This is a genomic window from Kitasatospora aureofaciens (genome assembly GCF_001188955.3).
GTDB classification, from domain to species: Bacteria; Actinomycetota; Actinomycetes; order Streptomycetales; family Streptomycetaceae; genus Kitasatospora; species Kitasatospora aureofaciens.
In genome coordinates, this window is the sequence record NZ_JPRF03000015.1 from 111,838 (window position 1) to 167,590 (window position 55,753).

Genomic DNA, 55,753 nt, shown 5'->3' on the forward strand with positions numbered 1-55,753 from the left:
GGCGTCCTTGACCTCGGTGCGCAGGCGGGTGATGCAGCCCTCGACCTCTTCGATGTTGTCGATGCCGCCCAGACCGGCGACGATCTTCTCAGCCTTGCTGGCCATCTGATTCTCTCCCTCTGTCTCGGCCCGTCGGCGGCTCTGCCGGGTGCCGTCCTGCGCTGTGCTGGGGTCCTCGACCGTCGGGTGGTGAGGTCCGTGCCGGTGGCTGACGCGGGTTCAGCTGCGGTCGCGCTGCCGGGCAGCGCGACCAGCATGACCCGAGCCGGTCCGGTCTGCCACGTTAGTCCACTTTTGGCCCATTCCGCCGCGCAGGCTCCGGACCGCCGCCCGAGGATGACGATCAGCGGGGCTCGCGTTCCGGTGTCCGGCCTGCGTCCCAAAGTGGTCTACACCAATATATGTGTACTCCGACGAACGCAGGAACGACCCCGGGTGTTCCCGAGCCCCGCCCGAGGGTCCCGCACCGGGTCTCCCGACGGCAACCTCGCTCGGAGGGCGGATGATGAGCTCGGCAGGCGCCACGGCTCCGCAGACCACGTGGTGGCACACCTTCTACGGCGGGCTCCAGAAGATGGGCCGCTCGCTGCAGCTGCCGGTCGCGGTGCTGCCCGCGGCGGGCATCCTCAACCGGCTCGGCCAGCCGGACGTCTTCGGCAAGGACGGTCTGGGCTGGACGGACGTCGCCAAGGTGTTCGCGGCGGCCGGCGGCGCCCTGCTCGACTCCGCGCTCGGCCTGCCGATGCTGTTCTGCATCGGGGTGGCGATCGGCATGGCCAGGAAGGCGGACGGCTCGACCGCGCTGGCGGCCGTGGTCGGCTTCCTCGTCTACTACAAGGTCCTGCACGCCTTCCCGGAGAACTGCAAGCCACCGACCGTTCTGGTCAGCGACCAGTGCGTGGACTACAGCTCGGCGAAGGCGGCCGGCGCGACGTACCAGAACCCGGGGGTGCTGGGCGGCATCCTGATCGGCCTGATGTCGGCCTGGCTGTGGGTGCGCTTCCACCGCACCAAACTCGTCGACTGGCTCGGCTTCTTCAACGGCCGCCGTCTCGTGCCGATGATCACCGCCCTGGTCGGCATGCTGACCGCGGTCGTCGCGCTGTGGGTGTGGCCGCCGATCGGCCGCGGCCTGAACGACTTCTCGCAGGACCTCGCCGATCTCGGCGCGGGCGGCGCGGGCATCTTCGGCGTCTTCAACCGCGCGTTGCTGCTGATCGGTATGCACCAACTGCTGAACACCTTCGTCTGGTTCCAGTTCGGCGAGTTCACGAAGGCCGACGGCACCATCGTGCACGGCGACATCCCGCGTTTCCTGGCGGGGGACCCGACGGCCGGCCAGTTCCAGTCCGGATTCTTCCCGATCATGATGTTCGCGCTGCCCGCCGCGGCACTCGCGATCGCCCACTCGGCCAAGCCGCACCGCCGCAAGGAGATCTACGGCCTGATGCTCTCGGTCGGCCTGACCTCTTTCGTCACCGGCGTCACCGAGCCGATCGAGTACTCCTTCGCCTACGTCGCCCCGGCCCTGTACGGCGTGCACGCGCTGCTGACCGGCGCCTCGATGGCGGTCACCTGGGGGCTCGGGGTGCACGACGGCTTCAGCTTCTCGGCCGGCCTGATCGACTACGTCATCAACTGGGGGCTGGCCACCAAACCGTGGCTGATCATCGTCATCGGGCTGGGCTTCGCCGCGGTGTACTACGGGCTCTTCCGCTTCATCATCGTCAAATTCGACCTGAAAACCCCGGGGCGCGAGGACGAGACGGAGGTGGAGGACGTCACCAAGGCCTGAATTCCGGCCGCAGGCACCAATCCGCAATGGCCCCAGGACCCGCCGGTCCGGGAGCCATCGGCATTTCCGGAAAGGACCGAATTCCCTGTCCGCGGCCCGTGGAAAAGTTAATTCGGTCGCGATCCACCCGGCTGGAGGCGGTCCGGACGGGTGCCGACCACGGGTGGTGGGACGTCCCATCGGCACGTCCGCGACCCTCCGGTCACTCTCAGCAGCCGCCGCACGCACCGGCAAGGGCCGGACCGTCCGACCCCGACCCCGCGCACCCCGCCGCGCCCCGGGCGGCGCACGGGCTCCGCGCTTTTTGTTGCGCAAATAGCCAAAATCACAATCGCGACTGAAATCATGATCGTCGCTCCGCGACTAGGTTTCGATTTCATAGCGCTTCCCGGTGGCGGCGCTATCCGGGGTTCCCCGACTTCTCCACCCGTGCTACAAAACTGGTCTACACCACGTGTGGTGTAGACCAGTTCGCGGTCCGGCCCCGTGTGCCTTCCCCCGACCGACCGCCATGCCGTTAGGAACCCACCCCCATGAGTCAGTCTGCGCAGGCACCGGCGCCCGCCAAGGCTCCGACGCCGATCCAGAAGTTCGGCAACAGCGTCCTTCCCGGCCTCCAGAAGGTCGGCCGCAGCCTCCAGCTGCCGATCGCCGTCCTCCCGGCCGCCGGTCTGCTGGCGCGCCTGGGCCAGCCCGACGTCCATGAGAAGTGGCACTTCCCCGCGAAGCTCGTCGAGGTCTTCGGCGCCGCGGGCACCGCCGTCACCGGCGCGCTGCCGCTGCTGTTCTGCGTCGGCATCGCGATCGGCTACGCCAAGAAGGCCGACGGTTCCACGGCGCTGGCCGCGCTGGTCGGTTACCTGGTGTTCAAGAACGTCCTGACCGCGTTCCCGGCGCACGGCACCGTCACCGAGGCCCTCCCGGCGGGCAAGCCACAGGACCCGGGCGTGCTCGGCGGCATCGTGGTCGGTCTGCTCGCGGCCATCCTGTGGCAGCGGTTCCACCGCACCAAGCTGGTCGACTGGCTCGGCTTCTTCAACGGCCGACGCCTGGTGCCGATCATCATGGCCTTCGTCGGCACCGGCCTGGGCGTCATCTTCGGCCTCGGCTGGCAGCCCATCGGCGACGCGATCTCGCACGTCAACAACGGCCTGGTGGGCGCGGGCGCGGTCGGCGCCGGTCTGTTCGGCCTGATCAACCGCGCGCTGATCCCGATCGGCATGCACCAGTTCGTCAACACGTACGCCTGGTTCCAGACCGGTGACTACACCGACGCCCACGGCACCGTCGTCCACGGCGACATCAACCGCTTCCTGGCGGGCGACCCGACCGCCGGCCAGTTCCAGGCCGGCTTCTACCCGATCATGATGTTCGCACTGCCGGCCGCCGCCCTCGCGATCGCCCACTGCGCCCGCCCCGAGCGCCGCAAGGCCGTCACGGGCATGATGATCTCCATCGCGCTGACCAGCTTCGTCACCGGCGTCACCGAGCCGATCGAGTTCACCTTCCTGTTCATCGCCCCGGCCCTGTACGCCATCCACGCCGTACTGACCGCCGTCTCGATGGCCCTCACCTGGGCGCTCGGCATCCACCACGGCTTCAGCTTCTCGGCCGGCCTGATCGACTACACGATCAACTTCAGCCTGGCCAAGAACCCACTGCTGATCATCCCGATCGGCCTGGCCTTCGCGGCGATCTACTACTTCGTGTTCCGCTTCGCGATCACCAAGTTCAACCTCAAGACCCCCGGTCGCGAGGACGACGCCGAGATCGAGGACATCACCAAGGCCTGACGCCCGTCCCGGCCGCTCCGAAGGCCCCGCCCACCGCCGCTCCCCCGGCGGCCTGGCGGGGCCTTCGGCATGTCCGGCGGGCGGAAACGGCGGTTGACGAACCGACGGACGCCCTGGTCAACTGAAGCGGTGTACCCCTCGTGCCCGCTGGTGACCCGCAGCCACATCGACTTCGGTCGTGTGTGGTCCGCGGCGTGTCGCGGCTGAGCCGACCCCTGCCACGCCGCCGCCCGGCTGAGTCCCCGCCCGGCGCCGGCCGTCCTCCTCCCCTCTCCGCGCGGCCGCGCTCGTCCGTACCCGCACCCGAACGCGGGTGCCGGTACGGCTCCTGCCGCTGTCCGCGCGCATCCGCACGAGGAAAGCCAGGCCCGTCATGCCCCGCCAGTTGCACCTCTCCGCCGCCATCGACGCCGCCGCGGACGCTGCCACCGACAGCCCCCGCCACCTCGACCCCGGCCACTACGCCGCGCTCGCCCGCCTCGCCGAGCGGGCTGGCCTGGACTTCGTCACCCTGGACGACTCCTTCACCGCCGAACCCAGCCGCCCCGACGCGCTCGCCACCCTCGCCCGGATCGCCCCGCTGACCTCGCGGATCGGCCTGGTGCCCACTGTCACCACCACCCACACCGAGCCCTTCCACACCTCGATCTCGCTCAACACCCTGGACTGGGTCAGCGGCGGCCGGGCCGGCTGGCTGGTCGGCGTCTCCACCACCGAGGCCGAGGCGAAGGCCTTCGGCCGCCGCCCGGTCGCCCCCGAGGACGAGCTGTGGGCCGAGGCGGCCGACGCCGCCGAGGTCGCCGCCCGGCTCTGGGACAGCTGGGAGGACGACGCGGAGATCCGCGACACCGCCACCGGCCGGTTCATCGACCGCGACAAGCTGCACTACATCGACTTCGAGGGCCGGCACTTCTCGGTCCGCGGGCCCTCCATCACCCCGCGGCCGCCCCAGGGCCGCCCGGTGGTCGCGGTGCCGGTGGCCGCCGGCGACCTCGCCCGGGACGCCTCCCCCGGCGGCCGGGCCCGGGTCGCCACCGCCATCCGGTACGCCGACGTCGTGCTGCTCGACGCCCCTGACCGGGCCGCTCGGCTGACCGCCGCCACCGAGCTTCGGCTGCGCTCCGGCGAACACCTGCGCATCCTCGCCCGGCTGGACTCCGCCCTGCCGGACCGGGCCGCCGAACAGCGGCTGCTCGCCGAACTCACCGCCACCGGCACCGGCGTGGACGGCTTCCACCTCGTCCCCGCCGAACCCGAACGCGACCTGGCCGCACTCGCCGAGCGGATCGCCCCCGCCCTGCGCGACGCCGGACTGCTTCGCACCGGGTACCCCGGCCGCACCCTGCGCGACCACCTCGGCCTGCCCCGCCCGGCCAGCCGCTACGCCGGCGCCGGCAACGCCACGGCCACCGCCACCGCCACCGCCACCGCCACCGCCACCGCCCGACCGACCACCGCCACCGCGCTTGCCGAGGTGACCCGATGACGGACCGTCCGCTCAAGCAGGTCCACCTCGCCGCGCACTTCCCCGGCGTCAACAACACCACGGTGTGGAGCGACCCGGCCTCCGGCAGCCACATCGAGTTCGACTCCTTCCGCCACCTCGCACAGACCGCCGAGCGCGGGAAGTTCGACTTCTTCTTCCTCGCCGAGGGCCTGCGGCTGCGCGAGACCAAGGGCCGCATCCACGACCTGGACGTGGTCGGCCGCCCCGAGTCGATCACCGTGCTGAACGCCCTCGCCGCCGTCACCGAACGGATCGGCCTGGCCGCCACGGTGAACGCCACCTTCAACGAGCCGTACGAACTCGCCCGCCGCTTCGCCTCCCTGGACCACCTCTCCGGCGGCCGCGCGGCCTGGAACGTGGTCACCTCCTCGGACGCCTTCACCGGGGAGAACTTCCGCCGCGGCGGCTACCTGGACCGCGCCGACCGCTACACCCGGGCCGCCGAATCCGTGCAGCTGGCAAGGGAGTTCTGGGATGCCGGGGAGGAACCGGTACGGCACCGCGGCCCCCAGTTCGAGGTCGAGGGCCGGCTCTCGCTGCCCCGCCCGCCGCAGGGACACCCGGTGGTCATCCAGGCCGGCGACTCCGCCGAGGGCCGGGAGTTCGCCGCCGCCACCGCCGACGTCGTCTTCAGCCGGCACTCCGACTTCGCCGCCGGCCGGGCCTTCCACGCCGACGTCAAGGGCCGGTTGGCCGGCTACGGGCGGAAGCCGGACGAGCTGAAGATCATGCCGGCCGCCACCTTCGTCCTCGGCGACACCGACGCCGACGCGGCCGAGCGCGCCGCCGAGGTCCGCCGGGCCCAGGTCAGCCCGCAGACCGCGATCGCCTTCCTGGAACAGGTCTGGGGCGTCGACCTCGCCGACCACGACCCGGACGGGCCGCTGCCGGTCGTCGACCCGGATCCGGACAGCGCGCTGGTCCAGGGCCGGGTCCGCATCCCCGACCCGGTGGGCACCGCCGAACGCTGGCGCGCCCTGGCCGCCGAGAAGGGGCTGAGCAGCCGTGAGCTGGTCATCGAGGTGACCGGCCGGCAGTCCTTCATCGGCTCGCCCGCCACCGTCGCCGAGCGGATCGACCACTTCGTGCAGCAGGACGCGGCCGACGGCTTCATCCTGGTCCCGCACCTCACCCCGGGCGGTTTGGACGAGTTCGTCGACCGGGTCGTACCGCTGCTCCAGGAGCGCGGGGTGTTCCGCGCCGACTACACCGGCCCGACCCTGCGCGACCACCTCGGCCTGCCGCTCCCCGAGCGGCGCTGAGACGGTCAGACCTCGTACACCGCACCGGCCCGGGCCAGCTCGACCGGGCCGGCGTAGGTGGCGGCCGCGTCCCGGCGGTTGCGCTCGGCGTCGGTCCACGGCGGGATGTGGGTGAGCACGAGCCGACGGGCCCCGGCGGCGGTGGCGTGCTCGCCGGCCTCCCGGCCGTTGAGGTGGACGGCCTGGTAGGTGTCCCGGCCGTCGAGGTACGCGGCCTCGCAGAGGAACAGGTCGGTGTCGCGGGCGAGTTCCACCAGTGCGGGGCTCTCACCGGTGTCGCCGGAGTAGACCAGCGAGCGGCCGCCGTGCTCCAGCCGGAAGGCGAAGGCGTCGACGGGGTGGTTGACCTGGGTGACGGAGACCCGGAACGGGCCGAGTTCGAAGCTGCCCGGGGTGAGCGTGCGAAACTCGAACACCTCCTTCATTCCGGGGTTTTCGGGCATGTCGTAGGCGCGGGCGAGGCGCTCGGCGGTGCCCGCCGGGCCGTACACCGGCAGCAGGTCGGGGCAGCCCTCGGCACGGTAGTTGCGGGCGACCCAGTAGGCGCACAGGTCGACGCAGTGGTCCGCGTGCAGGTGGCTGAGCAGGACGGCGTCGACCTCGTAGAGGCTGGTGTACTTCTGCAGTGCGCCGAGGGCGCCGTTGCCGAGGTCCAGCACCACCCGGTAACCGTCGGCCTCGACCAGGTAGCTGGAGCACGGCGAGTCGGCGGACGGGAAGCTCCCCGAGCACCCCACCACGGTCAGTTTCATTCGAGCCCCTCCGCCCCGACACGTCCTGGCTGCTGCTGGGCTGCTCTCCATGCTGTTGGAACGGCATGGAGAACAGCATGGAAAACGGCAGGCCGGGCCGGTGTACCGGCCGGGAGCACTGCGTTGGTGTGTCGAGGGTAAGGGCGGAGCGGCACTTTGCCCCCGTCCCCGTGCCGGGCTGTGGCTGGAATCACCCAGACCGCCGGGGCGGGGGCGGCGCGGTGGGTTCAGCGGTGCCGGGGGCGGTTGCGGGCCCAGGAGCGGATGGTCCCGGGGTACCAGCGGGGGTGGCCGCTGCCGTCGGTCACGTCCGGGTCGGGCAGCAGTCCGTGCCGACGGTAGTTGCGCACGGTCTCGGGCCGGACGTTGATGTGCCGGGCGATCTCGGCGTACGACCAGAGTTCGGGATCTTCCACGAAGGCACCTCCGGGGGGACGGGGGCGGACGTTCGTGAGGCAGCCTTGCCGGACCGCACCGGGGCGTAGCCGACCGAACGGCCGTCGTGGCGGTTCCGTGACGAACCGGGAGCAATACGCGGACAATTGCCCGGCCGTCACGGCCGCCACGGTGGTGGCGTTCACCCCCGGCCCGGTACGGTTCGCCGCATGACTGGTATCTGGGTGGTCCTGGCCGTGGCGGGCGTCGCCGTCCTGGCGGCCGTCGCGGCGGCTCTGGCGAGGCGCACCCGGCCGGCCGCGCGCCCGACCGGCCCGACCGGCCCGCGGCCGCGCCCGGGCACCAAGGCCGGCCCGGAGCCGCAGGAGATCTGGTGGGCGGAGGTGCCGTTCGAGGACGGCCCGGGCTCCAAGGACCGCCCCTGCCTGGTGCTGCGGGTGCACGGCCGGGCCGCCACCGTCGCGAAGATCACCAGCAAGCACCACGCCGAGCGACCTGGCGTACTGCCGCTGCCGCCCGGTTCGGTGGGCGACCGGCAGGGCCGGACCAGCTGGCTGGAGACCGACGAGCTGCGCGAGGTGCCGCTGTCGGCCTTCCGCCGCCGGGCCGGCACGGTGGACCGGCAGGTCTGGGCCCGGGCCCAGCGGGCCCTCCAGCGGAGTTAGGGCAGGAGCTCTCGGCCCTGCAGCGGGATCGTCACGCCCGGAGCCGGCCCTGCAAGCGGAATCGTCAGGCCCAGAGCTGGCCCTGCAGCGCCTCGACCGCCGCCTCGGTGGACTCGGCGGTGTAGATGCCGGTGGACAGGTACTTCCAGCCGCCGTCGGCGACCACGAAGACCACGTCCGCGCGCTCCCCGGCGACCGCCGCCCTGCGGCCGACGCCGAGCGCGGCGTGCAGGATGGCGCCGGTCGAGATGCCCGCGAAGATGCCTTCCTGCTGGAGGAGTTCGCGGGTGCGGCGGACGGCGTCGGCGGAGCCGACCGAGAAGCGGGTGGTGAGCACCTCGGCGTCGTACAGCTCGGGCACGAAGCCCTCGTCGAGGTTGCGCAGCCCGTACACCAGGTCGTCGTAGCGCGGTTCGGCGGCGACGATCTTCACGCCGGGGACCTTCTCGCGCAGGTAGCGGCCGACGCCCATCAGGGTGCCGGTGGTGCCGAGGCCGGCCACGAAGTGGGTGACGGTCGGCAGGTCGGCGAGGATCTCGGGGCCGGTGGTGGTGTAGTGGGCGCCCGCGTTGTCGGGGTTGCCGTACTGGTAGAGCATCACCCAGTCTGGGTGCTCGGCGGAGATCTCCTTGGCGATCCGGACGGCGGTGTTGGAGCCGCCGGCGGCCGGGGAGGAGATGATCTCGGCGCCCCACATCCGGAGCAGTTCGCGCCGTTCCTCGCTGGTGTTCTCGGGCATCACGCAGACCATCCGGTAGCCCTTGAGCTTGGCGGCCATGGCGAGCGAGATTCCGGTGTTGCCGCTGGTGGGCTCCAGGATGGTGCAGCCGGGGGTGAGCCGGCCGTCGGCCTCGGCGCGCTCGATCATGTGCAGCGCGGGGCGGTCCTTGATCGAGCCGGTGGGGTTGCGGTCCTCCAGCTTGGCCCAGAGGTTCACCAGGCCCCCGTCGTTGCCGGGGACGGCGGCGGACAGCCGCGGCAGGCGGACCAGCGGGGTGTTGCCGACGGCTTCGAGCGGACTGTCGTATCGCAAGGGGGCCTCCGGCCACGGCGGTGAGGGTGAAGAGGGGCGGCTCCCCCGCCACCGGGAGGGGGAGCCGGGAGTCCTAGCGGGCGCCGCCGGCCACGGCGGGCAGGATGGTGACGCTGTCGCCGTCGGAGAGGGCGGTGGAGATGCCCTCCAGGAACCGGACGTCCTCGTCGTTCAGGTAGACGTTGACGAAGCGGCGCAGCTCGCCGCCCTCGACCAGGCGGGCGGCGATGCCCGGGTGGCGGGCGTCGAGGTCGGTGAAGAGTTCCCCGAGGTTGCTGCCGTTGCCCTCGACGGCCTTGGCGCCGTCGGTGTAGGTGCGGAGGATGGTCGGGATGCGGACCTCGATGGCCATGGGGTGCGCTCCTGTGCGAGTCGTGGAGGTGGGTGGGCCGCAGCGGGCGCGGCGGGGCGGAGGGTGCGCGGGGCTCGACGCCGCCGGGGAGGCGGCGGGGCCCGGGCGGGGCGGCTCTCAGCGCGAGCGCGCGGGCGTGCCGGGACAGATCGCGCCGGCGTGCCGGCACAGGTCGATGTGCAGGCGCGCCACGAGCCGGGTGCCCGGGGCCTGGTTGCTCACATCGACGGAACGCATGGGCTCATCGTATAGATTCCCGGGCCCGCTCCGACATGCCCGTCTCGTGATCCGGATGTTGTCGTTTCCGATGCTGAGACGACGGGGCCCGCCGACCGCTCGCTGCGGGTCGGCGGGCCGGGTCCAGGGGGGTGCCGGTCAGGCCGGGTAGGCCTCGACGACCTGGACGTCTTCCTCTGTGATCTCGCCGTCCACGATGCGGAACGAACGGAACTGGTAGGGGTCGTCCTCACCGTTGCCGTCGGCGGTGGAGACCAGGACGTAGTGGGCGAACGGCTCGGAGGCGTAGCTCACGTCGGTGCGGGAGGGGTAGGCCTCGGTGGCGGTGTGCGAGTGGTAGACGATCACCGGCTCCTCGTCCAGGTCGTCCATCTCGCGGTAGAGCTTGAACAGGTCGCCCGAGTCGAACTCGTAGAAGGTGGGCGAGCGGGCCGCGTTGAGCATCGGGATGAACCGCTCGGGCCGGCCGGTGCCGGCCGGTCCGGCGACCACGCCGCAGGCCTCGTCCGGGTGGTCGGCGCGGGCGTGGGCCACGATCCGGTCGCGGATCTCTCGGGTGATGGTCAGCATGGGGTCAGGATAGACACGCCCCGGCGGCTGTCCGCCGGGGCGTCCGAAGCGCGGTCAGCGGGCGTCCACGTTTCCGCTGCGGGCGTCCTCGCCCCCGGCGTGCAGGTGGTCGTGGGCGAGGCCGTGGACGGCCTGGGGGTTGCGGCGCTTGATCACCTGGTAGCCGATCACCAGCAGCAGGGCCCAGCCCGGGAAGACGTACAGCGAGATCCGGTTGTCCTTGTCCAGCCCGATCAGCACCACGACCAGCGCCAGGAAGGCGAGGGCGGCCCAGCTGACCCAGGCGCCGCCGGGGGCCTTGAAGGTGGGCGGCGGCAGGTGGCCGGCCCGCCAGGCCTTGCGGTAGCGGATCTGGGAGATCAGGATCATCGCCCAGGTCCACAGCCCGCAGACCGTGGCGACCGAGGTGATGTACTCGAACGCCCGCGCCGGGACGAGGTAGTTGAGCACCACGCCGGCGCCCATCAGCAGGCAGGACAGGGTGATCGCGACGGCCGGAGTGCGCCGGCTGTTGAGCTTGGTGAGCTGCCCGGGGGCCTGGCCGCGCAGGGCGAGGTCGCGCAGCATACGACCGGTGGAGTACATCCCGGAGTTGCAGGAGGAGAGCGCGGCGGTGAGCACCACGAAGTTGATGATGCCGGCGGCGGCCGGTATGCCGATCTTGCCGAAGGCGGCGACGAACGGGCTGACGCCGGGCTGGAACTCGGTCCACGGCACCAGCGAGAGGATGACCACCAGGGCGCCGATGTAGAACAGCGCGATGCGCCAGGGCAGGGTGTTGATGGCGCGCGGCAGGGTCTTCTCGGGGTTCTCGCTCTCGCCCGCGGTGACGCCGACGAGTTCGACGCCCAGGTAGGCGAACATGACGATCTGCAGGGTCATCACGGTGGCCCCGATGCCCTTGGGAAAGAAGCCGCCGTCCTGCCACAGGTGGGAGATCGACGCCGTGTCACCGGCCTTGCTGAAGCCGAGCGTCAGCACGCCGATGCCGATCAGGATCATGCCGATGATGGCGGTGACCTTGACCATGGAGAACCAGAACTCGATCTCGCCGAACAGCTTCACCGAGATCAGGTTGGCCGCGTAGAGGACCACCAGGAAGGTCAGCGCGCTGGCCCACTGGGGTATGCCCGGTGCCCAGAACTTGACGTAGACGGCGGCGGCGGTGGTCTCGGCCATGCCGGTGACGACCCAGAACAACCAGTACGTCCAGCCGGTGACGTAGCCGGCGAAGGGCCCGAGGAACTCGCGGGCGTACTCGGCGAAGCTCCCGGACACCGCGCGGTAGGTGAGCAGCTCGCCGAGGGCCCGCATGATCGCGAAGATCACCAGGCCGGCCACCGCGTAGGAGAGGATCAGGCTCGGTCCGGACTTGGAGATGGCGGTGCCGGCACCGAGGAAGAGGCCGGTGCCGATCGCGCCGCCGATGGCGATCATCTGGATCTGGCGGCTGCCCAGCCCCCGCTCGTAGCCCTCCTCGTCCGGTTTCGCATCGACCACCTGGTCGTACGTCTGCTCGGCCATGGTCACCGTCCTGGGTGGGTCTCGTTTGTGGGGGAAAGTCGTACCACGCACGATCCGAATAGCGGTGTCATCTGAGCGATATTTGAGCATGTCCTATTATATTTTGCCCGTTTTATGCAAGAATGCCCCGGCCAATCGTCCACATGCTGGACGGAACGGCCGGGGCGTGCCCGGAAGCGGGCAGGATCACCCGGGAGAGTGGGGCGGAAACCGCCCGGACTCAGTCGGTGATCGCCTCCAGCAGCGACTCCTGGAGCGCACCCAGCCACAGGTAGGCCATCACCAGCGGCTTGCGCTCGTCGCCGTCCGGCAGCTCGTAGAGGCCCTGCTCGTCCTCCTCGGAGACCTCCAGCCGCACCCCGAGGGTCAGCCGCAGGTCGTTCAGCGCACCCAGCCAGTGCAGGCAGTCGGCGGCGGCCAGCTTCAGCACCCCGGCGCCGCCGAGGCCGTCCAGCGCCCGGACCACCTGCAGCGCGTCGTCCCGCTTGCGGGCCCTCAGGTCGAGCTCGGTGTAGCGGCGGAACTCGGCGGCGGCGGCACGGGTCTCCTCGTCCTGCGGCGCGGCGGGACCACCGTAGGCGTCCGGGAAGAGCCGGGCCAGCGCCGGGTCGGCGGGCGCCTCGGACGGCCCCTCGGCGAACAGCGCCGCCAGCGGGTCGTCGCCGTCGTCCCCGCCCGGGCCCGGACCGATCAGCTCCAGCATCTGCACTTCCAGCGACCGCAGGATGGAGGCCTCCACCTCGTCCAGCGCGATCGCCGCGCCACCACCGCCGGCGCTCTCGAACAACCCAGCCATCTGTATCGGTCAGCCCGTCTTCGTCGTCTTCGGCCGCGCCGCCGGACCGGCGGGCGGTCAGTCACTGTGCGCCGGATGGGCGGTCAGTCGTGCTGCAGCGTCGCCCACAGGCCGTAGCCGTGCATCGCCTGGACGTCCCGTTCCATCTCCTCGCGGGAGCCACTGGAGACCACCGCCCGGCCCTTGGTGTGCACGTCCATCATCAGCTTCCGGGCCTTGTCCTTCGGGTACCCGAAGTAGGCCTGGAACACGTACTGGACGTAGCTCATGAGGTTGACCGGGTCGTTGTGCACGATGGTCACCCAGGGCGTGTCCGGCTCGGTCACCGGTTGTCCTTCGACCTCCGGGCGCTCGATCTCCACGGGCGCGACACTCACCGCCGGGCCTCCTCGTTGCACACTCGTCCGTAACTCCTCATGGCCCATGCTGCCATCCGGGGGACACCCGGGCGATTCCGGCCCGGCCCCCGGGACGAGAAATCGTCACTCTGACGCTAAGTGGTAGTAGCATCATCTCCATGGACGCCACTTCAGTGCGCGCGGCCGGGTCGACCGCGCTCCTCACCGACCGCTACGAGCTCACCATGCTGCAGGCCGCCCTGCGCAGCGGGGCCGCGCACCGCCGCTCCGTCTTCGAGGTGTTCACCCGACGCCTGCCCAGCGGCCGCCGGTACGGCGTCATGGCCGGCACCGGCCGGGTGCTGGACGCCGTCGAGAACTTCCGCTTCGAGACCCCCCAGCTGGACTGGCTGTCCGACCAGGGCGTCGTCGACGACGACACCCTGCGCTTCCTCGCCGACTACCGCTTCCGCGGCGACATCCACGGCTACCCCGAGGGCGAGGTCTACTTCCCCGGCTCGCCGGTGCTCACCGTCGAGGGGAGCTTCGCCGAGACGGTGATCCTGGAAACGGTGATCCTCTCCATCCTCAACTTCGACTCGGCGGTCGCGGCCGCGGCCTCCCGGATGACGGCCGCCGCCGGCGGCCGTCCGGTGATCGAACTGGGCGCCCGCCGGGCCCACGAGCAGGCCGCCGTCGCCGCCGCCCGGGCCTCCTACGTGGCCGGTTTCGCCGCCACCTCCGACCTGGAGGCCGGCTACCTGCACGGCATCCCGACCACCGGCACCTCCGCGCACGCCTTCACCCTCGTGCACGACAGCGAGCGGGACGCCTTCCGGGCGCAGATCGAGTCGATGGGCCGGGGCACCACCCTGCTGATCGACACCTTCGACCTGCGCGAGGCCGTCCGCACCGCCGTCGAGGTGGCCGGGCCCGAGCTGGGTGCGGTCCGGATCGACTCCGGCGACCTCATCCTGGCGGCCCACCGGGTCCGCCGTCAGCTGGACGAGCTCGGCGCCGGCAAGACCCGGATCATCGTCACCTCGGACCTCGACGAGTACGCGATCGCCGCCCTGGCCGCCGCCCCGGTGGACGGCTACGGCGTCGGCACCAGCCTGGTCACCGGCAGCGGCCACCCGACCTGCGCGATGGTCTACAAGCTGGTCGCCCGCGCCGAGACCCAGGACGGCCCGCTGGTGCCGGTCGCCAAGCGCGCGGCCGGCGGCAAGACCAGCATCGGCGGCCGCAAGTGGGCCGCCCGCCGCCCGGACGCCGAGGGCGTGGCCGAGGCCGAGGTGATCGGCACCGGGCCGGTCCCGGACGAGCTGCGGCCGCACCTGACGCAGGTGCCGCTGGTGCTGGCCGGCGAGGCCGTCGGCCGCGAACCGCTGACCGCCGCCCGCGAACGGCACATCCGGGCCCGCGCGGCGCTGCCGCTGTCGGCCACCCAGCTCTCCAAGGGCGACCCGGTCATCCCCACCGAGCTGATCGGCTGATCGGCTGATCCGCCGGTCCGCCGGGCCGCCGATGCGCTGGGTCCGCCGATGCGCTGGGTCCGCCGGTCCGCACCGAGGGCGTCCGCGCGGCCCGGCGGCCGGTCACGGGGGCCGTCGACGCCGCCCCGCGGGCGGCGGTCCGAAGACGGGCCCCAAGCCTTCCGCCGCCGCGCGCCACTCCCTAGAGTCAGCCGTAGAGTTCCCTGGAGTTCCTCCCGCGCCCTCCGGCGTTCGCGAGGGCCCCCACCACCGGGGCGCACCGCCCCCACATCCGAGGATGCGAGCCATGCACCGGGCACTGATCGTCGTCGACGTGCAGAACGACTTCTGCGAGGGCGGCAGCCTGGCCGTCGCCGGCGGCGCCGAGGTGGCCGCCGCCATCACCGACCTGATCGCCGAGTCCTCCCCCGGCTACCAGCACATCCTCGCCACCCGCGACCACCACATCGACCCGGGCGAGCACTTCTCCCCCGAGCCGGACTACGTCTCCAGCTGGCCGGTGCACTGCGTGGCCGGCACCGAGGGCGTGGGCTTCCACCCCAACTTCGCGCCCGCGGTGATCTCCGGGGCGGTCGAGGCGGTCTTCGACAAGGGCGCCTACTCGGCGGCCTACAGCGGCTTCGAGGGACTGGACGAGAACCGCCGCGGCCCGGTGGAGTGGCTGCGCGAGCGGCAGGTCGACGAGGTCGACGTGGTCGGCATCGCCACCGACCACTGCGTACGGGCCACCGCCCTGGACGCCGCACGGGCCGGCTTCACCACCCGGGTGCTGCTCGACCTCACCGCCGGGGTGTCGCCGGAGACCACCGCCGCCGCGCTGGAGGAGCTGCGGGCGGCCGGGGTCGAGCTGGTCGGCGAGCCGGTGGTCCGCCCGTCCTGAACCGTCCAGGAGGACGGGCGGCGCTCAGACCACCAGCAGCTCCACCACGTCCGTCCCGCCGGCCCTGTAGGCCTCGCGCAGCTCGCCGCCGACCGCCTCCGGCTCGGCGGCCAGCCGGGCACCGGAGACGTACACCACGCGGATGCCCAGGTACTCCATCCGGTGCTGCCCGCCGCGCACCCAGGCGGCCTCGCCCTCGCTGACGCAGCGCAGGTCCGAGTCCACCTCCACCGCGACACCGCGCTCCGGCCAGTAGAGGTCCGGGATGCCGATGTAGGTGCCGCCGCGCATCCGCAGCTCCGGAGCGGCCAGCGGGGCGGGCAGCAGCCACTCGTCCACCAGCCGGTCCACCTGCTCCAGGACGAAGTCCCGCTCGGCGGCGAGCAGTTCGTCCAGCGCGGCGCGCACCCGGGGTTCCCCGGTCAGCCCCGACTCGACCAGCTCGGTGGCCAACTCCCGTACCGTGCACCGGACCTCCGGGCGGGCGACGGCCTCGCGGAGCACCTCGCGCACCGGCACCGCCGCATTTCCGTCCGCCGTCCACTCGCACAGCGCGTCCGCGACCGCCCGGGCGACCGGCGCGCAGGCCAGGCCGTGCACCGAACGCGCCACCAACTCCCGCTCGGTGCGCAGGATCCGCACGTCGCCCGCGTCCTTGAGCCGGCGCTGACGGGGCACCAGGACGTCCACCCCGGTCACCGCGGGCAGCCGGGGCACCGAGGCGAAGCCGTACAGCGCCAGCGCGGCCGCACCGGTGATCACCGCGCCCTCGCGACGGCCCTCCTCCCGGCCGTTCTGCGCCGCGTACAGCAGCGCGGCCCACATCCGCTGCTCCGGAGTCGGCTCGCCGGACTGCAGCAGGTAGACCCTCGGCAGCAGCCGCTGCCAGGGGCCGCCCCGGCGGCAGTGCTCGGTGATGATCCGGGCCGGCACGCCCCGGGCGCGCAGCTGGCTCGCGGTGACGACGTTCTGCTGACGCTTCGCCAGCTCCTCGAGGGAAGGCGGCGGCGTGGGGATCCGGTAACTCATGCGCCCACCTCGCTACGCTCGACGAGGGCATCCGACCATGCGCGCAACTCGATGATTCGCTCACTGCGTTCGCTCATGCCCACACCATCCCCAACCACCGCGACCCACGTGACAGAGGCTGACGCACTGTTACCCAACCGTCGCGAAACCGGGATCAGCCCGCACTAAAGTCCCCATACCCTTACTCATTTGGCGTAAATGACGTTCATATGGCTATCGGATCTGATCGAAAACGATCGTCGACCTGGTCGCCTGACCCACAGTGATCAAGGGCATACGGCGAGGGACCCTCCGGGCGTCAATCGCACCTCCGGTATTGCCTAGGCTTACGACATGTCACGTGACGAGACCGCCGGCCTCCGCGCGGCCCAGCTCCGCCTCGGCCGTCTGCCCGGATACGTCCGCCGCCCGGACCCGGCGCGCCGCAGCGGCGAGAAGGGCCATACGTACAAGAAGGGCTGGGAGGTCCGCTTCACCGCCCGGAGCGAGGCCGAGATAGCAGAGATCCGCGACCTGGTGGTCGCCGCCGGGTTCGCCCCGGCCAGACCCTTCTTCAAAGGGCACCAACTGATCCAGCCGGTCTACGGCATGGCCGCCGTGCAGGCCTACCTGGCCGCCAGACAGGCGGCCGAGGAACACGCCGAGCGGATCGCGCTCGGCCGCCGACGGCGCGCGGCGGGGACGCACCCGGGCGCGACGCACACCGGAGGGGCGCACCCGGGCGGCGGGCACGCCCCCGGCACCTACGCGCCGGGCGGGCACGCCGCCGGGGCCCATGCGGCGGGCGGACACACCGCCGGGGCATCCGGCAACCACCGGTGCGAGCGCGAGGAGGCAGCCGCGGGGGCGGCAGCGGCAGCAGCGGCCCAGTTGGTCCGGCGCCGGGCCGTCGAGTCCTTCCCCGCCCAGGTCGAACGCGGCCACGCCGCAGACAACCTGGCCTCCCCGGCGGAGGCCCGCCCCAACTCCTGACCGGGCGGCCCCACGCCGCTCGGGCCCGCGCCCCGGTCGCCGCGAGCCGCCGGGGCGCACTCGACGCGCCGCCCGCCGCCCCACCCCGGCGCAACCCCCGTCGTGAGTGCGGTTGCGCAGGCGGTTGTGCGCACGCGACTTCGCGCCCTGGGCGTGGACGCCGGCTCCGACAGGCCCTACGGTGGCACCTCAACTGCCCTGCGACCACTGCCGCGCCACACCCTCTGACCAGCTGCGACACGCTCGCACCGACGCCCCCGCACCACTGCGCAGCACTCCTGCGACCGGCCCCCGACCAGCCCCCGACCGGCAGTACCGCCGCCGCGCCGCACCGATCGCCAACGGAACCGGCCGAGCGTCGACGGGTTCCGGGCATTCCATCGGATTGGTCACCCAGTGCACCTAGGGCCTACCGTAGAGTGAGCACAGATGATCGACCCTCAGAAGTCCATCTCCCTTTCCGAGAAGACGAGATGACCAACCGTCACACGAGCGACGCCGATCCTCCCCCGGGGCCCGGTGAACCGGAGGACGTACCGCTGGAGTTCGCCGCCTTCTGCGAACTCCACCGCCCCCGGTACCTCAGCTACGCCCGGGTGTGGCTGACCGAGCACGCCCACGCGGCCACCGCCGTCCAGCAGGCGTTCGCAGAGATCGCCGTCCAGTGGCGGGAATTGCTCACCAGCCCGAACCCGACCGCGCTCGCCTGGCAGATCCTGCGCGGCACCGTCGCCGAACACACCCGGCGGGAGACCCCCGCGCCGGACCGCCACCCCGCCGACGACGACCTGGCCATCCTGCACTACGTCGTCGGCCTCGCCGCACCCGAGATCGCCGACGTCATCGGCACCGACACCGCCAGCGTCGCCGGACGGCTCCGGCGCACCATGCTGCACGAGGCCTCCGGCTGGTGACCCGCCCCGGCCGGGTCAGCCGCCCCAGTCACCCCAGCTGCCTCGATCACCCCGGCTGCCTCAGACCCGCTCGCCCGTCACGTCGAACAGGTGGTGGACCGGGTCGTGGATCAGGTAGCGGGCGAAGGACTCGACGGTGAACCGCGCCCCGTCGCTACGGTCCCCGGTCCGCCGCCACTGCTCGCCCGACACCGCCTCGAACGCCGCCGCCAGCGCCTCCCCGGCCTCCGCCAGCTCCCCGGCCACCACCTGCGGCCGCTGCTCCCAGTAGCGTTCGGCGGCCGCCGTCTCGTCCTGGTCCCAGTTCGGGAAAAGCGGACCGTCCTGGTCGAGCATCAGGTCCAGCCGGACCAGGAACAACCGGAAGACGTCCCGGACGTGGCAGGCGTACTCCAGATCAGACCAGACCTCCGGGCTCCGCCGCCGGCGCAGCCCGTCCTCGTCCCCCGCCAGCACCGCCAGCCAGCTCCGCGCGTTGTCCCGGACCATCCCGGCGACGGCCGTGGCGGCCACCGCCGGGGTGTCCAAACCGCATTCGGGACAGGGGCGTTCCAGCACCCAGGTCCAGTCCTTGGTGTCGGGGACGATCGCGTCGGCGGGGCTCGCGTGGTTCTCGGAAGTGCTCATGCGCCCAGCATCGCCGCCCCGCACCCCCGCCCACCAGCGGCAGGAACGTCAGCGACCACCGAAATACTGCCAGTAGCGCTCTCGGCCGCCCTCCGCTCCGGAACGACTCAGCGCTCCGCGCGCTCGTACTCCAGCCGGGCCGCCAGCAGGCTCCCCAAGTTCTCGCGGCTCCAGTCGCACATCGCGTCCATCGGCCCGAGCAGCGTCCGGCCCAGCGGCGTCAGCGCGTACTCCACCCGCGGCGGGTTCTCGGCGTACTCCGTGCGCACCACCGCGCCGTCCTGCTCCATCGAACGCAGCGACTCCGCCAGCACCTTCGCGGTGATGCCCGCCAACGGCACCCGCAACTCGGAGAAGCGGTGCGGCCCACCCTCCAGACAACGGATGATTCCGCCAGGCCCACTTCCGGCTGCCCAACACCGGCACGGACTGCACCGGGCAGTCGGCCGGGAAGAAATCCGCCGGCAGCGGCGCCGCCCCGGTCTGCGTCATCCGCCGACCGTACCCCGGCGGCCGGTTCCGTTGAAGCCGGTTCCGTTCAAGCCCGTTCCGCTCGGCCCGGTTCCACTGGCCCGGTTCCGGTCGGGCCGGTTCCGTTGAAGTAACCGGCACCCCCCGGTCTACCGTCACGGCAACGGCGGGCGACGCACCCGCCACCGACCCACCGGAGACCCCCATGACCAGCACGGAGCCCCGGCAGCAGCGCCGCGCGGACGTCATCCTCTACGGCGCGGGCGGACAGGTCGGCCGCGCCGTCGTCGCCGAGGCCCGCCGACGCGGCCTCACCGTCACCGCAGCCGTCCGCGACCCCGGCCGGGCCGGCGTCCCCCGCCTGCTCGGCGTCGGCGTCGCCACCACCCTCCAGACCGCCCCCGGCATCGCCGTCCACGACGACCCCGCGTTCCCCGAGGCCCACCGCACCTTCTCGCTCGGCCACACCGCCGCCCTCGACCTGCTCCACGCCTCCCCCGCCACCCTCGACTGGGTCGTCGTCACCCCGCCGATGGACCTCGACCGCACAGCCCCCGGCACCGGCCACTACCGGGTCGGCGGCCCCCACGTCCTCGGCTCCCGGATCGCCCAGGCCGACCTCGCCGTCGCCATCGTCGACGAACTCACCACCCCCGCCCACCACCGGGAACAGATCTCCGTCGCCGAGTAAATCCCTGCACGAACCGGCCCCGGCGGGCATCCTGGGCACCATGGCCACGGACCTCTCAGCCCTCGCGGTGAAACCCACCCTGCACGGCCCCACCGTCCGCCTCGTCCCCCTGGACGCCCGGCACACCGACCCGATGTGGGAACTCTGCACCGACCGGGAGACCAACCGCCTCACCGGCACCCGCACCACCTTCACCCGCGACCGCATCGCCCAGTGGTGCGCCACCCGCCGCGACCAGCCCGACCGGCTCGACCTCGCCGTCGAGGACCCCGCCACCGGCCGCTTCCTCGGCGACACCGCCCTCACCGACGTCGACCCGGACAACAACTCCGCGAGCTACCGGATCGCCCTCACCCCCGACAGCACCGGCCGCGGCATCGGCACCGAAACCACCCTGCTGGTCCTCCGCCACGCCTTCGCGACCGTCGGCCTCCACCGCGTCCACCTCGAAGTCTTCGAGTACAACGAACGCGCCGCCCGCGCCTACACCAAGGCCGGATTCGTCCACGAAGGCCGCGCCCGCCAGGCCCACCACTGGGACGACCGCTACTGGGACGTCCTCCACATGGCCGCCCTACGCGACGACTGGCTCAGCACTCACTGACCGGGCCCCCCGTACGGCGGCACGGCGGCGGCTGCCCGCTTACGGCGGCGCGCCGTCACCACGGCGGCCACGGACGCGCCGAGCACGACGGCACCGGCGGCCACGGCCGCGATCACCTGGCCGGTGTCGTCGCTGCCACCACCGCTGCCGGAGGCGGCTTCGGGTGCCACGGAGGGCTGGTCCGTCGCGTCGCTGTCCTCATCGATGTGCGGCGTGCCCTTCGACTCCGGCCGCTTCGCCAGTGGGTTGTCCTTCGGCCCGTTGTCCACGGCAGGGTTCGGATCCAGTGCCTTCGCGGGTGAGACGGTCCCGTAGCCGTAGTGATTGTTCGGCACCACTGTCCCGTTGGCGGGCGGGGTGGCCGACTTGATCATTCGGTTGATGACCTGACCGGCGGACAGGTTCGGGTACTTGGACCGGATCAGTGCGGCAGTGGCGGAGACGTAGGCGGTGGCGTCAGAGGTGCCGCTCACACGGTCGTAACTTGTCGAGGACTTGGCGGTGGCTCGATAGATCCCCACACCAGGTGCAACGAGAGTGGTTTCGGGACCAGAGGTGGACTTCTCCCACACAGCACCGTTGGAATCCACGGCTCCTACCGCCACCACCCCCGGGAAGGCGGCGGGATATTGGACGTCCTTGTCCGCCCCGGTGTTGCCCGTGCCAGAGACCAACACGACATCTTTCGACACCGCGTAGTTGACGGCCTTTCGTAGATTCGAGTCGAAGCGCGAATCACCCGCGAGGGAGATATTGACGACACCCGCGCCATGGTCCACTGCGAAGCGGATCGCATCTGCCAGGTCATGCTGTTGAGAACTGGCGTTCGGCTGAGCGCTGGGGCCATCACCGTCCGATCCCACCTTCAATGGCAGGATCTTCGCCTTCGGGGCGAGCCCCATGATCCCAGCCTGTGCGCCATGCCCGTGCCCAGCGATCAGGCTGGCCATTCCCGTGCCGTGACCGTCACTGTCGACACGACCGTCCGTGGTCCCGCCAGAGAAATCCGCCCCGGGGAGGACCTGACCTACCAGGTCCTGGTGATCTTGGTTAACTCCGGTGTCGATCACAGCAACGACCACGCCATCGCCCTGGCTCACCGCCCAGACCTTCGCCTCGGCCTCGAACGCCTTCAAGGCCCACTGCTGATCCCTGATCTGATCAGCGGATGCCGTCGGCACCGCGACGCTCGACATCAGCGCCGCAGCGGCGAGAGACGCTCCACCGCGCGCCACCCAACGGCTCGCCAATTCGGTCACCCCAACTCAATGAGGCATCCCGCAGATCACCGATCTGCGGGATGCGATCAGATCACTCGTCCGTTTGCGGACCCGGGCTCATTCCACCACGTTCGGATTGGTCGGCTTGTCCGACGCCCAGGTCTCCTCGTCCTCGACGAGATAGTCCGGCCGCGCTCCGCCCTTCTCGCGGTCCTTCTTGCGGCGCTGCGCTTCACTCATCGGGATACCTGGAGCGATAGCGCCCGCACTACGGGCCGCAGGCTCGGCGCCCACTCGACTTCGTGTCCCCAACCCGGACCCACCTTCCGTAAACGCCTGCTTGCCACGCGCCTCGGCACCGGGCGGTGTCGTCTCACGAACAGGTCCACCGGGCCGGGCCATAGACCCACCAACCGGAGGAATCCCACTACCGCCGCCAGCACCGACGGCGCGGCCTCCACGTGGCCCCACGCCCGCCACCGGCGTCTCATTGCCGGTGAACTCCTTGCCGCCGAACCCGAGCTTGCTCTGACCGAGGACCGGACCGACCGGGGCACCCTGCACGGTCGGCCCGGTAGAACCGGCGGTCGTCTGCCCACCGCCACCGGCGATCGGCCCGCTCGTGGGCCCCGCAGGCGACGTCACATTCAGGCCGGACGTCTGGGTTCCCGAGGTAACGGGGCTCGGCACGCTTCCGTTGGGACGGGACACCGGGGTACCTGCGATACCCGCATCGGGGCGGCTCGTCGTGGTCGAAGTCTTCGGCGGTGCTTGAGCCGTGCCTCCCTTGATCCCAGTGTCGTTAGGGGCAGCCATGCTCCTTGCCGACGGGTTTGACACCACAGGCGACGCGGCAGATTTGGACTGTCGCGGCGAAGTGGCAGTCGCCGACCTCTCCGGCGCTCCCCCGGGTCCAAAGGAAGTCCCCGAGACGACCGCCATAGCCATGGCTGCTGCCCCACTCGGATCGTTCTGCGCCCCCGGATCGTGGTCGTCAACCCTCACACGCGGGTTGGGTCCCGGCGGCGGCGGAGCCTTCAGCGCAGGCGTCGCGATGCGGTAGTGCATCGCGAGGGTCTGCATGACGGCGGCCGCTTCTGCCTTCTTCCGGTCGGCGACCTGGATGTGGTCGTCCTCGCTGCTGAAGAAGTCGCCGACGGTGTCCTTGATCTTGTCCCAGTTGCCGGGTTCCTCTGGCATATCGCGCTTGGCCTGGGCCATCGCCTCGGACATGTTGTGGAGGGTGTTGGCCGCGTCGTTGGCGTAGGCGGCAGCCTCGTTGATGTTGGCGGCGAGGGTGAGCATGGAGGCGTGGAAGGAATCGCTGGTCGTTCCTTCCCAGCTGGTGGCCGCCTCGGTGCTGACGTTGGTCAGGGTCTTGCGGATCTCCTTGAGGGTGGTCGCCGCCTTGCGCCACGGGTCGCCGGCGGCCATCACCGCGCCGGGGTCGAGTGCCTGTGCCATCTTGCGGAGATCGGCATGGCTGTACTTGGTGAAGTCGGTGTAGACCACGGGTGGTTCACCTCCGGTCGGGTGGTGGGTCAGATGGTGGTGTTGCCGCGCTGGGAGGGGACCTGGTTCGCCTCGTACGCGGTCTCGCTGGCGGCCGAGGGCTCGGCCACGGACCAGCCGTCGTCGGCGAGCTTGAGCTTCGTGGCCACGTGCTGGTCGTGTTCCTCGTAGGTGGTCGCGGTCAGCTCGGCGTTGCGCTGGGCGTCGTTGACGGCGCTCTGGAGCTGGTTGAGCACGTCCCGCAGGGCGTCCCGCATGGTGCTGTAGCGGTCGTGGATCTGGGTGGCCTCGTCAAAGGTGCCGAAGGCGGTCTTGCCGATGCCGCTGCGCCCGTGGGTGGTGTTGCCGTCGGCGTCCTTCTCGAATTCCTTGAGCAGTAGCCGTACTTGGCCGGCGAAGGTGCGGAGTTGCTCGACCTCGACCCGGTAGCCCTGGTTGGCTCCGCCGGTCGAGCCGGTCCCTGTTCCCATTGCGGCGCCCCCCGTGCGTCCGTTCCTGGCGTTCGGGGCCCCGGGCCCCGGTGGCTCATGTCTAACACACCGGGCTCGGATCCCGCCGGGTGCACGGTCAGTTCGCGGGCGTCCGGCCGCGCTGGGCTTCGGTGAGGGCGCGGCGGCAGAGCGAGTCGGCGTGCCGGGTGGTTTCGGGCAGCCGGTAGCGGCGGGCGAGTTGAAGGGTGGTGTGCACGGCGGTGTCGAGGCCGATGCGGTGGCCGACGGAGGCGTAGACGGGCTTGACGCCGGGCCGGGTACGGACGGCGCGGCCGACCTCCTCGCCGGTGGCGGGGTCGGTGAGAGGGGTCCAGGAGCCGCGTTCCGGGCCCGGGTCGTGGTGGTCGAAGGTGAAGGGGGTCTTGGCGACGCCGAGGGTGCGCAGCCCGGTGAGGACACCGAGGTGGCTGGCGAGGCCGAGCCGGCGGGGGTGGGCGAGGCCGTAGCCGTCGCAGACGACGGTGTCGGGAGTGCGGGTGAGTGCGGCCAGCGCGTCGAGGACGGCGGGGAGTTCGCGGAAGGCGAGCAGTCCGGGGACGTAAGGGAAGGCGATCCGGCCGACGGCGGTGGCCTGCTCGACGACGTCCAGGGTGTCCGGGTCGAGCAGGACGGCGGCGGCGACGACGAGGTCGTGGTCGTCGTCGTAGGCCACGTCGACTCCGGCGATCAGCCGGCAGGGGGCGTCGTCGTCGACAGCCTGGACGAGTGGCCGCAGCCTTTCCTGTTCGGCGAGCGCCTGGGCCTCGGTGGTGGGCCAGTCGGCGGGGATGGGCACGGTCGGTTCCCCCGGTCTGCGTGGTGTCGGTCGGGCTCCACCGTACCGAGGGGTGCGGACGACCCCGGGGTGAGTCCGTGCGCCCCCTGTGCCCCGGACCCCGCGGGCTAGCCTGGTCCTACCGAACTCCCTTGCCGGATAGGGCTCCTGGAACCGGCACCAGTTCCGCCCGCCCCCCGACGTGCGAAGGACTCCCCGCCATGCCACGTCCGTCCGCTGTCCAGTTCTGCCTGGGTTCGTTCACCGTCGTCGCCACCACGGTGGCGCTGCTGGCCGTGTCCGGCGCCTCGGGCGCCCTGGAGGTCGGGGTCCTGGTGGCCTTCGCGCTGGCGCTCGGCACCGTGGTGACGGCGCTCTCGGTGTCGGTCTCGACGCGCTCGGCCGCGGTCGCCGACGGCTCCGGCGCCTCCCCGGCCGCGGCCGGGCACGAGTACGCCCGGCAGCGCTGATCCGCCGCCGGGCGCCGTCGTCCCGCTGCCGCGCTCAGACCTCGGTGGTGACCACCACGGTCTTCGCGGCCTTGTCGTGGACGCACTGCCGGTAGGGCTTGTCGAAGACGCCGAACAGGCCGTCGATGATCCACCACAGGGCGGCGCAGCAGATCACGGCCGGGAGGATGTAGACGGCGGCCCGGGTCCAGGCGGCGGCCTGGGTGGGCGTGTTCCCGTCGACCAGCATGGCGACGCGGATCTTCATCGCCTTCTTGCCGAGGGTCTGGCCGTCCCGGGCGAGCATCAGTGCCTCGTATACGAGGTAGATGACGCAGCCGAGCCAGAAGGCTTCGGTGCTGCCCTGGCGCGTGCCGAGGTCGACGAAGGGGCTGACGACGATGACGCCGACGACCTGAACGAGGACGTAGTCGATGACGCGGGCGAGGATCCGCTTGGGCCAGGTGCCGATCGGCGGCATGCCGGGGACGGGGCCTCCGCTGGGGGCGCCGTACATGCCGGGGCCGGGGCCGTAGCCGGGCGGGGGCTGGTCGTACGGCGGTTGGCCGTACGGGTTCTGACCGTGGGTCGGTCCGCCGTAGTTGCCCTGGTAGGCGCCGGGGCCCTCGGACGGGGCACCGGGCGGCGGACCGGACGGGGCTCCTGTCGAGGCGCCGGTCGGGCCGCCGTAGGGCTCGTCGGACGGGGTGGGGCGCGGCGGTTCGCCTTCCGGCGTGCCGCCGCCCGGGGCCGGGGGCTGCTTGTCGGAGGAGGGCTGACCGCCCCCCTCCGGCTGGGGGCCTGAGGGGTCGTGGGTGCTCATCCCCCGAGTAGAACATCACACATTCTCAAGGCCTGGGACATTTTGTCCGTTTTGCTGCCCACCGCCCGGCCCGGGCACCTCCGTACCTCCGGCACGCTCCGCACCTCCAGCGCACCCCGCACCTCCGACGCACCAGCCCACCCGGCACACCCCGGCCCCGCGCCCTCAGCCGCGGACCACCCGGGTCCGGGCCGCCCGGTCCTGCCAGCCGCGCCGCGCCGGACGGTCGAACAGCGGCCAGACCAGTCCGAGCAGCAGCACCGTGCCGAGTTGCCGGACGACCCACCGCAGCAGCGAGCGGCCGAGGCTCAGCCGGGTCCGGCCACCGGGGACGGTGGCGTCGACCACCCGGATCCGGGCCAGTCGCTTGCCGAAGGTCTGGCCGGTCCGGGCGACCGGCAGCACCTCGTAGACCAGGCTGACGAACACCAGGATGCCGAGCAGCGCGGCGAGCTTGCCCAGCACCACGTCGTCCACCAGCCAGACCTGGACCTGCCGGCGGGCGAGGGAGCTGGCCATCCTGGCCTGGTCGAGCTTCTGCCGGAGGTGGTCGGAGACCGAGCCGCCGAGCGGGATCCCGGCAGCGACGGCGACCACCAGCAGCACCCCGGTGTCCACCGCCCGGGCTGCCAGCCGCCGCCCCAGTCCGGCGGACACCGGGGCCGCCGACCGACGACGGACGGCGGCCTCCCGGGCCGGCCGCACCACGGGCAGCGAAGCGGCGGGAGGCGCGGCGGGCCCGGTCACCGGCGCCGGAGCCTCGGCCGACGGGGCCTCCGTGCGGGCCGGGGCGGGCGTCTCCTCGGGCTCGGCTGCCACCTCGACCACCGGCATCGCCATGACGGGTTCGACCGGCGCCGGCACCTCGCGGACCGCCACCGCCACGGCGGGCGCGACGGCCGTGGCGACCTCCACCGCAACAGCAGCGCGCTCCACCTCCGCGCGCCCCTCCTCTTCCTCGGGCGCCCCCGGAAGCACCCCCCAGGACACCCAGTGCGGGGAGCCGCCCGTCTCCGTCAGCCCCCGCTGGGCCCGGGGATCCGCCTGCCATCCGGAGGCCCCGGGCACCCCGGAGGCCTCCTCCGCCGAGGGCTCGACGGTGCGGAACACCGGCCCGCCGATCACCTCGGCGACCCTCGGTCCGACCACGAAGGACGCCCCGCCCGTCGTCTGGTCGAGGTACACCGGGCCGGTGTCCCCGGAGCCCGGGACCTCCCGGGACGGCGGCGGCGCGAGCGAAGTCGCGGACACCACCACGGGCGGCTCCGCACGCTCGGGCAACACCGGCACCGGCACCGACCCCTGCACCGGCACCGCCTCCGACGCCTGCACCGGCGCCATCGGAGGCGGCACCGCCCGCACCGCCGCCAGGTCCGGGGCGGCGACGGGGCCGGGAACGGGGGCGACCCGCCGGGTGGCGTACCGGGGCGGCTGCAGTACCTCGCCCTCGGCGGGCGCGGGCCGGGTGGTGCCCGGCACCCAGGCCGAGCCGCCCCAGTAGCGGACGAAGCCGGGGATCGACGGGTCGGGGTAGTAGCCGGGCTCGGGGGCGACGGCCGGGTCGCCGTCGGCGGCGAAGGGGCGGTCCGTCATGGGGTTTTCTCTCCTGTCGGGTCCTGACTGAGGGGCGGCGGGGACGACCGGTCCTCAGCAGGTCGAAACGGGTCCGAACGGGTGCAGGAAACGGGTGCGGAAGAACGGGTGCGGAAAAGCGGGTGCAAGAGCGACGGCGCGAACAGGTCGAACAGGCTGCGCGCCCGCGCACGCCCCGGCGCCCGGCGCACGTGGGGGCACCGCCGAAGGCGGACAGTCGCCGGACAGTCACAAAGGGTAGTACCTCGCCGAAGTGCCGACCGGAAGTTGGTGATTCCCCGGACAGCGGAGGGCCGCCCGGAGTATGGAAACGGGCGCGCGATGGGCCCGCGCGCGGCATCCGCTGCCGTTCACCACCCCGCACGGCACTTCTCGCAGAAATCCCGGAAACGCGTGTAAGAGCCGGGGCGGACCGCCCTCTCAAAGGTCACAGGGCCCGGAACCGGGCACGAAGTGAAGGCAGAGAGGAAGACGATCATGGATCGCCCCGTCAGCGTCGTGGAGCACGAGCTGGAGCTGAACCTGGTGCTCTCCCCGGAGCACAGCGTCCCCGTCCCGGCCCGGCTGACCTACGGCAGCCACGACCCGTACGCGGTGTACATCACCTTCCACCTGGACACCGGCTCCCCGGTGACCTGGGTGTTCGCCCGCGAGCTGCTGGTCGAGGGGACCTTCCGCCCGTGCGGCCAGGGCGACGTGCGGATCTGGCCGACCCGCTCGGGCCGCCGCAGCGTGCTGTGCCTGGCGTTGAGCTCGCCCGCCGGGGACGCGTTGCTGGAGGCGCCGCTGCCGGCCGTGGCGGCCTGGCTGGAGCGGGCCCACCGGCTGGTCCCGCCGGGCAGCGAGCTGGCCGCCCTCGACCTGGACGGCTCGCTCGCCGAGCTGCTCGCGTAGGCGCGCCGGTCGTGCGCCGCAGCGCGCACTGGTACGTCCAGGAGCTCCGCGACGCCCGAGGAGCGCCGGCCGGCGCAGGAGCACCGCCGTACCCGGGGCCAGGGGGCCGACGGGACGGAGAACACCGGAGGCAGGACAGGAGCGACGGCGCCCCTGCCGGCTCAGCGGGCCGCGGGGGCCTGCTGACGGCCGCGGGCGGCGTCGGGACCGCCGCCGTCGCGCTGTCCGGGCAGCAGGGCGAGCGGTGCGCCGGCGGAGCGTCGCCGCGCCGTTATCCGGACGACGGCGGCGAGCAGGAAGCAGAGTCCGACCCACGGATAGATCGAGGTGGGCAGCTGGCGCAGCGGTGACATGTGGAGGACGGCCGCACCGAGCGGCTTCGCCGCCCACATCGCGAAGGACAGGAAGGCGAGCAGGGTGGCCCAGAAGAAGGCCCGCCAGCGCAGTCGGCGGACGGCCGCGGGCCGGGCGTGCTCGACCGAGGCCTCGGCGGCGAGCAGGACGAGCATCGGGACGCACCAGACCCAGTGGTGGGTCCAGCTGATCGGCGAGATCAGCACCGCCGTGACGGCCGCGACGCAGACGCCCCAGGCCTCGGACCGGGGCAGCCAGCGGCCGCTGCGGGCGGCCCAGGCGGCGACGGCGAGGCCGGCGACGGCCACCAGGCCCACCCCGAGGGTGGCGATGACGCCCGGGTCCGGGGTGTGCAGCAGCCGGGCGAAGGCGCCGCGCAGTGACTGGTTGTCGACGATCTCGGTCTTGCCGACCCGGGAGGAGTCGTAGAGGTACTTGGTCCAGAAGCCCCAGGTGGCGTCGGGCAGGAGGAGCGTGCCGATCAGGAAGGTGCCGAGGAAGGTCAGACCGGCCGTGAAGGCGGCCCGGACCCGGCCGGTGATCAGCAGGTAGACGGCGAACAGGCCGGGGGTGAGCTTGATGCCCGCGGCGATGCCGATCGCCACGCCCTTGCTGCGGCGCCCGTCCGACCGGGTGAGGTCCCAGAGGATCAGGCAGCCGAGCGCGAGGTTGATCTGGCCGTACCTGAGCGTGGTGAAGACGGGTTCGAGCCAGACGCCGAGGCCGGTGATCAGGACCACGCCGACGGGCCGGAGCTCGCGGCGCGGCCAGCCGACCAGCTTGAAGGACAGGTGGGCCATCAGGGCGAGCAGGCCGAGGTTGCCGAGAGTGATCGCCACCCGGAGGAAAGCGATCGGGAACCAGGTGGTCGGGACGAACAGCATCGCCGCGAACGGGGGGTAGGTCGCGGGCAGGTTCCACTCGGTGACGCGCAGCGCGTAGAGGTCGTTGCCGTTGGCGACGGCGGCTCCCTCGGCGCGGTAGACGATCATGTCGACCATCGAGGTGTGGACGAAGTGGCGGACCACTGCGTATACGACCAGCGACAGCAACGCCAGGGACGAGGCGACCAGCAGCGGACGGCGGGGGGCCTCACGCAGCGCGCGCACGGGGGCACCGAGCGCGATCCGCAGCCGGTCGGACGGGGAGGCGGGCGGAGGGGCGGGTACGGCCCGCGCCGGGCTGCGCTCGTCTTGCACCGCTGTCACTGTCCACTCCGTCCACCACTCGGCCAACCAGCGACGATACCGGATGCGACCGGTCCCGTCCTGGGCGCGATCGACTACGTACGGTGACGAAAGCGCCCCGGCCGCCCGTGCTCGGCTGCGGACTGAGCACGGACGACCGGGGCCGTCGAGGCGGCCCGGAGCGCGCGGAAGAGGCGCGGGCCGTCGGAACGGGACCGGTGCGACCGACGCTAGCGGCGCCGGGCGGCCGGATCGGCGGGCTGAGCGAGGGATGGAACTCCCTTAGGCCGCCGTTAAGGAAGAACCGGTTGCGGAAGAACCCCGGACGGCCGGTCCCGGTCGGCCGTCACTTCGGGAACAGCGCGCCCCGGGTCCGCCGCCGCCCGATCCGGACGGGCGGGGCCTCCTCCGGGCGGGTGCGCAGCCGCAGCGTGGTCTCGGCGCCGCCGAGCACGGCGGAGCGGCCGAGCGCGAGGTCCCCGCCGGTGGACTCGGCGAGCTTGCGGACGATGTCGAGCCCCAGGCCGGTGGAGCCCTCCCCGCCGTGCCCCTCGCCGCGCCTGAGGGCGGCGGCCGGGTCGCTGTAGCCGGGTCCGGCGTCGCCGACCAGGACGATCACCGAGCCGTCGGTGGCCAGGACGTCGACCGAGAAGGCGGTGCCGACGGCGGTGTGCCGGAAGACGTTGCCGAGCAGCGCGTCGACGGCGGCGGCCAGGTCGCCGCGCTGGACGGGGACCGGCGCGGGCCGCTCGGCGCCGGCCAGCTGCCAGCGGCGCCCCTCGTCCTCGGCGAGCGCGGACCAGAAGCCGACCCGTTCGCGGATCACCTCGGCGGCGTCGCAGCCGACCGCGACGGCGGGCGCGTCCTCGGGGGCGCGGCGGGCGGAGCGGATGATCTGGTCGACCTCGCGTTCCAGCTGGGCCACCGCGTGCCGGGTGGCGTCGGCCGCGTCGCCGTGGCCGAGCGAGGCGGCGTTGAGGCGCAGCACGGTCAGCGGGGTGCGCATCCGGTGCGACAGGTCGGCGGCCAACTCGCGCTCGGCGGCGAGGAGCTGGACGACACGGTCGGCCATGGTGTTGAACGCGTGGGCGGCTTCGCGCAGTTCTTCGGGGCTGCCGTCGACCTGCTTGCCCTCCACCGGGAGGCGCACCGCGAGGTTCCCGGCGCCGAGCGAGCGGGCGGCAGCGGCGAGCCGGCGGGCGGAGGCGACGATCCGGCCGCCCATCCGGTCGGCGACCAGCACCGAGACGGCGACCAGGCCGAGGGCGACCGCGGAGAGGACCAGCCAGGCGGTGGAGACGCCGCGGGTGAGGTCGCTCTCGGCGACGAACACCTCGACCACGGCGGTCCGGCCGGTGTCCACCGCGACCGGTTGGAGCAGCGCGTAGCCACCGGGCACGGCGACGGTGAAGGCCCGGCCCTGGCCGCCGGCCGTGGCCACGTCCGCCGCGGTGGCGCGCCCCTCCCCGATGGTCGGCCCGCCCGGACCCTCGCCGGCCGCTCTCCCAGCACCCGCCACCCCGGCACCCGCTCCCCCGGCGCCCACCGCCCCGGCCGGCACCGGCAGGTGCACCGCCATCCGCCCCTGCGCCCCCGCGTCGGTGCTGGCCACCGCCCGGTCGATGGCGTCCTGTTCGGTGGTGATCGCCAGTGCCGGCCCGAGCGCCGCGGCCTGCCGTTCGGCGGCGGTGAACGCCCGTTCCCTGGCGGTCTGTTGGACCATCAGGCCGAGCGGGATCAGGAAGGCCAGCGCGACCATGGTGGTTCCGGCCGCCGCGGCCTTGATCAGGGCCCAGCGCAGCGAGTGCGCGAACCGCTTCACGTCCGGTGCTCCGCGGGGCCCCCGGGGGCCTCCAGCCGGACCCCGACACCCCGGACGGTGTGCAGGTAGCGGGGGTTGGAGGCGGTCTCGCCGAGTTTGCGGCGCAGCCAGGAGAGGTGGACGTCGATGGTCTGGTCGCCGCCGTAGGTCTGCCGCCAGACCTCGGCGAGGATCTCCTTGCGCGGCACCACGACGCCGGGCCGGGCGGCCAGGAAGGCGAGCAGGTCGAACTCACGCCGGGTCAGGTCGAGCGCCCGCCCGTCGAGGACGGCCTCGCGCCGCTGGATGTCGATGGCCAGTCCGCCGACCCGCAGCACCTGGGCGACGGGCGCGGCGCCACCGCCGAGCCGGCGCAGCACGGCGGTCATCCGGGCGCTCAGGTGCTCTCCGGAGAAAGGTTTCACCAGGTAGTCGTCGGCGCCGTCGTTGAGCAGCCGGACGATCTCCGCCTCGTCGTCCCGCGCGGTGGAGATGATCACCGGGACGTTGGTCAGCCCCCGGATCATCTTGAGCGCCTCGCTGCCGTCCAGATCGGGCAGGCCCAGGTCCAGGATCACCAGGTCGCAGCCGACCTGGGCGACCTCCCGCAGCGCCTCCAGGGCCGTGCCCACGCTGCGGACCGCGTGACCGGCGTCGGTCAGATGGCGGATGAGCGCGGAACGTACGAAGGGGTCGTCCTCGACCACGAGCACTGTTGCCATGGCCCTGCACGGTACGCCATCCGCGGGCAGTGGTCTGTACCTCGGGGGGCGGTCCGGTACAGGTCCGGACATTGTGCAACTGCCTTGCCGAACAGCGGGGGTGCCGGTCTCCGCCGACCGGGAAGTACGGCAGGATGTGCGGACGATGCGGAACGGACTGGTACAGCTCTGCGCCTGGGCGGCGGCCACCGGGGCGGCGGTGGCGCTGTCCTGGCTCGGTGTGCACGCGGTGCTCACCGGGGCCGCGTTCGAGCAGCCCACCGCGCTGCCGCTGCCCTCCCCGAGGGTCGGCGGCACCCCGCACAACGCGAGCGCCACCCCCGACCCGGCGCCGACGCCGACGCCGACGTCCCAGTCCCCGACCCAGCCCGCCGCCGCCCCGAGCGCGACCACCATCACGCATGCCCCGGCCGGCACCCCGCCCACCGGCGCGGCCGCCCCGCCCGCCAGGCGGCCGTCGCCCACCGCCACGTCCACGGTCCGCAGCTACCCGATCCCCGGCGGCCGGGTCGCCCTGGACATCCGCGCCGACAAGGCCTCGCTGGTCTCCGCCACCCCGGACCCGGGCTGGCAGATGCAGGTGTGGAACGGCGACCAGTGGATGCGGGTGGACTTCACCAGGGACAACCAGGCCAACTCGGTCTTCGTCTACTGGAACGGCCACCCGCCGGTCGTGGAGACGGCGGTCCGCTGATCCGGCGTCGGCCCGGTCACCAGCCGGCCAAGGGCTCTGCCGGGGTGCGGGCCCGGGCGTCGGGCCGACCGGAGCGCAACTGTTCCGTTTCATCCTGGTCAAGCTGTGCCCCGGGGCGGGAGAATCGACGACGCCGCTGTACAGAATGCCCACCGGAGGACGGAGCCGCGATGCCCCCCGCCCAGTCCCCGAGCTCCCCCGGCTCGCCCGACTCCCCCGCCCCGCAGGGCACTCCCACCACTCCGGCGGCCGGCGGGAACGACTCGATCGACGCCCTGGACGGCCGGCTGATCCGGCTGCTGGCGGAGGAGCCCCGGATCGGCGTGCTGGAGTGCTCGCGCCGGCTGCAGGTCGCCCGGGGCACCGTGCAGGCCCGGCTGGACCGGCTGCAGGCCAAGGGGGTGATCAGCGGCTTCGGTCCGGAGGTGGACCCGGCGGCGATCGGCTACCCGGTGACGGCCTTCGCCACCCTGGAGATCTCCCAGGGCCAGGGCGCGGACGTGCGGGCGCACCTGGCGCGGGTGCCGGAGGTGCTGGAACTGCACACCATCACCGGGATCGGGGACATGCTGGTGCGGATCGTGGCCCGGTCGAACGCGGACCTCCAGCGGGTGATCGACCGGGTGGTGGGCTTCGACGGGATCGTCCGCTCCTCCACCGCGATCGTGCTGGAGAACCCGGTGCCCTACCGGATCCTGCCGCTGGTGGACCAGGCCGCCGCCGAGTAGGGCGGTCCGCACGGGCCCGGCGACAGGGTCGGCACGACGGGGTCGGCACGGCGGGGTCAGCAGCTGGGGACGCTGCCGCCGCTCTTCAGTGCGTCCAGCGCCGCGACCGACTCGGCGAGCGTGCCGACCGGCACCAGCCGCAGCGTCTTCGGGGTGTTCACCTTGGCGTCCGTGCACTCGTCCTTGGGGACGAGGAACACGGTCGCGCCGTCCCGGGCCGCCGCCTGGGTCTTCAGCGGCACGCCGCCGACCGGGCCGACGGTGCCGTCCTTGTCGATGGTGCCGGTGCCCGCGATCGTGAGCCCGCCGGTGAGGTCGCCGCCCTTGCCGTCGCCGGCCAGCTTGTCGACGATGCCCAGCGCCAGCATCTGCCCGGCGCTGGGACCGCCCACGTCGCCGAGGTCGACCTTCACCTTCACCTGGTCCGGCGAGAGGTGGAGGTAGCCGAGCGCGGCGGCGGTGGCGCTGTCCTGCGACTGCGCCATCTGCTCGGCCGTCTCCTCGTTGGCCTTGGCCGGGCTGCTCTGCGGGTACACCACCTCGGTCGGCTGCACGGCCTCCTTGGAGTCGAACCAGGCCTGCAGCGAGCGCCACAGGGAGGTCCGCTGGTCCGCGTTGGTGGCCGTGATGGTGACCATCCGCAGCTCGCCCGTCGTGCTGCGAAGCGGAGCCCCGCTGATGGTGAGCACCGGCTTGTCCCGGTACGAGCCCAGGGTGTCCGCGGTCAGGCCCGGCCAGGTGACGGTGTACGGCAGCGGGACGAACGCCGCCACGCCGAACAGCGCGGCGATCAGCACCCCGCAGAGCGCGAGCGCGCGGGTCCGCGGGGACTTGAGGGCCTTGGTCAGCTTGGTGTCGGGCACAAGGGAAATCCAAACACACCTGACGCCGTGATTCGCCCGCTCGCCCCGGGCGCTACCGCAGGGCGTCGGCGACCTCGGTGGCCGCTTCCACCACCCGCGGGCCGACCCGCTCGGGCACCAGCCCGTTGAGCATCACGACGCCGACGCTGCCCTCGATGCCGCTCAGCCCGAGCAGCGCCGCGGCCGCCCCGCTGGCCCCGGACTGCTCCTCCGCACGGGTGATGACGAAGCCCTGTTCGGGCCGGCGCTGGCTGGGGAAGGTACGGGCCTCCAGGATCGCCCGTCCGGCCGCGCTCTCGGTGAGCGGGTGGCGCAGTCCGGTGCGGTAGGCGACGTGGAAGTCGGTCCAGCTGGGCTCGACCACCGCGACCGCCAGCGCCTCGTTGCCGTCCACCAGGGTCAGGTGGGCGGTGGCCCCGAGGTCCTCGGCCAGGCTGCGCAGGGCGGGCAGCGCGGCCTCGCGCAGCAGCGGGTGCACCCGGTGGGCCAGCCGCAGCACGCCGAGGCCGACCCGGGCGCGGCCGCCGATGTCGCGGCGGACCAGGCCGTGCTGTTCCAGGGTGGCGAGCAGCCGGTAGACCACGGTGCGGTTGACGGCCAGCCGGGCGGCCAGCTCGGTGACGGTGAGCCCGCGCTCGGAGTCGGCGAGGAGTTTGAGGACGCGGACGCCGCGGTCCAGCGTCTGGGAGGTCTCGGCAGTCACGACGGGCGGTCCTTTCCGCGGCGCTCGCGGGGCGTGCGGCGCCGGGCCCGGGGGGCGGGGTCGCGCGCAGGTGGGGGTGGCCGCGCTCGGGCCGTGCGGTGTCGTCCTTGACGGCCGCGCGGTCGTGCGGAGCCCGTCCCGCGGGGGTTGCCCGACGGAAGAGCGTGGGGGAAAGGTAGTGAAGGAAGTCTCGTGGCGGAAGTGGTTGTCCAAAATTCGGGCGTGATCGTCATCGCCGCCGTCGGGAATTCCGGACGAACCCCACCATTTCACCGCTCCGGACAGGGCGTCGGCCCGACGCCGGTCCGATGTCCGGACACACCGGAACGGACGGGTCCGGGCCCTTCCGGCCCGGACCCGCCTGCCGGGCCGTTACTTCGCCCACTCCCGGATCTTGGCGATCCGCGCCTTCAGCTGGTTGGCGGTGGCCTGCGCGGTCAGCGGCCCGCCGCACTGGCGGCGCAGCTCGTTGTGGATGGTGCCGTGCGGCTGGCTGGTGCGGTGGTGCCAGGCGGCCACCAGCGCGTTCAGCTCCTTGCGCAGCTCGCGCAGCTCCTGGTGGGTGACCACCGGCCGCTGCTCGGCAGGCAGCTCCAGCAGGTCGGCCTCCTCGGCGGGCTTGGTCTTGCTGCGCTGGATCTGCCGGTGCTGGCGCTTCTGCAGCAGCATCTGCACCTGGTCCGGTTCCAGCAGGCCCGGGATGCCGAGGTAGTCCTCCTCCTCCTCGCTCCCGGGGTGGGCCTGCATGCCGAACTCCATGGCGTTGTACAGCACCCGGTCGAAGACCGCCTCGGAGCCCAGCGCCTCGTAGGAGAACTCCTCGCCACCCGCGCCGTCCGGCCCGTCGTTGGCCCGCTCGGCCTCGGCGAGCAGCCGGTCCTCCTCGTCGAAGAGGCCGTCGCCCTCCTTCTTCGGCCGGTCCAGCACGTGGTCGCGCTGGAGTTCCATCTCGTTGGCGAAGCCCAGCAGCATCGGGATGGTCGGCAGGAACACCGAGGCCGTCTCGCCGCGCTTGCGGGCGCGCACGAAGCGGCCGACGGCCTGCGCGAAGAACAGCGGGGTGGAGATCGAGGTGGCGTACACCCCGACGCACAGCCGGGGCACGTCGACGCCCTCGGACACCATGCGGACGGCGACCATCCAGCGCGAGGTCCCCGCCGCGTAGTCGGAGATCCGCTTCGAGGCCTCGGCCTCGTCGGAGAGCACCAGGGTGACCTTCTCGCCGCTGATCTCGCGCAGCATCTTGGCGTACGCGCGGGCCACGTTCTGGTCGGTGGCGATCACCAGTCCGCCGGCGTCCGGGATGGCCTTGCGGACCTCGGTCAGCCGCCGGTCGGCGGCCTGGAGGACGGACGGGATCCACTCGCCCTGCGGGGACAGCGCGGTGCGCCAGGCCTGGGCGATCAGGTCCTTGGTCATCGGCTCGCCGAGCCGGGCCTCCAGCTCGTCGCCGGCCTTGGTGCGCCAGCGCATGTTGCCGCTGTAGCTGAGGAAGATCACCGGGCGGACGACGTGGTCGGCGAGCGCGTGCCCGTAGCCGTAGGTGTAGTCGGCGACGGACTTGCGGATGCCGTCGCTGCCCGCGTCGTACGAGACGAACGGGATCGGGTTGGTGTCCGAGCGGAACGGCGTCCCGGTCAGCGCCAGCCGGCGGGTGGCCGGCTCGAAGGCCTCGAAGCAGGCCTCGCCCCAGGACTTGGAGTCACCGGCGTGGTGGATCTCGTCCATGATCACGAGGGTCTTGCGGGCCTCGGTGCGGTTGCGGTGCAGCATCGGGTTGACCCCGACGCCCGCGTAGGTGACCACGATGCCGTGGTAGTCCCGGGAGAGCGGCCCGGAGGAGTACGCCGGATCCAGTCGGATGCCTATCCGCGCGGCGGCCTCGGCCCACTGCTTCTTCAGGTGCTCGGTCGGCGCGACGACCGTCACCTGCTGCACCAGGTGGTTGTGCAGCAGGTACGAGGCCAGGGTGAGCGCGAAGGTGGTCTTGCCTGCGCCCGGGGTGGCGACCGCGAGGAAGTCGCGCGGCTGGGTCTCGATGTACTTGTCCAGCGCACCCTGCTGCCAGGCCCGCAGCTTGCCCGCGGTGCCCCAGGGGGCGCGGCCGGGGAAGGCCGGGGAGAGGTGGTGCGAGGCGGCGGGCGCGGCATGGCCGACGGCCCGGGCGGGCTCCTGCGGCTCCGGTGTGTCGGAGAACAGCGGCATCGAGGAGGCGGCGGCAGTACTCACGGTCTCCGAGGGGGATCGTCGCAGGTCAGAGGCGGTTTTGCGGCCCTGTCCCGCGGTCGGGCGGCGTTCGGACAACCCGCCCAGCCTACCGGTCCGGGGCCGTTCGGGCCTCCAGGCCGGGCTCCGCGCCTGGCCCGGACGGCCGGAAATCGGTGTGACCCAGGACACAGGCGATCGCCCTCGGAGCCGGGTAATCCCCGGTGCCCCCGGGACTCTCACCAGGGTGAGGCCGCGCCGACCCCACCTGCCCCGCGCGGCCCGCACCGAACGAAGGGACCCACCCTTGTACTCCCCCGTCGAAGAGACCGTCCAGGCCCGGCTGATCCTCTCCCCGCACCGCTCCGCCCGGCTGCGTGTGGTGCTGTCCTACCTGCCGGAGGACCCGTTCGCGGTCCGGATGGCCTTCCCCGCCGAGTTCTCGCTGGACGACGCCGCGGACGGCCCGGACACCGAGGACATCGTCTGGGTGTTCGCCCGCCGGCTGCTCTGCTCCGGCCTGGAGGCGCCGGCCGGCGTCGGTGACGTCCACGTCCGGCCCACGGTCGGCCGGCGCACCATGGTCGAGCTGCGGGCCCCCGAGGGCACCGCACTGCTCCAGTTCGACACCACCGACCTGCGGCGCTTCCTGTGGCGGAGCCGGCTGCTCGTCCCCGAGGGCGAGGAGCACCTGCACCTGGACGCCGACCGCGCGCTCGCCCAGCTGCTCGGCTGACGAGGCGCCCGGCGTCCGGGAGCGCCCCCGCGCTTCCGGACGTCAGAGCCCGTCACCACGGCTCGGCCGCTCGGCCGCTCGCCCGCCCGCAAATCCGCTCAGCCGGACAGCTTGCGCATCAGCCGGACCCCCTGCGCCGGCGTGAGGTGCGGGAGGTAGGCCTTGCCGATCGCCCGGGTGATGCCGGGCAGCGCGGCCGGGTCGGGGTAGGCCATGTACATCGGCCGGTACTCCGGCTGGAACTTCGCCTTGAACGCCAGCAGCGAGCGGAAGCCGTACACCGGCTCCAGCGCCCTGCCCATCCAGTCCAGCGTCCGCTGCAGCCCGGTGGGCTCCTCGTCCTGCCTGGCGCGGGCCAGCGGTGCGCCCGACAACGAGAGGAAACGCGCGCCCTCCCCCTTGAAGCCGAGCGCGGCCGAGGCGATCAGGAACTCGTTGACGCCGCGGAAGCCGTCCGAGCGCCGCCGCATGAAGTCCAGCGTCCAGCCGACCGGCACGCCGTCCTCGTACACCGGCATCCAGCTGGTCAGCCCGTGCACCACCCGGTCGGCGTCCACGGCGACCAGCACCCGCACGTCCGGGTCGTCCAGCTCCTCCAGTCCGCCGAGCGTGAAACCCATCTCGGGCAGGCCCTTCTCGGAGACCCACTCCTCGGAGATCGCCCGGATCTGCTCGCGCAGCGCGAGCGGCGCCTCGTGGTACGTCCACCACTCCGCGGTGATGCCCTGCTTGCCGGCCTTGTTCAGGGCGGTGCGGATGTCCTGCCACTTGCGGCCGGTGAAGGCCAGTTCGGGCAGCGGCACCACGGTGTCCTCGGCGACCTGCACCGAGCGCCAGCCCAGCTGGGCGGTCGACGCCCTGGTCTCGGCGCCGACGCTGTAGAAGCACGGCGTCCAGCCCCGGGCGTCGCAGTACCGGGCGAAGCCGGCCACCGCCCGGGCCCGGTCCTCCGGGGCGCCGAACGGATCGCCGGTGGTCAGCGCCACCGTGCCGACCACCCGGTAGGCGACGGCCGCGCGGCCCTGCTCGTCGAACCAGTAGTGGTTGCCGTCCCAGGTGGTGATGAAGGACAGCGTCGCGCCGCCGTGCGCGGTGAGCAGCGCCCGGGCCCGGGCGGCCGCCGCCGCGTCGGCGTGCAGCATCGGTCGGCGGAACGCCGACAGCAGCGCGCCCAGCGCGACCACCCAGAACGCCAGCCCGCAGTACGTCTCCAGGAACAGCGCCACCGGGCCGACCGCGATCGGGTAGTCCGGCAGCAGGTCGTTGTAGGCGGGTGGCAGGAACTGGGCGGGCAGCCCGTTGACCAGCCCGCGCACGCCGGCGCCGGGCTCGAACTGACCGGCCGCCAGCCGTCCGAGGCCCACGTACGCGGCCGAGGCGGCAAGCGCGGCCCCGCCGACCACGAGAGCCAGCCGGCGCACCGCCCGGCCGGACAGCCGCAGCCGGAACCGCTGCCGGGTCGCCAGCAGCAGACCGGTGGTCAGCAACGGCAGCAGCATCGCCTCGACGAAGTACTGCGACACGTCCCCGCTGACCGGCCCGGCCTCGAAGTACAGCCGGGTCAGCAGGGCCGTCCAGAGCAGCTCGGTGGCGACGCTGATCCGCCAGGCGCACCGCAGGCCCCGGCGCAGCCCCTCGGCGAGTACCAGCAGCAGCGCCGGGAACAGCGCGGCCATCAGCCGGCCGGGGGTGTCGAATATCCGCTCGACGGCGTGCGCCCGGGCGCAGTCGTGCGCCGAGACCGCGCAGAAGTCGGCCACGTCCTCCGGGCTGAGCCGGTGGGAGAAGTAGAGCTCGGAGAAGGTGTTGAAGGGCCCGCTGGCGTTGTCGTACAGCGAGGCGATCAGCGGTCCGCAGGCGGCGGCGACCAGGCAGAGCGCGACCAGCACCCGGGTCTCGGAGTGCGAGGAGCGGTGGCTGCGCAGGTACGGCCGGCCCCGGCTGAGCAGCGCGCCCGCGGCGAGGCCGAGCAGCGCGGCGGCGCACCGCTGGACGCTCTGCAGGTGGCCGACGTACAGCGTCATGACGAGCGGCACGAGCAGCACCAGCAGGTGCAGCCGGCGGCGCCAGAGCACGGTGAGCCGGTAGCCGAGCACCCCGGCCAGCGCGAAGAGGCCGACGCCGGGCCCGACCGAGGTCTGGTCGGCCACCGAGGCGGTCCACTGCTCGCCGGCCAGCGAGCCGGCCTGGACCAGCGCGGTGCCCAGCAGGGTGCCCGCGACCTGCCCGCCGACCAGCACCGCGAGGGTGCGCAGCCGTCCGAGCCGGCGCTCGGCGGCCGGCCCGACCAGGAGCAGCAGCAGGCTGGTGAAGACGTAGGCCCCGATGCCCGAGCACCACAGCAGCGAGGTGAGCGGCGTCCACCAGTGGCCCTCGCCGAGCGTGGGCAGGCCGACGCCGGTACGGGCGAGCAGCCGCGCGGAGGGCCCGCCGGACAGGCTCCCGGTGGCCGCGCCGAGCGCCCAGAGCCCGGCCAGCAGCGAGAGGGTCAGCGGCGCGGAGCGGAGCTGGTCGCCGAGCACCCGGGCCGCCCGGCGGATCCGCTGGGGGCCCGCCTCCGGCGTACGGGCGACCGGGGCGAGGTCGGCACCCTGGTCCTGCTCGGCGGCCCGCGGCGGTGCGGCGAGGAGTCGGGTCACCGGATCAGTCCCGTCTGCTGGGCGAGCCAGGGAAGGTTCTGCTCGAAGGCCTGCCGGAACACCGTCCAGCTGTGCCCGCCGGGGATGGTCTGGTAGCCGACCTTCATGCCCGCCGCCTGCGCCGCCGCATGGATCTTCTCCTGCCCCGGCCGGAACCACGGGTCGTTGGCGCCGACCACGATCATGGCGGCGGTGTCGGGGTACTTCCGGCCGGCCATCAGGTGCACCGGGTCGACGGCGTCGAAAGCCGCCTCGTCGCCGCCGAAGGCCTGGTCCACGGTCTCCTGGTGGGTGCCCAGGGTCGGCTCCTCCTGCCCGGAGATGTCCAGGAAGGTCCCGTACACGTCGGGGGCGTTGACGGCCAGTTGCAGGGCGCAGGTCCCGCCGAGCGAGAGCCCGCCGATGGCGAGGGCGCCGCGGCCGGTGGCGGTCTGCAGGTTGCGGTGGATCCAGTCCGGGACGTCGACGCCCAGGTAGGTCTGCGACCTGGCGATCCGGGAGTCCATGCAGAGCGGGTTGGCGAAGTTGCCGCCGGTCTCGTCGACGACCAGCACGATCGGCGCGAGGCCCTGGTGCCGGGCGGCGAAGGCGTCCAGGCTCTCCCGGAGGGCGCCCGAGTTGACCCAGTCCTCCGGTGCGCCCGGCTGACCGGGCATCAGCACCACGACGGGCAGCAGCGGCCGGGGGTTGGCCCGGTAGGCGGGCGGCAGGTAGACGTAGCCGGGGCGCGGGTCGAAGCCGGACCTGGTGCCGGGGACGGTCACGGTGGAGAGGGTGCCCTTGTCCGGCAGGCCGGCCGGCGCGTGCCAGAGCTCGGCGAGCGGGCGGCCGGGCGCGCCCTGCACGGTGGCGGCGGCCCGTCCCGTCGTCAGTTCGTCGGTGTGCGGCGCCAGCATGGCCCGGGCGGTCGGGTACTGGTCGAAGCCCCGGTTGACCTGCGAGGCGGCCATCAGCACCACCAGGAGCAGGCCGCCGGCCGCCAGGAACCTGCGGCGGGCGGGCAGCAGCGGCGCCCGGAAGCAGAGCAGGGAGAGGGCGAACAGCGCGACGGCCGTCCAGCGGAGGACGAAGTCCGGGGTGCCCTCCGGGAACGGGTGCCACCAGTCGTCGACGACGAACTTCACCAGGACGGTCAGCAGGGCGCCGAGCAGCAGGGCGCCGATCATGCGCGGGGCGCGCCAGCGCTCGTGCCGGGATATCGCCAGCAGGGCGAGCGCGGCCCAGCCCGCGGCAAGCACGGTGCAGGGGACGGGGCCGTGGGTGAGCGGCCAGTCGATCGGGTTCCAGCGGGCGGCGAGGGTGAGCGTGGTCATGCGGCTTTGCCCGGCGGTGTGGTGTCGGCCAGGAATCCGTAGGCGACGACGTTGCCCTCGTAGCCGTGTTCCTCGCTGTACGCGCCGCCGCAGGTGATCACCCGCAGCTGTGCGTCGGCGGCCTGGCGGTAGACCCGGTCGTCCGGGAAGTCCTTTCGGTTGTGCACTTCGATGGCGTACAGCTGGTAGACGGCGGTGGCGCCGTCGGCCCGGGCGATCTCGATCCGGTCGCCCCGGTGGAGCGCGCCCAGGTGGTAGAAGACGGCCGGCCCGGACTTGTTGTCGACGTGGCCCGCCAGGATGGCGGTGCCGCGCTGGCCGGGGCTGGCACCGCCGCGGTACCAGCCCGCGAGGTTGCGCTCGGTCTCGGGCGGGGCCTGGAGGTGGCCCTCCGGGTCCAGGCCCAGTTCGGTGACCGGGGCGTCCAGCCGTACGGCCGGGATGCGGATCCTGGTCGGCGTGGACGGGCCGAGCGGCGGGACGACCGAGACCGGGGCGAAGCCGGACAGCGCCTGCCCGGCGCCGGGCGCGGGCGGCAGGACGGCCGAGCCGCCGTCGTGCAGCAGCCAGGCGCCGAGCACCAGCGCGGCGCCGACCGCCACGGTGCCCGGCCAGGGGCTGCTGCTCTGCCGCGTGCCCACGGGTGCTCCCCTCTGCCGGTCCGGATCCCGTTCCTGGGAGTTTCCTGGGAACCCATTCAATCGGATCGGAACGCGGGGCACGTCCCCACCACGGCCCTATCCGCACCCGCCGATCGGCAGGGTCGACGGCCCCGTTCCTGCGGTCAGTGGCCTTCCGGAGGCGGAGCGTGACGACCCCGCCGAACGCACGGGTTCGGCACTACCACCCGTCGAACAGCATCGACGTTCCGGCCCGCCGGTTCGGTTGCGTCAATCGGGCGATCGATTACGACCGTTCGCTGCGCCTCTCTGACCGTTCCCGCCCTCATGCCATGCTGACCCGGTCACGGGCTCCCCCATCCCCCTCCGGTCGGACCGGACCTCCGCACGCCTGCCGCGGGCTCGCCGGCCGCCTTGCACGCACGCCGCACGCACCCCCGTCGCCCGGCGCGCCGCCCGCCTGCCGAACGCCTCATGAACGGAGTGACCATGGACGCGCTCTCCCGCCGGACCCTGCTGGCCGCCGGAGCGGCCACCGCCGCCACCCTGGCGACGGGCTGCGGCAGCGACCGGGCCGGCGGGGGCGGGGAGCACAAGGCCGGCAACGCCGTCCCGGTCGCCCCGACGCCCGGTAACCACAGCGCCACCCCGGCCCCGGCCCCGCAGAAGCCGCAGACCGTGCTGATCGGCGACGGCTCCACCTCGGACACCGGTGCCCAGCCCCACCAGCCCGTCGTCGAACGGCTCGAGCCCGGCCAGCGGCCCCCGCAGTTCGTGGTCTTCTCCTGGGACGGCGCCGGCGAGCTCGACAACGGCCTGTTCGCCCGCTTCCGCCGACTGGCCAGGGAGCACAACGCCTCGATGACCTTCTTCCTCAGCGGCCTCTACCTGCTGCCCGAGTCCAAGAAGGACCTCTACCGCCCGCCGCAGCACAAGGTCGGCGCCTCCGAGATCGGCTACCTGAGCGACCAGCACATCCACGACACCCTGGAGAACGTGCACGCCGCCTGGCTGGAGGGCCACGAGATCGGCACCCACTTCAACGGCCACTTCTGCGGCTCCACCGGCGTCGGCCAGTGGTCCCCGGAGGAGTGGGACAGCGAGATCCAGCAGGCGATGGACTTCGTGACGAACTGGCGCACCAACACCGGCTTCACCGACCTGCCGGCCCTGCCCTTCGACTACCGCAAGGAGCTGATCGGCAGCCGCACCCCCTGCCTGGAGGGCCAGCGCAACCTGCTGCCCACCGCGGTCAAGCGCGGCTGGCGCTACGACAGCAGCGGCAACGGCACCCAGGTGTGGCCGCAGAAGATCCAGGGCGGCGCCCTGTGGGACCTCCCGCTGCAGGCCATCCCCTTCCCCGGGCACACCTTCCAGGTGCTGTCGATGGACTACAACATCATGTTCAACCAGTGCGGCCCCAACACCAAGGCCGATCCGGCGCTCTACCCGGGCTTCCAGGCCCAGGCCCGGGACTCCTACCTGATGGGCTTCGACCGCACGTACAACAGCAACCGGGCGCCGTACATCATCGGCAACCACTTCGAGGAGTGGAACGGCGGCATCTACATGAACGCCGTCGAGGAAGCGCTCAGGTTGATCGCGGGCAAGCCGGAGGTCCGGCTGGTCTCCTTCCGCCAGCTGGTGGACTGGCTGGACGCCCAGGACCCGGCGGTGCTGCGCAAGCTGCGGAGCCTCGGCCCGGGCCAGTCCCCGGCCGGCGGCTGGGAGGGCTTCCTCGGCACTCCGGCGGCACCGCCGGTCCCCTCCCCCACGGCCGCCGCCCGCTGACCGGCGGCCCGGCCGGAAACGCCGCGCGGTCAGGCCCGGGCGCGGACCCGGCCGGAGAGCAGCGCCCCCAGCACCGCGACCGAGGCCATCACCAGCAGGATCACGGCGAAGGCGGCGGGCGAGCCCCCGTCCCCTGCTCCCTCGTGGGCGGCGGCCAGCGAGCCGCCGCCCAGCGCCGCGAACAGCACGCCCGCCAGGCCGGTCAGCAGCACGTTGCCCAGCGCGTCGCTCATCTGCAGCGCGGCCGAGTTGGCCCCGGCGTCCTCGGGCGCGGAGAGCCGCATCATCAGCACGCTGACGCTGGCGACCGTCAGCCCCATCCCGACGCCACCGACGCCCCAGGCCACCGAGGCCGTCCAGGAGGGCACCGCCGGGATCAGCACCAGCGCGGCGCCCGCGATCGCCACGGCCGTCAGCACGAAGCCGCCGCGGATCATCGCCCCGCGGTAGCGCTCGGCCCCCGGCCGCCCCTGCAACCAGGAGCCGAGCGCCCAGGAGAGCCCGCCGCTGGTCAGGGTGAGCCCTGCCAGCGTCGGCGAGAAGTCGCGCTCGGTGGTCATCATCAGCGGGATGAAGGCCTCGGCGGCAAAGAACGCCCCCGCCGCCACCCCGCGCAGCAGGATCACGGTCGGCAGCCCGCGCCCGGCGCGCAGGGTCCGCTTCGGCAGCAGTCCGAGGACGGCCGGCACCAGCAGCGCCGCCCCGGCGATCCCGGGGAGCAGCCCGACCAGGTCACGCCGCTGGCCCGCGTACTGCAACAGTCCGGCGCCGACCGCGGCCATCGCGGCCAGCAGGGTGCGGCGGCGGTCGAAGTCCGCGCCGCGGAGCACCGGGTGCTCACGCTCGGAGCGGGCCAGCGTCGGGCCCATCACCGCCAGCGGCAGCAGGATCAGCACCGGCACGGCCAGGAACACCCAGCGCCAGCCGAGGTGCTGGGTGACGGCCCCGGAGACCAGCGGCCCGACGATCGAGGGCAGCACCCAGGCCGAGGAGAAGGCGGCGAACACCGAGGGCCGCAGCCGCTCCGGGTAGGCCCGGCCGACCACCACGTACAGCGCGACGATCACCAGCCCACCACCGAGGCCCTGGATCGCCCGCCCGGCCACGAAAACCCACATGCCGGGGGCCGTCCCGGCCACCACCAGGCCCGCGCCGAACACCGCGATGCCGGTGAACAGGGGCCGCAGCGGGCCGCGCCGGTCGCACCACTGGCCGGAGACGACCAGGGCGAACAGGGTGGTGGTGAAGTAGCCGGAGAAGGCGAAGGCGTACAGCCCGAGGCCGTTCAGCTGGCGGGCCGCGGTCGGCATCGCGGTGTTGACGGCGGTCGCCTCGAAGGCGATCACCAGGACCACCGACACGATCCCCAGCGTCAGCGCCCGGTAGCGGCCGCCGAGCACCCCTCCGCCGGGGTCGGTTCCGTCGGGTATCGGGGTGGAGTCGACCGAGGTGGGGGAGGCAGTGGTCATACGCAACATCGTAAGGTCCGTCCGTGTCGGTGACCCCTGACCCGAGTCGGTGAGCGCATCGGTCCGTAGGCCTAGGACCCGGGGCCGCCGGGGGCTCAGTGCAGCACCTTGAGCCCCACCACGCCGGAGACGATCAGCAGCAGGCAGCCGATCCGGGCCACCGTCGCCGGATCGCCCAGGACGGCCATGCCGTAGAGCGCGGTGCCGACCGCGCCGATGCCGACCCAGACCGCGTACCCGGTGCCGATCGGGATGGTGCGCATCGCGTACGCCAGTCCGCCCATGCTGAACAGCAGCGCGACGCCGAAGACGAGGCCGGGAACGAGGCGGGAGAAGCCCTTGGACGATTCCAGGGCCACCGCCCACACGGTCTCCAGAAGACCCGAGACGATCAGAACGAGCCAAGCCATGACGGCCGTACCTCCGCAGTCCACAGCGGCCGGATTGCCGCTGAACTGCGTCGTCTTGTCGTCACCGGGTACGACGCGCTCGTCCGGGATGGCGGGGAAAACAGCCACCGCTTCCGACGGTAGCACACATTGCCACACAGAATTTACAGGAGTTCATTGACCCCATTCGGGCGATCGGCCATCCTGAATTCACTGGCCGTGTGCCCGAGTGGCTCAGGGGACCGTCTGCAAAGCGGTGCACGCGGGTTCAATTCCCGCCACGGCCTCGAAAAAGGAATTGCCGGTCGACCCGTGGTCGACCGGCAATTCCGCATTCTCCGGTCCCGCATTCTCCGGTCCCGCATTCTCCGTTCCGGGTCCGCGCATTCGGACCCGGACACCCCGCTCAGCCCGTGACGGCGTCCTCCGCACGGATCGGCAGCCGGCCGACCGGCAGGCCGGTGGCGGCCCGGACGGCGGCGGCGACGGCCGAGGGCGCGACCACCGCCGGCACCGCGCTGACCGCCTTGGCACCGAAGGTGGCGACCACGTCCCGCTCCTCCAGCAGCGCGGCGATCCGCACCTCCGGGGTGTCCAGCGAGGTGGGCAGCCGGTAGCCGGTGAGCGAGGGGTTGCCCAGCAGCCCGCCCGTGGTCTGCAGGTCCTCCATCAGCGCCAGGCCGACGCCCTGGGCCACGCCCGCCTCGATCCGGTCCTCGATCTGGCGCGGGTTCAGCGCCCGGCCGACGTCCTGGGCGACGGCCATCTCGACCACCCGGACGGCCCCCAGCTCGATGTCCACGTCCACCACGGCGCGCATCGCGCAGAAGGAGATGGAGACGAAGGCGTCGCCCTGCCCGGACTCGTCCAGCGGCTCCGTCGGGTGCGGGCGGCACTGGGCGGTGGCCCAGAGTTCCTTGCCCTCCAGCGCCTCGGCGACCGGCATGCCGAGCACCCCGTCGTAGGAGGTGATCTTCCCGTCGGCGATCTGCAGCAGCTCCACCGACATCCCGAAGTTGGCCGCGATCGGCTGCAGCAGCTGGTGACGAACCATCAGCGCGGCCCGCTCGACCGCCCCGCCGGAGACCCAGGTGTGCCGGCCCCGCGCGGAGGGCCCGGCGATCGACTGGTCACTGTCGGCCGGTGCGATGTAGACCTCGCTGACGCCCAGCACGGTCTGCACGATCTGCCGGGCCAGCGTGGCGAAGCCCTGCCCGGCGTCGACGGCCGCGCAGATCACCGTGGCGTGGTCGCCGCTGACCCGCACGGTGGCGGTGGAGACCTCGTCCTCGCCCTCGGCGCCCAGCATGTGCACCATGCCGACGGCGTAGCCGATCCCGCGCCGCACGGCCGACGGGTCGCCGGCGCCGCCGGGCCCGCCGGGCAGCAGCCACTCCGCGTCCGGGTCGTCCACCGGCAGCGCCGGCAGCGGCTCGGCGGCCACCGCGTCCAGCAGCGCCTTCACCGGTGCCGGGCAGGTGACGGCCTGTCCGGTGGGCAGCGGATCACCGGTGGACATCGCGTTGCGGCGGCGGATCTCCACCGGGTCCACGCCCACCCGGGCGGCCAGCTGGTCCATCTGCGACTCGTACGCGAAGCAGGCCTGCAGCGCGCCCTCGCCGCGCATCCGCCCGGCCGGCGGGTTGTTGGTGCGCACCGCCCAGGCGTCCACGAACACGTTCGGGCAGACGTACGGGCCGACCGAGAAAGCCGTCGCGGCGGCCAGCGCCTCGGCGGAGACGTCCGCGTAGGCGCCGCCGTCCAGCAGGATCTGCGCCTCCACCTTCACCAACGTGCCCTCGGCGTCGGCGTGGTGGCGGTAGCGCAGCAGTGCGGGGTGGCGCGAGGTGTGGGTGTGGAAGGACTCCTCGCGGGTGAGGGTCATCTTCACCGGGCGGCCGGTGCGCAGCGCCAGCAGCGCCAGGGTGACCTGGAAGGAGAGGTCCTCGCGGTCGGTGGTGGCGCCGGGCACGCCGGTGACCACCAGGCGGACCCGGTCCGGCTCCAGGCCGAGGCAGGCGGCGGTGCGGTCGCGGTCGCCGTGCGGGTCGGTGGAGGACAGGTGCAGCTCCACGCCGCCGTCCGGGCGCGGCACGGCCAGGCCGGCTTCGGCACCGAGCGGGGCCGGGTCCTGTCGGCCGACCTGGTAGAGGCCCTCGACGACGATCTCGCCGACCGCGTCCGGGTCGCCGGTGCGCAGCGGCAGGTGGCGGAACAGGTTGCCGTCCGGGTGCAGCGCCGGGGCGGTGAAGGCCTGCTCTGGGTCGGTGACCGCCTCCAGCGGCTCGTAGTCGACCGCGATCAGGCCGACCGCCAGCCGGGCGGTGTCCGGGTGGTCGGCGGCCACCGCGGCGATCGGCTCGCCGTGGTGGCGCACCACGCCGGCGGCCAGCACCGGCCGGTCCGCGATGATCGGGCCGGCCGGAGCGCCGTCCGGTAGGCCGTCCGGGCCGGGCGGCAGGTCGGCGGCGGTGACCACGGCGTGCACCCCGGGCAGGGCGAGCGCGGCCGAGGTGTCGATGCCGCGGATCCGGGCGTGCGGGTGCGGCGAGCGCAGCACCGCGCCCCACAGCAGCCCCTCGGCCCACAGGTCGGCGGCGTACGGGTAGATGCCGAGCGCCTTGGGCAGCGCGTCGCTGCGCAGCGGGGAACTGCCCAGGCCGAAGGGCTCCGGTACGGCGCCGCCCTCGCCGCCGTCCTGCTGGAGTGCTGCGCCGATGTCGGTAGGCGACGTCATGATGCGTGGTCGTCCTCGGGGAGCCGGATGCCGTGGGCGGGGGTGGCGCCGTGGGGGACGCCGGTGGTCGGGACGCCGGCCGGGGCACCGCCGTCGGCCGGGGCGCCGTGCGGGTCCGGGTACGGGGTGCCGTGCGGGGGCGTGCCGTCGTGGAGGGCGCCGGGCAGCGGGGTGCCGTGCGCGGGGGTGGGCTCGTAGACCGGGGCGTCGTAGCCGGTGTCGTAGCCGTTCTGCTGCTGGTGGCCGTCCGGGTAGCCGGCCGGCACGTAGGTGCCGTGCGCGGGGGTGGCCTGGTACGGCTGCTCGGGGTAGCCCTGCGGCTGGTAGTACACCTGGTCGTCGGCGACCTGGGCGGGGATGCCTGGCTGCATCGCCGTCAGGGCCGAGGTGTCGTACACGCCGGTGTCGTAGCCGCCGTCTCCGTACGGCTGTTCGACCGTCGCCTGGACCTGCACCTGGTCCTGCTCGGGTGCGGAGGGCTGCTGGGGGACGTGCTCGATCCAGGCCTCGGCGTCGGCGTAGACCGGCGGCTCGATCACCGGCTCCGTCTCGACGGCGGACGGCTCGGCGGCGACCGGCGCGCCGGCCTCGGCGGACGCTTCGGCGGCGGCCTCCTCGGCGGCAGCCGCGGCGGCCCGCTCCGCCTCCTCGGCCTCCAGCGCGCGGGCGTCCGCGACGGTCTGGACGGCCGCCAGCACCCCTCGGTAGCCGGTGCAGCGGCAGAGGTTGCCGCACAGCGCCTGCCGGGCCTCGACCTCGGTGGGCCGGTGGTTGCGCTGGAGCAGGTCGTGCACGGCCATCGCCATGCCGGGGGTGCAGTAGCCGCACTGCACGGCGCCGGAGGCGGCCAGCGCCTGCTGGACGTCGCTCGCGGCGCCCCCGGCCGACAGGCCCTCGACGGTGTTGATCTCGCTGTCGGCGGCCAGCGCGGCGGGCACCAGGCAGCCGGCCACCAGCTGGCCGTCCACCTGCACCGAGCAGGCCCCGCACTCGCCCTGCTCGCAGCCGTCCTTGGCGCCGGCCAGTCCGAGCCGCTCGCGCAGCACGTAGAGCAGGCTCTCGCCGATCCAGGCGTCGGTGACGGGCCGTTCGAAACCGTTGACCCGCAGCGTGTAGGAGGCGCACGGGCGCAGCTCCCGGCTGACCTGCGGAGCGAGGCCGAGCGGATCGGCGTCGAGGGTCTCGATGGGGTCTGTTGTCACTTCAGCGCCCTTCCCAGTGCCCGTCGGGCCAGCACCGATACGGTACGCCGCAGCCGAACGGCGGCCGCCGTCGGCCCCTCGGTCACGGCCTCCCAGGCGCCCTCGGCGCCGTAGTTGTCGGGGACGCAGGCGGCGGCCACGTACTCGCCGAAGGCGGCGCCGGCGGCCGGGTCGATCTCCCGGCTGCCGTCCCAGTCGATGCAGCCGGCCACCCAGGCCTCGGCCTCCAGCGGACGCAGTGGCACCGGGGCGACGGCACCGACGGCACAGCGCACGGCGCGCCGGGCCGGGTCGAGGACGAGCGCCACGGAGGCGGTGGCACGGGCCGGGCCGCTGCGGCCGGTGGCCTTGAGGAAGACCTGCGGCGCGTGCAGCAGCGGGACCCGCACCCAGGTGAGCAGTTCGCCGGGGCGGACCGGGTCGAGGCCGGTGAGCAGGTGGCTGACCGGCACCTCGCGGCTGGCGCCGGCCCGGGCGAGGGTGACGGTGGCCTCCAGGGCGGCGAGCACCGGAAGGGTGTCGCCGGCCGGGGCGGCGGTGACGATGTTGCCGCCGAGGGTGCCGACGTTGCGGACCTGCGGCGGGCCGGCGGTGCGGGCGGCGTCGGCGAGCGCGGGGATGAGCGCGGCGAAGTCGGGGCGGTCCATCCGGGCGTGGGTGAGTCCGGCGCCGAGCACGGCGGTGCCGCCGTCCTCGTAGCGCCAGCCGCGCAGTTCGGTGATCCGGCCGAGGCCGACCAGGGCGGCGGGGCGCAGCCGTCCGGCGTTGACGGCCTCCATGAGGTCGGTGGCTCCGGCCACCGGTACCGCGGCCGGGGCGGCGGCCAGCGCATCGACGGCCTCGTCGAGCGAGGCCGGCAGCATGATCGTCCGGTTCACCTGGGTCCCACCGTGCTCCACTTGCTCATCGATCGCCTGCCGCCCGCGGCCGCGGCCGCACTGTCCGCGTCAGCAGCCCGGCCTGGCCGTAGGGTACGGGCGATCGGGCCGGGTTGGGCAACTCTGGCACACAATGCTCGATGATCATTTCGGGACCGGTGAACGGGACTGCCCGATTGGGACGGATACCGGGCGGTATCTGCCCCGACCCTGATCGGGCCGAGGCAGATGTTCATCTGTTCTTGACGTCAGATGACCGCCCATAAGTTCCCGATGGACGCATCAGCGCACCGGAGCACCGGCTCAGCGCACCGGCGGCGGTCCCTCGATCGGCCGCCCCGCCACCCCGGGCCGGCGCTGCCACGGGCGCGGGCCGCCCATCGGGCGGTACTCGACGCCCAGCGCGTCCAGCACCTCCAGGTGACCGCGCAGCCGCCGCTCGAAGTCCGGGTAGTCGCGCTCGGCCGGCTCGGCGGGCAGCTCGGACCAGGCGACCTCGGCGAAGGCGACCAGTCGGGGGAAGGCCCGGTAGTCGACGTCCCGGGCGCTGTCCGCGAACTCGCTCCACAGGTTCGCCTGGGTGCCGATGACGTGCCGGGCGGCGGCCGCGTCCAGCTGCGCCGGGACCGGCTCGAAGCGGTAGACGTCCTCCAGCGTGCGCACGAAGCCGACCGGGACCGGCTCGTCCGGCCCGTCCGCCTGCCGGTGGTCGAGGTAGACGTGCTGCTCGGGGCACATCACCACGTCGTGCCCGGCCTCCGCGGCGGCGACCCCTCCGCCGAACCCGCGCCAGGACGACACGGCGGCCCCCGGGGCGAGACCTCCCTCCAGGATCTCGTCCCAGCCGATCAGCCGGCGGCCGCGCTCGGCCAGCCAGCGGTCGAAGTGCCGGATGAGGTGGCTCTGCAGCTCGTCCTCGTTGGCCAGGCCCAGCTCGTGGATCCGGGCCTGGGCGGCGGCGCTGTCCTTCCACTGCTCCTTGGGGCACTCGTCCCCGCCGAGGTGGATGAACTCGGACGGGAACAGCTCCAGGACCTCCTCCAGCACCCCCTCGAAGAAGCGCAGGGTCTCCTCGGAGGCGTTGAGCACGTGGGGGCTCACCCCCCAGTCCGTCCAGACGCCGAGCGCGGCGGTGTCCACCACGTCGGTGTTGCCCAGCTCGGGGTAGGCGGCGACGGCGGCCTGGGTGTGGCCCGGCAGGTCGATCTCCGGGACGACGGTGACCCCGCGCGCGGCCGCGTAGGCGACGATCTCGCGCAGGTCGTCCTGGGTGTAGTAGCCGCCGTGCGGGCGGTCGTCCCGGCGCTGCCCGGAGCGGTAGCCGACCATCGAGCGCTCCCGCCAGGCGCCGCGCCCGGTCAGCCCCGGGTAGCGCTTGATCTCCACCCGCCAGCCCTGGTCGTCGGTCAGGTGCAGGTGCAGCACGTTGAGCTTGTGCGCGGCCAGCAGGTCGACGAAGCGCAGCACGTCGGACTTGGGCAGGAAGTGCCGGGCGACGTCCAGCAGCGCGCCGCGCCAGCCGAACCGGGGCGCGTCCGCGATGTCCGCGCCGGGCAGCACCCAGCCCTCCCGCCGCAGCGGCGAGCGGCGGTACGCGTCCGGCCCGAGCAGCTGCCGCAGGGTCTGCGCGGCCCACAGCGCGCCGGCCGGGCCACCCGCGGCGAGCAGGGCGTGGCCGGGGCGCACCGTGATCCGGTACGCCTCGGCGGCCAGGGCGCCGTCCAGGACCAGTTCGATGCCCGTGCCCGGCCGGCCCGGGCCGAGCGGGAGCCCGGTGGCCGCGGACAGCGTGCCGCGCAGCCACCGCTCGGCGTCGGCCAGGCCGGGCGGCGCGGTCAGCGTGGTGGTGGCGTCGAGCGGGAAGTCCTCGTCCGGGCGCCGGACGGCACTCGAAGGTGCGGGAATGAGGTCCATTCCGACATCCTGCCCAGGCACGCCACGATTGGCATAGACCACGTCGAAAACGCGGTGCTATGCAAAACGGCGTTCCGCGGACGGCTACTGCTTGTCGCCGTCGCCGCCCTGCGGCTTCCCGATGCCGTCGTAGATCTCCTTGCACATCGGGCAGACCGGGTACTTCTTCGGGTCGCGCCCGGGCACCCACACCTTGCCGCACAGCGCCACGACCGGGGACCCGGAGAGCGCGCTCTCCATGATCTTGTCCTTCTGGACGTAGTGCGCGAAGCGCTCGTGGTCGCCGTCCCCGTGGGACACCTGCGGGACGGGCTCGACCAGGGTGCCGGTGCCGAGGCCGCGCTCGGGCTCAAGAGTGCTCATGGGTGCCAAGTCTATGGGCGCCCCCGGAAACCGGGCCAGTGTCGCGCCGCGCCCGGGCGCGTGGGGCGCCCGCTCAGTTCATCGTCGGGTCGTCCGGGTAGGTCGCCAGCAGGGCCAGCGGGCCGCGCTGGCGGCGCAGCACCGAGCGCCACAGCCGCTCCGGCTCGGGGCTGGAGACGTCCCCCGGCTCGCAGTCCACCAGGTACCAGGCGCCGCTCTCCAGCTCCGCCTCCAGCTGGCCCGGCGACCAGCCGGCGTACCCGGCGAAGATCCGCAGGCTCCCGAGTTCCCCGGCCAGCACCTCGGGCGGCGCCTCCAGGTCCACCAGGCCGATCGCGCCGTGCACCCGCCGCCAGCCGAGCGGCTCGCCGGAGCCCGGCTCCCCGGGGGCGACCGCCAGGCCGAGCGCCGAGTCCAGCGCCACCGGCCCGCCCTGGAAGACCACCGCGGGCTGGCCGACGAGTCTGCCCCAGCCGTCCAGCACACTGCCCACCTCGACCGGCGTCGGCCGGTTGAGCACCACGCCGAGCGCCCCCTCGGCGTCGTGGTCGAGGAGCAGTACCACCGCCCGGGCGAAGTTGGGGTCGGTGAGCACGGGCGTCGCGACGAGCAGACGGCCGGTGTGCGACCGGCCTCCGTGCGAATGGGCCGCCGTCATGCCACACATGATCCCGCAGAACGGCACCGGTCGGACACCGCAACACTCGAAACCCCGCCACGCCGGACGAACACCCGTACGGCCGAACCGGCGGGCGGGAGCGGGGCCGGAGAGAGCACCATCACGGGAGAGGCTCACGGGAACCATCGGCACGCCCACTACCATCTACGGATGGTGGACGCCCCTCTACGGTGCCGACTCGGATTCTCCGGGGGCCCGAACGCGCCCGTACGCACGTACCACCGGTCCACCAACGGTTCCGTCCCGGAGCCGTTCCCATTCCTCTGGCACCCCGGATTGCGAGAACGATGACCGACGACGTCCTGCTGGTCCACGGCGGAAACCCGCTCGAAGGCGAGATCCGCGTCCGCGGTGCGAAGAACCTGGTCCCCAAGGCCATGGTCGCCGCCCTCCTCGGCCAGGGCCCCAGCAGACTGCGCAACGTCCCGGACATCCGTGACGTCAAGGTGGTCCGCGGCCTGCTCCAGCTGCACGGCGTGACCGTGCGCACCGGTGACGAGGACGGCGAGCTGATCCTCGACCCCTCGCACGTCGAGAGCGCGAACGTCGCCGACATCGACGCCCACGCCGGTTCCTCGCGGATCCCGATCCTGTTCTGCGGTCCGCTGCTGCACCGCCTCGGCCACGCCTTCATCCCGGGCCTGGGCGGCTGCGACATCGGCGGCCGGCCCGTCGACTTCCACTTCGAGGTGCTGCGCCAGTTCGGCGCCACCATCGAGAAGCACCCCCAGGGCACCTACCTGGTCGCCCCGCAGCGGCTGCGCGGCACCAAGATCGAGCTGCCCTACCCCTCGGTCGGCGCGACCGAGCAGGTGCTGCTCACCGCCGTCCTCGCCGAGGGCGTCACCGAGCTGCGCAACGCGGCCATCGAGCCGGAGATCGTCGACCTGATCTGCGTGCTGCAGAAGATGGGCGCGATCATCACCCTGGGCACCGACCGCACCATCCTGATCACCGGTGTGGACGAGCTGGGCGGCTACACCCACCGCGCCCTGCCGGACCGCCTGGAGGCGGCCTCCTGGGCCTGCGCGGCGCTCGCCACCAAGGGCGACATCTACGTCCGCGGCGCCCGCCAGCTGGAGATGATGACCTTCCTCAACACCTTCCGGAAGGTCGGCGGCGCGTTCGAGGTGGACGACGAGGGCATCCGCTTCTGGCACCCGGGCGGCGAGCTCAAGGCGATCGCCCTGGAGACCGACGTCCACCCGGGCTTCCAGACCGACTGGCAGCAGCCGCTGGTGGTCGCGCTGACCCAGGCCACCGGGCTGTCCATCGTGCACGAGACTGTGTACGAGTCCCGGCTCGGCTTCACCGGCGCGCTGAACC

General features: G+C 73.0%; 52 protein-coding genes, 1 tRNA gene, 2 pseudogenes and 1 riboswitch (2 of these 56 running past the window's edge). Of the genes and pseudogenes, 19 read left to right on the plus strand and 36 right to left on the minus strand.

Going from position 1 to position 55,753, the window contains the following annotated elements; all coding sequences use genetic code 11:
- Positions 1–135 (minus strand): annotated as a pseudogene (locus tag HS99_RS08530) (PTS sugar transporter subunit IIB) (its annotated part extends 129 nt beyond the left edge of the window); the annotation flags it as partial.
- A gap of 370 nt (positions 136–505) precedes the next feature.
- Between HS99_RS08530 and HS99_RS08535 the strand changes: the two are divergent.
- The 4 genes from HS99_RS08535 to HS99_RS08550 all read left to right on the plus strand — a co-directional run bounded on the left by HS99_RS08535 (position 506) and on the right by HS99_RS08550 (position 6,357).
- On the plus strand, positions 506–1,795 hold the full coding sequence (locus HS99_RS08535) for a PTS transporter subunit EIIC (protein ID WP_030553293.1): 1,290 nt from the start codon (positions 506–508) through the stop codon (positions 1,793–1,795).
- 533 nt (positions 1,796–2,328) lie between these two features.
- Positions 2,329–3,588 carry a PTS transporter subunit EIIC gene (locus HS99_RS08540; protein WP_030284090.1) on the plus strand — a complete coding sequence of 420 codons (1,260 nt, stop codon included), beginning with the start codon at positions 2,329–2,331 and terminating at the stop codon, positions 3,586–3,588.
- A gap of 373 nt (positions 3,589–3,961) precedes the next feature.
- Complete coding sequence (locus HS99_RS08545; RefSeq protein ID WP_063737812.1) at positions 3,962–5,074, plus strand: LLM class flavin-dependent oxidoreductase; 1,113 nt, start codon at positions 3,962–3,964, stop codon at positions 5,072–5,074.
- Entirely contained in the window at positions 5,071–6,357 is a 1,287-nt protein-coding gene (locus tag HS99_RS08550; RefSeq protein WP_030284085.1) for an LLM class flavin-dependent oxidoreductase, read from the plus strand. Before HS99_RS08545 ends, HS99_RS08550 begins: the two co-directional genes overlap by 4 nt.
- A gap of 5 nt (positions 6,358–6,362) precedes the next feature.
- On the opposite strand, the gene HS99_RS08555 is transcribed toward HS99_RS08550, so the two are convergent.
- Positions 6,363–7,109 (minus strand): MBL fold metallo-hydrolase, encoded by a 747-nt coding sequence (locus HS99_RS08555; protein ID WP_030553289.1) that lies wholly within the window; start codon positions 7,107–7,109, stop codon positions 6,363–6,365.
- Positions 7,110–7,336: 227 nt separating this feature from the next.
- Positions 7,337–7,525, minus strand: coding sequence for a MerR family transcriptional regulator (locus HS99_RS08560; RefSeq protein ID WP_030284079.1), 189 nt, complete (start codon positions 7,523–7,525; stop codon positions 7,337–7,339).
- Between the two features lie 189 nt (positions 7,526–7,714).
- Between HS99_RS08560 and HS99_RS08565 the strand changes: the two genes are divergently transcribed.
- On the plus strand, positions 7,715–8,170 hold the full coding sequence (locus tag HS99_RS08565) for a type II toxin-antitoxin system PemK/MazF family toxin (protein WP_030284078.1): 456 nt from the start codon (positions 7,715–7,717) through the stop codon (positions 8,168–8,170).
- Positions 8,171–8,234: 64 nt separating this feature from the next.
- Here the strand turns inward: HS99_RS08565 and HS99_RS08570 are convergent, their stop codons facing one another.
- From HS99_RS08570 to clpS, 7 genes are all read right to left on the minus strand, one after another.
- Complete coding sequence (locus HS99_RS08570) at positions 8,235–9,203, minus strand: PLP-dependent cysteine synthase family protein (protein WP_030284077.1); 969 nt, start codon at positions 9,201–9,203, stop codon at positions 8,235–8,237.
- Between the two features lie 73 nt (positions 9,204–9,276).
- Positions 9,277–9,555, minus strand: a complete 279-nt coding sequence (locus HS99_RS08575) for a MoaD/ThiS family protein (RefSeq protein WP_030284076.1) — start codon at positions 9,553–9,555, stop codon at positions 9,277–9,279.
- A gap of 117 nt (positions 9,556–9,672) precedes the next feature.
- A complete protein-coding gene (locus tag HS99_RS48370; RefSeq protein WP_317621128.1) occupies positions 9,673–9,792 on the minus strand; it encodes a putative leader peptide in 120 nt (39 codons plus the stop codon).
- 138 nt (positions 9,793–9,930) lie between these two features.
- Complete coding sequence (locus HS99_RS08580) at positions 9,931–10,362, minus strand: M67 family metallopeptidase (RefSeq protein WP_030284075.1); 432 nt, start codon at positions 10,360–10,362, stop codon at positions 9,931–9,933.
- A gap of 54 nt (positions 10,363–10,416) precedes the next feature.
- Complete coding sequence (locus tag HS99_RS08585) at positions 10,417–11,886, minus strand: amino acid permease (protein WP_078867314.1); 1,470 nt, start codon at positions 11,884–11,886, stop codon at positions 10,417–10,419.
- 220 nt (positions 11,887–12,106) lie between these two features.
- Positions 12,107–12,682: a DUF2017 domain-containing protein gene (locus HS99_RS08590; protein ID WP_030284073.1), complete on the minus strand. Its 576-nt coding sequence runs from the start codon at positions 12,680–12,682 to the stop codon at positions 12,107–12,109.
- An 83-nt stretch (positions 12,683–12,765) separates the two neighbouring features.
- Complete coding sequence (clpS, locus tag HS99_RS08595) at positions 12,766–13,059, minus strand: ATP-dependent Clp protease adapter ClpS (protein ID WP_030284071.1); 294 nt, start codon at positions 13,057–13,059, stop codon at positions 12,766–12,768.
- A 140-nt stretch (positions 13,060–13,199) separates the two neighbouring features.
- Between clpS and HS99_RS08600 the strand changes: the two genes are divergently transcribed.
- Positions 13,200–14,516, plus strand: a complete 1,317-nt coding sequence (locus HS99_RS08600) for a nicotinate phosphoribosyltransferase (protein ID WP_030284069.1) — start codon at positions 13,200–13,202, stop codon at positions 14,514–14,516.
- Positions 14,517–14,802: 286 nt separating this feature from the next.
- Positions 14,803–15,396: an isochorismatase family protein gene (locus HS99_RS08605; RefSeq protein WP_030553286.1), complete on the plus strand. Its 594-nt coding sequence runs from the start codon at positions 14,803–14,805 to the stop codon at positions 15,394–15,396.
- 24 nt (positions 15,397–15,420) lie between these two features.
- Here HS99_RS08605 and HS99_RS08610 read toward each other — a convergent pair whose 3' ends face one another.
- Positions 15,421–16,425, minus strand: a complete 1,005-nt coding sequence (locus tag HS99_RS08610; RefSeq protein ID WP_050366762.1) for a hypothetical protein — start codon at positions 16,423–16,425, stop codon at positions 15,421–15,423.
- A 333-nt stretch (positions 16,426–16,758) separates the two neighbouring features.
- Here HS99_RS08610 and HS99_RS08615 point away from each other — a divergent pair, with 333 nt between their 5' ends.
- Positions 16,759–17,397, plus strand: coding sequence for a hypothetical protein (locus tag HS99_RS08615; protein WP_030284063.1), 639 nt, complete (start codon positions 16,759–16,761; stop codon positions 17,395–17,397).
- Between the two features lie 473 nt (positions 17,398–17,870).
- Positions 17,871–18,311: an RNA polymerase sigma factor gene (locus tag HS99_RS08620; RefSeq protein WP_050366761.1), complete on the plus strand. Its 441-nt coding sequence runs from the start codon at positions 17,871–17,873 to the stop codon at positions 18,309–18,311.
- Between the two features lie 60 nt (positions 18,312–18,371).
- Here HS99_RS08620 and HS99_RS08625 read toward each other — a convergent pair whose 3' ends face one another.
- Both HS99_RS08625 and HS99_RS08630 read right to left on the minus strand, forming a co-directional pair.
- The gene (locus tag HS99_RS08625) at positions 18,372–18,938 is read right to left on the minus strand and encodes a DinB family protein (RefSeq protein WP_046385844.1); all 567 of its coding nucleotides are present in this window, start codon (positions 18,936–18,938) and stop codon (positions 18,372–18,374) included.
- Between the two features lie 107 nt (positions 18,939–19,045).
- Complete coding sequence (locus tag HS99_RS08630) at positions 19,046–19,273, minus strand: winged helix-turn-helix transcriptional regulator (protein WP_370863226.1); 228 nt, start codon at positions 19,271–19,273, stop codon at positions 19,046–19,048.
- A 341-nt stretch (positions 19,274–19,614) separates the two neighbouring features.
- Here HS99_RS08630 and HS99_RS08635 point away from each other — a divergent pair, with 341 nt between their 5' ends.
- Both HS99_RS08635 and HS99_RS08640 read left to right on the plus strand, forming a co-directional pair.
- Positions 19,615–20,100, plus strand: a complete 486-nt coding sequence (locus HS99_RS08635; protein WP_030553284.1) for an NAD(P)-dependent oxidoreductase — start codon at positions 19,615–19,617, stop codon at positions 20,098–20,100.
- A 40-nt stretch (positions 20,101–20,140) separates the two neighbouring features.
- Positions 20,141–20,704 carry a GNAT family N-acetyltransferase gene (locus tag HS99_RS08640; protein ID WP_030553281.1) on the plus strand — a complete coding sequence of 188 codons (564 nt, stop codon included), beginning with the start codon at positions 20,141–20,143 and terminating at the stop codon, positions 20,702–20,704.
- Here HS99_RS08640 and mycP read toward each other — a convergent pair.
- The 4 genes from mycP to HS99_RS08665 all read right to left on the minus strand — a co-directional run bounded on the left by mycP (position 20,698) and on the right by HS99_RS08665 (position 24,702).
- Positions 20,698–21,963 (minus strand): type VII secretion-associated serine protease mycosin, encoded by a 1,266-nt coding sequence (gene mycP, locus HS99_RS40840; protein ID WP_141763681.1) that lies wholly within the window; start codon positions 21,961–21,963, stop codon positions 20,698–20,700. The two genes, HS99_RS08640 and mycP, sit on opposite strands and share 7 nt — an antisense overlap.
- Before the next feature lie 78 nt (positions 21,964–22,041).
- Positions 22,042–23,436 (minus strand): WXG100 family type VII secretion target, encoded by a 1,395-nt coding sequence (locus HS99_RS43160; protein WP_107050779.1) that lies wholly within the window; start codon positions 23,434–23,436, stop codon positions 22,042–22,044.
- Positions 23,437–23,465: 29 nt separating this feature from the next.
- On the minus strand, positions 23,466–23,906 hold the full coding sequence (locus HS99_RS08660) for a DUF2563 family protein (RefSeq protein WP_030553273.1): 441 nt from the start codon (positions 23,904–23,906) through the stop codon (positions 23,466–23,468).
- 97 nt (positions 23,907–24,003) lie between these two features.
- Positions 24,004–24,702, minus strand: coding sequence for an endonuclease V (locus HS99_RS08665; RefSeq protein ID WP_043388376.1), 699 nt, complete (start codon positions 24,700–24,702; stop codon positions 24,004–24,006).
- Between the two features lie 200 nt (positions 24,703–24,902).
- Here HS99_RS08665 and HS99_RS08670 point away from each other — a divergent pair, with 200 nt between their 5' ends.
- A complete protein-coding gene (locus HS99_RS08670; protein ID WP_046385846.1) occupies positions 24,903–25,151 on the plus strand; it encodes a hypothetical protein in 249 nt (82 codons plus the stop codon).
- A gap of 34 nt (positions 25,152–25,185) precedes the next feature.
- Here the strand turns inward: HS99_RS08670 and HS99_RS47690 are convergent, their stop codons facing one another.
- A complete protein-coding gene (locus tag HS99_RS47690; RefSeq protein ID WP_030553268.1) occupies positions 25,186–25,953 on the minus strand; it encodes an RDD family protein in 768 nt (255 codons plus the stop codon).
- Positions 25,954–26,118: 165 nt separating this feature from the next.
- A complete protein-coding gene (locus HS99_RS08680) occupies positions 26,119–27,546 on the minus strand; it encodes an RDD family protein (RefSeq protein WP_030553266.1) in 1,428 nt (475 codons plus the stop codon).
- A gap of 477 nt (positions 27,547–28,023) precedes the next feature.
- Here HS99_RS08680 and HS99_RS08685 point away from each other — a divergent pair, with 477 nt between their 5' ends.
- Positions 28,024–28,440, plus strand: coding sequence for an SsgA family sporulation/cell division regulator (locus HS99_RS08685; RefSeq protein WP_030284038.1), 417 nt, complete (start codon positions 28,024–28,026; stop codon positions 28,438–28,440).
- A gap of 161 nt (positions 28,441–28,601) precedes the next feature.
- Here HS99_RS08685 and HS99_RS08690 read toward each other — a convergent pair whose 3' ends face one another.
- The 3 genes from HS99_RS08690 to HS99_RS08700 form a co-directional block, all read right to left on the minus strand.
- Positions 28,602–30,002 (minus strand): glycosyltransferase 87 family protein, encoded by a 1,401-nt coding sequence (locus HS99_RS08690; protein WP_078939068.1) that lies wholly within the window; start codon positions 30,000–30,002, stop codon positions 28,602–28,604.
- Positions 30,003–30,327: 325 nt separating this feature from the next.
- Entirely contained in the window at positions 30,328–31,782 is a 1,455-nt protein-coding gene (locus tag HS99_RS08695) for a sensor histidine kinase (RefSeq protein WP_043388389.1), read from the minus strand.
- Between the two features lie 17 nt (positions 31,783–31,799).
- Positions 31,800–32,504, minus strand: a complete 705-nt coding sequence (locus HS99_RS08700; RefSeq protein WP_030284031.1) for a response regulator transcription factor — start codon at positions 32,502–32,504, stop codon at positions 31,800–31,802.
- A 145-nt stretch (positions 32,505–32,649) separates the two neighbouring features.
- Here HS99_RS08700 and HS99_RS08705 point away from each other — a divergent pair, with 145 nt between their 5' ends.
- Both HS99_RS08705 and HS99_RS08710 read left to right on the plus strand, forming a co-directional pair.
- Positions 32,650–33,198, plus strand: a complete 549-nt coding sequence (locus tag HS99_RS08705) for a hypothetical protein (RefSeq protein ID WP_030553260.1) — start codon at positions 32,650–32,652, stop codon at positions 33,196–33,198.
- Positions 33,199–33,368: 170 nt separating this feature from the next.
- Positions 33,369–33,926, plus strand: a complete 558-nt coding sequence (locus HS99_RS08710; protein ID WP_223886056.1) for an Lrp/AsnC family transcriptional regulator — start codon at positions 33,369–33,371, stop codon at positions 33,924–33,926.
- Positions 33,927–33,982: 56 nt separating this feature from the next.
- Here the strand turns inward: HS99_RS08710 and HS99_RS08715 are convergent, their stop codons facing one another.
- From HS99_RS08715 to HS99_RS08725, 3 genes are all read right to left on the minus strand, one after another.
- On the minus strand, positions 33,983–34,789 hold the full coding sequence (locus tag HS99_RS08715; RefSeq protein ID WP_107050778.1) for a S16 family serine protease: 807 nt from the start codon (positions 34,787–34,789) through the stop codon (positions 33,983–33,985).
- A 52-nt stretch (positions 34,790–34,841) separates the two neighbouring features.
- Positions 34,842–35,492, minus strand: coding sequence for an IclR family transcriptional regulator (locus tag HS99_RS08720; protein ID WP_030284022.1), 651 nt, complete (start codon positions 35,490–35,492; stop codon positions 34,842–34,844).
- A 372-nt stretch (positions 35,493–35,864) separates the two neighbouring features.
- Complete coding sequence (locus tag HS99_RS08725; RefSeq protein WP_046385720.1) at positions 35,865–37,697, minus strand: DEAD/DEAH box helicase; 1,833 nt, start codon at positions 37,695–37,697, stop codon at positions 35,865–35,867.
- Positions 37,698–38,004: 307 nt separating this feature from the next.
- Between HS99_RS08725 and HS99_RS08730 the strand changes: the two genes are divergently transcribed.
- Positions 38,005–38,433, plus strand: coding sequence for an SsgA family sporulation/cell division regulator (locus HS99_RS08730; protein WP_030284019.1), 429 nt, complete (start codon positions 38,005–38,007; stop codon positions 38,431–38,433).
- Positions 38,434–38,531: 98 nt separating this feature from the next.
- Here HS99_RS08730 and HS99_RS08735 read toward each other — a convergent pair whose 3' ends face one another.
- Genes HS99_RS08735 through HS99_RS08745 form a run of 3 tightly spaced genes read right to left on the minus strand, consistent with a single transcriptional unit; the run spans position 38,532 to position 43,026 of the window.
- On the minus strand, positions 38,532–41,072 hold the full coding sequence (locus HS99_RS08735; protein ID WP_050366759.1) for a DUF2156 domain-containing protein: 2,541 nt from the start codon (positions 41,070–41,072) through the stop codon (positions 38,532–38,534).
- On the minus strand, positions 41,069–42,385 hold the full coding sequence (locus HS99_RS08740; RefSeq protein ID WP_050366758.1) for an alpha/beta hydrolase: 1,317 nt from the start codon (positions 42,383–42,385) through the stop codon (positions 41,069–41,071). Before HS99_RS08740 ends, HS99_RS08735 begins: the two co-directional genes overlap by 4 nt.
- A complete protein-coding gene (locus HS99_RS08745) occupies positions 42,382–43,026 on the minus strand; it encodes a class F sortase (protein WP_223886055.1) in 645 nt (214 codons plus the stop codon). Before HS99_RS08745 ends, HS99_RS08740 begins: the two co-directional genes overlap by 4 nt.
- 453 nt (positions 43,027–43,479) lie before the next feature.
- Here HS99_RS08745 and HS99_RS08750 point away from each other — a divergent pair, with 453 nt between their 5' ends.
- Complete coding sequence (locus tag HS99_RS08750) at positions 43,480–44,796, plus strand: polysaccharide deacetylase family protein (protein ID WP_370863227.1); 1,317 nt, start codon at positions 43,480–43,482, stop codon at positions 44,794–44,796.
- Between the two features lie 29 nt (positions 44,797–44,825).
- Here the strand turns inward: HS99_RS08750 and HS99_RS08755 are convergent, their stop codons facing one another.
- Together HS99_RS08755 and HS99_RS08760 are read right to left on the minus strand one after the other, a co-directional pair.
- The gene (locus HS99_RS08755; protein ID WP_030553252.1) at positions 44,826–46,265 is read right to left on the minus strand and encodes an MFS transporter; all 1,440 of its coding nucleotides are present in this window, start codon (positions 46,263–46,265) and stop codon (positions 44,826–44,828) included.
- A 95-nt stretch (positions 46,266–46,360) separates the two neighbouring features.
- On the minus strand, positions 46,361–46,675 hold the full coding sequence (locus tag HS99_RS08760; RefSeq protein ID WP_030284006.1) for a DMT family transporter: 315 nt from the start codon (positions 46,673–46,675) through the stop codon (positions 46,361–46,363).
- A 44-nt stretch (positions 46,676–46,719) separates the two neighbouring features.
- A riboswitch (guanidine-III (ykkC-III) riboswitch) is annotated at positions 46,720–46,786 on the minus strand.
- A gap of 83 nt (positions 46,787–46,869) precedes the next feature.
- Here HS99_RS08760 and HS99_RS08765 point away from each other — a divergent pair.
- Positions 46,870–46,941: transfer RNA gene (locus tag HS99_RS08765), tRNA-Cys, on the plus strand.
- Positions 46,942–47,060: 119 nt separating this feature from the next.
- Here HS99_RS08765 and HS99_RS08770 read toward each other — a convergent pair.
- The 6 genes and pseudogenes from HS99_RS08770 to HS99_RS08795 all read right to left on the minus strand — a co-directional run bounded on the left by HS99_RS08770 (position 47,061) and on the right by HS99_RS08795 (position 54,415).
- On the minus strand, positions 47,061–49,391 hold the full coding sequence (locus HS99_RS08770; protein WP_030284004.1) for a xanthine dehydrogenase family protein molybdopterin-binding subunit: 2,331 nt from the start codon (positions 49,389–49,391) through the stop codon (positions 47,061–47,063).
- Between the two features lie 560 nt (positions 49,392–49,951).
- A pseudogene (locus HS99_RS48680) lies at positions 49,952–50,518 on the minus strand ((2Fe-2S)-binding protein); the annotation flags it as partial.
- 71 nt (positions 50,519–50,589) lie between these two features.
- A complete protein-coding gene (locus tag HS99_RS46420) occupies positions 50,590–51,456 on the minus strand; it encodes an FAD binding domain-containing protein (protein ID WP_046385723.1) in 867 nt (288 codons plus the stop codon).
- A gap of 318 nt (positions 51,457–51,774) precedes the next feature.
- Positions 51,775–53,385 carry a beta-N-acetylhexosaminidase gene (locus HS99_RS08785; RefSeq protein WP_030283996.1) on the minus strand — a complete coding sequence of 537 codons (1,611 nt, stop codon included), beginning with the start codon at positions 53,383–53,385 and terminating at the stop codon, positions 51,775–51,777.
- Positions 53,386–53,469: 84 nt separating this feature from the next.
- Entirely contained in the window at positions 53,470–53,748 is a 279-nt protein-coding gene (locus HS99_RS08790; protein WP_030283993.1) for a DUF3039 domain-containing protein, read from the minus strand.
- 73 nt (positions 53,749–53,821) lie between these two features.
- Positions 53,822–54,415 (minus strand): YqgE/AlgH family protein, encoded by a 594-nt coding sequence (locus HS99_RS08795; RefSeq protein WP_030283990.1) that lies wholly within the window; start codon positions 54,413–54,415, stop codon positions 53,822–53,824.
- A 299-nt stretch (positions 54,416–54,714) separates the two neighbouring features.
- Between HS99_RS08795 and murA the strand changes: the two genes are divergently transcribed.
- On the plus strand, positions 54,715–55,753 hold the 5' portion of the coding sequence (gene murA, locus HS99_RS08800; protein ID WP_030283988.1) for a UDP-N-acetylglucosamine 1-carboxyvinyltransferase. The gene runs 302 nt beyond the window's last position; the window shows 1,039 of its 1,341 coding nt (coding positions 1–1,039); it begins with the start codon at positions 54,715–54,717; its stop codon lies beyond the right edge, outside the window.

What these genes read in the sequence shown, in the direction of transcription:
- HS99_RS08760 (WP_030284006.1), bottom strand. Translation starts at nt 46,675, where the DNA reads ATGGCTTGGCTCGTTCTGATCGTCTCGGGTCTTCTGGAGACCGTGTGG.
- HS99_RS08685 (WP_030284038.1), top strand. Translation starts at nt 28,024, where the DNA reads ATGGATCGCCCCGTCAGCGTCGTGGAGCACGAGCTGGAGCTGAACCTG.
- HS99_RS08600 (WP_030284069.1), top strand. Translation starts at nt 13,200, where the DNA reads ATGGACGCCACTTCAGTGCGCGCGGCCGGGTCGACCGCGCTCCTCACC.
- HS99_RS08755 (WP_030553252.1), bottom strand. Translation starts at nt 46,265, where the DNA reads ATGACCACTGCCTCCCCCACCTCGGTCGACTCCACCCCGATACCCGAC.
- HS99_RS08615 (WP_030284063.1), top strand. Translation starts at nt 16,759, where the DNA reads ATGTCACGTGACGAGACCGCCGGCCTCCGCGCGGCCCAGCTCCGCCTC.
- HS99_RS08625 (WP_046385844.1), bottom strand. Translation starts at nt 18,938, where the DNA reads ATGAGCACTTCCGAGAACCACGCGAGCCCCGCCGACGCGATCGTCCCC.
- HS99_RS08740 (WP_050366758.1), bottom strand. Translation starts at nt 42,385, where the DNA reads ATGACCACGCTCACCCTCGCCGCCCGCTGGAACCCGATCGACTGGCCG.
- HS99_RS08785 (WP_030283996.1), bottom strand. Translation starts at nt 53,385, where the DNA reads ATGGACCTCATTCCCGCACCTTCGAGTGCCGTCCGGCGCCCGGACGAG.
- HS99_RS08795 (WP_030283990.1), bottom strand. Translation starts at nt 54,415, where the DNA reads ATGTGTGGCATGACGGCGGCCCATTCGCACGGAGGCCGGTCGCACACC.
- HS99_RS08710 (WP_223886056.1), top strand. Translation starts at nt 33,369, where the DNA reads ATGCCCCCCGCCCAGTCCCCGAGCTCCCCCGGCTCGCCCGACTCCCCC.
- HS99_RS08580 (WP_030284075.1), bottom strand. Translation starts at nt 10,362, where the DNA reads ATGCTGACCATCACCCGAGAGATCCGCGACCGGATCGTGGCCCACGCC.
- HS99_RS08680 (WP_030553266.1), bottom strand. Translation starts at nt 27,546, where the DNA reads ATGACGGACCGCCCCTTCGCCGCCGACGGCGACCCGGCCGTCGCCCCC.
- HS99_RS08640 (WP_030553281.1), top strand. Translation starts at nt 20,141, where the DNA reads ATGGCCACGGACCTCTCAGCCCTCGCGGTGAAACCCACCCTGCACGGC.
- HS99_RS08635 (WP_030553284.1), top strand. Translation starts at nt 19,615, where the DNA reads ATGACCAGCACGGAGCCCCGGCAGCAGCGCCGCGCGGACGTCATCCTC.
- HS99_RS08550 (WP_030284085.1), top strand. Translation starts at nt 5,071, where the DNA reads ATGACGGACCGTCCGCTCAAGCAGGTCCACCTCGCCGCGCACTTCCCC.
- HS99_RS08590 (WP_030284073.1), bottom strand. Translation starts at nt 12,682, where the DNA reads ATGGCTGGGTTGTTCGAGAGCGCCGGCGGTGGTGGCGCGGCGATCGCG.
- HS99_RS08790 (WP_030283993.1), bottom strand. Translation starts at nt 53,748, where the DNA reads ATGAGCACTCTTGAGCCCGAGCGCGGCCTCGGCACCGGCACCCTGGTC.
- HS99_RS08565 (WP_030284078.1), top strand. Translation starts at nt 7,715, where the DNA reads ATGACTGGTATCTGGGTGGTCCTGGCCGTGGCGGGCGTCGCCGTCCTG.
- HS99_RS08575 (WP_030284076.1), bottom strand. Translation starts at nt 9,555, where the DNA reads ATGGCCATCGAGGTCCGCATCCCGACCATCCTCCGCACCTACACCGAC.
- HS99_RS47690 (WP_030553268.1), bottom strand. Translation starts at nt 25,953, where the DNA reads ATGAGCACCCACGACCCCTCAGGCCCCCAGCCGGAGGGGGGCGGTCAG.
- HS99_RS08605 (WP_030553286.1), top strand. Translation starts at nt 14,803, where the DNA reads ATGCACCGGGCACTGATCGTCGTCGACGTGCAGAACGACTTCTGCGAG.
- HS99_RS08610 (WP_050366762.1), bottom strand. Translation starts at nt 16,425, where the DNA reads ATGAGTTACCGGATCCCCACGCCGCCGCCTTCCCTCGAGGAGCTGGCG.
- HS99_RS08670 (WP_046385846.1), top strand. Translation starts at nt 24,903, where the DNA reads ATGCCACGTCCGTCCGCTGTCCAGTTCTGCCTGGGTTCGTTCACCGTC.
- HS99_RS48370 (WP_317621128.1), bottom strand. Translation starts at nt 9,792, where the DNA reads ATGCGTTCCGTCGATGTGAGCAACCAGGCCCCGGGCACCCGGCTCGTG.
- HS99_RS08540 (WP_030284090.1), top strand. Translation starts at nt 2,329, where the DNA reads ATGAGTCAGTCTGCGCAGGCACCGGCGCCCGCCAAGGCTCCGACGCCG.
- HS99_RS08725 (WP_046385720.1), bottom strand. Translation starts at nt 37,697, where the DNA reads ATGCCGCTGTTCTCCGACACACCGGAGCCGCAGGAGCCCGCCCGGGCC.
- HS99_RS08770 (WP_030284004.1), bottom strand. Translation starts at nt 49,391, where the DNA reads ATGACGTCGCCTACCGACATCGGCGCAGCACTCCAGCAGGACGGCGGC.
- HS99_RS08535 (WP_030553293.1), top strand. Translation starts at nt 506, where the DNA reads ATGAGCTCGGCAGGCGCCACGGCTCCGCAGACCACGTGGTGGCACACC.
- HS99_RS08750 (WP_370863227.1), top strand. Translation starts at nt 43,480, where the DNA reads ATGAACGGAGTGACCATGGACGCGCTCTCCCGCCGGACCCTGCTGGCC.
- HS99_RS08660 (WP_030553273.1), bottom strand. Translation starts at nt 23,906, where the DNA reads ATGGGAACAGGGACCGGCTCGACCGGCGGAGCCAACCAGGGCTACCGG.
- HS99_RS08545 (WP_063737812.1), top strand. Translation starts at nt 3,962, where the DNA reads ATGCCCCGCCAGTTGCACCTCTCCGCCGCCATCGACGCCGCCGCGGAC.
- HS99_RS08620 (WP_050366761.1), top strand. Translation starts at nt 17,871, where the DNA reads ATGACCAACCGTCACACGAGCGACGCCGATCCTCCCCCGGGGCCCGGT.
- HS99_RS46420 (WP_046385723.1), bottom strand. Translation starts at nt 51,456, where the DNA reads ATGCTGCCGGCCTCGCTCGACGAGGCCGTCGATGCGCTGGCCGCCGCC.
- HS99_RS08700 (WP_030284031.1), bottom strand. Translation starts at nt 32,504, where the DNA reads ATGGCAACAGTGCTCGTGGTCGAGGACGACCCCTTCGTACGTTCCGCG.
- HS99_RS08555 (WP_030553289.1), bottom strand. Translation starts at nt 7,109, where the DNA reads ATGAAACTGACCGTGGTGGGGTGCTCGGGGAGCTTCCCGTCCGCCGAC.
- HS99_RS08705 (WP_030553260.1), top strand. Translation starts at nt 32,650, where the DNA reads ATGCGGAACGGACTGGTACAGCTCTGCGCCTGGGCGGCGGCCACCGGG.
- HS99_RS08585 (WP_078867314.1), bottom strand. Translation starts at nt 11,886, where the DNA reads ATGGCCGAGCAGACGTACGACCAGGTGGTCGATGCGAAACCGGACGAG.